Here is a 56,175-nt window from a genome sequence, read left to right as displayed (position 1 = left end):
ATCGTGTCACGCTGGTGGCATTCTGATTTGAGGCATCTTTTGCTATGACAAACCCGTCACAGTTGTTCCGTTTACAGGCCGGTATCTGCCTGGCCAGTTTTCTCGGTTGCATTGATTTCACCATCGTCAACACCGCGCTGCCTGCGCTGCAGCGGCAGTTTTCCGTGGGTGTGGATGCAGTCCAGTGGGCGATGACCCTGTTTGTCATGGCGCTCTGTTGCTGCATGGTTCTCACCGCCCGCCTCGCCGAGCATTTCGGACAGCGGCAGGTGCTGTATACCGGCATAATCGGATTTGGTCTGGCGTCGCTGGGTGCCGGACTGTCATCCGATCTGGCGATACTTAATCTCTTTCGTCTGTTGCAGGGGGCAGGCTGTGCCGTGCTGTATACCGCGACAGCCGCGATCCTGGTGGAGGTGATGCCGGCATCACAGCGGGGCAGGGCGCTGGGACTGCTGTTTGCGGCCAACGGCGTGGGCCTCGCGCTGGGGCCGGTGGCAGGAGGGCTGCTGGTCAGTCAGTTTGGCTGGCGTTCCATCTTTCTGTTGAATGTGCCCTTTATTCTGCTCAGCTTTGCGCTTTGCGTCGGCAATATCCCGGGGCATTCCGTGCGTCGTCACCTGCGGCTGGATTACCCCGGCTGGTTGCTGATGGTAAGTGGACTGGTGCCGTTGCTGCTCTGGGCAAGTTTTGTCGCGCGCTGGGGCTGGCTGAGTCTGCCTTCACTGGTGACGCTGGGCATCGCCATCCTGTTGCTGGCCGCTTTTGTGCGGGTGGAACGGCGCACGCAACAGCCGCTGATCGATTTCAGCGTGCTGCGGGAGAAGACATTTCGCCGGGCTTGTGGATTATCCGTATTGCTGGCGATTTTTTACTGTGTGGCATTTATGTTGATGCCATTCAGGCTGATTGAGCTTTATGCATTAAATGACGCGCAGCTTGGTCTGATGCTGTTGCCAGTTACGCTGGTGATGGCGCTGGTTTCTCCGCTGGCAGGCAGGCTGGGCGATCGCCTCGGGCCCTGGCCGATTATGGCAAGCGGATTCACGTTGCTGGCGGCATCCGCACTGTTGCAGAGCACTTTCAGCAGCACGCAGTCGGTGTATTGGGTGATAACGGCTTTTGTTCTGATGGGCATGGGATGGGGCGCGATCCTTGGGCCTTCTGTTGCCGCTGCACTGGGCGCATTGCCACCGTCACAGCACGGGCAGGGGATCGGGATCTCATGGACGCTGCATAACCTGGGGGGGGCGCTGGGCCTCGCAGTGGCGACGCGTCTGTATCAGGCGGGCGGGGCGGTTCAGGGCTATCAATGGGTCATGTGGCTGCTGGCGGTACTGTCTGTGATGGGGATGATAACGGCGGCAATCTCAATACGCCGCGCCAGCCCTGCATCCGCTGGCGCGGGGGGATAGTTAACCCGTGACGGTTTTTGCCGCAAAACGCTTACGCAGTTTTTGTAGCTTAGGTGGGATCACCGCCAGGCAGTAACGATTTTCCTGGCCTTCACCTGCCCAGTAATCCTGGTGATAGTCTTCGGCCGGATACCATGTGGCATCGGCTTCGATGGTGGTTACCACCGGATCAGTGTGCTCAGCCTGCGCACGAGCGATGGCCGCTTTGGCTTCTTCTGCCTGGCTGGCGCTGTTCGGGAAAATAGCCGAACGGTACTGGGTACCTATATCGTTGCCCTGGCGGTTCAACTGAGTGGGATCGTGCGTGGCGAAGCTGATATCCAGCAGGTCGCCATAGCTGACTTTTTCCGGGTCAAAGGCAATGCGGATCGCTTCCGCATGTCCGGTATCGCCATTGCAGACCAGTTTATATGTCGGATTCTCGGTATGACCGCCAATGTAACCGCTCTCCAGTGACTCCACGCCGTTAATCTGTTTAAACACCGCTTCGGTACACCAGAAGCAGCCTCCGGCGAGGGTTGCGTATTCTGTCGCCATCTGTCACTCCTTCAGGAACATTCCTGTTGTTGGGCTGTTGATATAAGAATCACCTTAGCGTGTTACCTCGCAAGGTCAATGCGTTTTTCGCTCAGGCCGCACAGTCGCTGATATCGCGATCAACCCAGGTCATCCCCCAAGGGGTAGAAACAGGATGTTATGAAAAAGATACTGTTCATAACGTTTTTCCTTAGTTTATTTTGGAATGTCCTATAACCGTTGGTTATTGGCTGGCGGCGTTCTAAGCGAAGAAAATAACACTAACTTATAACGTATTGATTTATGTCAATACCTTATTAAAAAAGGTGTCTTTTGAACATGTCGCTTACCCCGCTGCTGGCGCAGACCATTTACAGCCTCCATCCTGGCGAACCTGAACGTAGCAATGCCCGTGACGGGGTAACGGATTATTTCGCCTGTCTGTTTCCTGTACTGCATGGCAGCGTTATCGACAGCGGACTGGATGCGATCTTCCGCGTTTACCCGGCTGAGCATTCCGTCGAGAATCTTGCCTTACAGCTCGGCTATATGAGCCACTCGCTGGATTTCGATGATTATCATGCGAACTTTCGCGGTCATCCCACCACGGTCGTGCTCTCCACGCTGCTGGCACTGAGCAAAGAGAGAGGAACGGTCAGCGCAGACGGGTTCCTCGATGCCTATATTGTCGGCGTTGAGCTGGCTGGCCGCCTGGGAAAAGCCATCGGTACGCGTCACTATTCCGCAGGATTCCACAGCACCGCCACCCTGGGCACGATTGCCGCTGCGGGAGCTGCCTGCCGTCTGCTGGCGCTCAGCCAGGAAGAAACCCAGGTTGCCCTCGGTCTGGCGGCAACGCAGGCATCGGGGCTGCGCAGCCAGTTCGGTTCAGCCGCCAAACCCCTGCACGCCGGGCTGGCCGCACGCAGTGCCGTTAACAGCGCACTGCTGGCGCAGGCCGGGTTCCGTGCGCAGAGCAACGGTGTACTGGAAAGCTTCCTGCAGGCGCTGGGTTTTGGTGTGGAACAACCGCAGGCCTTGCTCAGCGGCTGGGGTCAGCCGTGGCGCATCGTGGAACCGGGTCTGGAGTTTAAACGTTATCCGACCTGCGGCGGCACTCACAGCGCCGCCGAAGCAGCGTTTGTCCTGCGCGAACAGCGGCTTGCTGCCGGGCAGGACGCCAGCCCGGACGACATCGAACGTATTGAGGTCAGTTTCCCGCCAGGCGCAGATACAGCCCCCAATATTATTGCGCCAAAAAACGGCGTGGAAGCGCGCTTCAGTCTTGAATACGTCATCGCCGATGCATTGATTAACGGCAGCGTAGCGCTGGAACACTACAGCGAAGCCCCGGTGAAATCGGCTATCGCGGCACTGGCCGCGCGGGTGACACGTCAGCCAGACCTGACGGCACCGGCCGATGAACTGGACCCGGATCGGCGTTTTCACCGCGTCACGCTGTGGTTGCGCGATGGCAGTACCCTGAGCCACTGCGTCACCCGTCGCACCACGGCCGCCGCTTATACCGATGTGCAGGCCAAATTACAGCGCAGTCTTGCCGCACTGCCTGCACCCCAGGCGCAGAGCATCATTAACGATGCCCGTCTGCCGGATGCTGCTGCATTACACCGTCTTATTTTTCTGATTAGCCAATAACGAAAAGGATCTCCCATGTCTGTGCAAAAAACGTCGTCACGTCAGCTGCGCCTTGGTCTGTTTGTTCAGGCGCTGGGCCACCATGTGGGCGGCTGGCGTGCGGAAGGTGCCAGCGGTTCACCCACTGATGTTGACTGGTTTACCTGGATCGCCAAAAAGGGTGAAGAGGGTAAGTTTGATATGTTCTTCGTCGGCGATGCGCTGGCCACCAGCGTACATCGTCTGCCGTCTACCATGTCCCGTCTGGAACCTCTGACGCTGCTTTCTGCGCTGGCCGTGCAGACGCAACACATTGGCCTTGCAGCCACGGCTTCAACCACTTTTGACCAGCCGTTTCACCTCGCGCGTGCGCTCTCCTCGGTGGATCACATCAGCCGGGGTCGCGGCGCGTGGAACGTGGTGACCTCGTTTTCTATTGATGCTGCGCGTAACTTCAGCCGTGAAGATCTGCCATCCCATGCGGAACGCTATGATATGGCACGCGAATTTCTCGATGTCACTTTCAAGCTGTGGAACGGCTGGGAAGAGGGCGCTATCGTGCGTGAAAATGAGAGCGGCCGTTACTCCGACGAAGCGAAAATCCATGCCGCTAATCACAACGGCAAGTACTTCCAGGTGCAGGGACCGCTGAATATTGCCCGTTCGCCGCAGGGGCGCCCGGTGATCATTGAGGCCGGTTCTTCCCCGGCAGGCCAGAAGCTGGCCGCGGAAACCGCCGAAGTGGTGTTTACTGCCGCCGCCTCGCTGGAAGAGGGCCAGGCTTTTTACCGCAGCCAGAAACAGTTTGTACGTGAGGCCGGGCGTCATCCTGACCATCTGCTGATCCTGCCGGGCGTGATGCCGATTGTGGGTCGTACCCGCGCAGAAGCGCAGGAAACCTGGAACCAGCTGAATGAGCTGGTCGACATCGATAACGGTATTGAGCAACTGTCAGCGCGCTTTGGTGTGGATATGACCGCTTACCCGCTGGACGGTCCGGTACCGGAAATTGGCGGTACGGAAGGGGGGCAGAGCCGTGTGAAGCTGCTGACTGAGCTGGCCGCACGCGAGAACCTGACTCTGCGCCAGCTGGCTGCCGTGGCCGCGGGCTCCCGTGGACACCGCGTGATCGTCGGAACGGCGCAGGATATCGCCGATGATTTCCAGCTGTGGCTGGAGCAGGAAGGGGCCGATGGCTTCAACATTATGCCTGCCGTGCTGCCAAACCAGCTGGAACTGTTTGTTGAGCTGGTGGTGCCTGAGTTACAGCGCCGTGGCCTGTTCCGTACCGAATACCAGTACCGCACCCTGCGTGAAAACCTCGGGTTGCCGCCGTTTGATGAAAATTTTGCCGCCGTCCCCGCGCTGGCGACTGAGAAGGAATAACTGATGAAACTTTCTGCCCTGACCGCTGCTCTGCTGGCCCTGGCGCCGCTCACTTCTGCACTGGCGGCTGACCAGGACGTGGCGTTTACCGCCAGCGTCAAACCGAAGGCTGATGCAACGTTACATGCCCAGCTGCCGGAAGATATCCTGAAAAAAGGGTATATCGTGGCGGGTACCAACCCGAATACGCCGCCCACCACCTTCTACCAGGCGGATAACAAGACCCTCGCGGGGCGCGAAATTGATATCGTCAGTGCGGTGGCCGATCGCTTGGGGATTGCCGTGCACTGGCGTGATACCGGCGGGTTCGACAATATCATTCCGGGTCTGAAATCCGGTCGTTACGATCTGGCCGCCTCGAATATTGATGCCAACAAAAAGCGTCTGCAGCAGGTGGATTTTGTCGGTTATTACAATGCATCGAAGCTGGCGCTGATCTCGCGTAAAGACGCTGAACTGGGGCCGTTCAACACCTTCGCTGAACTGTGCGGTAAAACCGTTGGCGCAGGGGCGGGCACTTCTCAGATCACCCGCCTGCAAACCGCCAGCGATGCCTGCATCGCCGATAAAAAACCAGCCATCACCATTCCTGTCTTCCCTGACCGTCCGGCTGGCGTACAGGCAGTGATGAGTGGCCGTGTACCGATGTTCTTCGGGCCGTATGAAGGCCTGCGCTATCAGGCCAGCCAGGTGAAAGCACTGGCGCTGGCGGGTGAGATCACTATCGAAGACACCATTGTGTCGATGGCGTTGCCGAAAGGCTCACCGCTGGAGAAGCCAATTCAGGCGGCGCTGAACTCGCTGATCAAAGATGGTACTTACCAGCAGATCCTCGATAAATGGGAAATCGGCTTCGGTGCGGTAAAAACCGCCGGTCTGAATGAAGAGATCGCGAAATGAGTCAGCGGCCTGACGACCCCGGCGCCGGGCTGCGTATTGTCGGGCATCGTCATTACGGGCGCTGGTTCAGCGCGCTGATCGTGCTGCTGCTGGTGGCGCTGATGGGCTCGTCTGTGGTCAGCAACCCGCGTTTTGAATGGGACGTGGTGGCGCAGAACCTGACGGAAGCGTCGATCCTCAATGGCGTGCTGATGACCCTCAAACTGACGGTGATCTCCGTGCTGTTCGGGTTTGCCGGGGGCACGCTGCTGGCGCTGATGCGTCTGTCAGCCAACCCGGTGCTGGTGGGTGTCAGCTGGGCGTATACCTGGTTTTTCCGCGCAGTACCGATGCTGGTGCAGCTGTTCCTCTGGTACAACATTGCCGCGCTCTATCCGAAGCTGACGCTCTCTCTGCCATATCTGGGCACGCTGTGGAGCGCCAGCACCAACGAAGTCATCAGCCCGTTCAGTGCGGCGGTGATTGCGCTGGTGATGCACCAGTCTGCTTATGCGGCTGAAATCATCCGCGCCGGTATCCAGAGTGTGAATCCCGGCCAGCTGGAAGCCGCCAAAGCGCTGGGCTACCGCCCTGGTCAGATTTTTCGTCAGACCGTGTTGCCGCAGGCGATGCGCACTATTCTGCCCCCGGCGGGTAATGAGGTGATCGGTCAGTTGAAAACCACCGCTGTGGTATCGGTGATTGCGCTGCAGGATGTGCTCTATTCGGCACAGATTATCTATCAGCGCACCTATGAAGTGATCCCGCTGCTGCTGGTGGCGACCGGCTGGTATCTGCTAATGACTTCGGTGCTGTCGGTGGGGCAGCATTATGTGGAAGTGTGGTTCAGCCGGGGGAATGCGCCGGTGAAAAAACGCTGGTTCCGCAAAGCCGTTGAACAACAGGAGGCGCAGTCATGAGTGAACCGATCCGCCTGCGCGGCATTCACAAGCAGTTCTCCGGGAAAACGGTGCTGCGGGATATCAATATGGATATTGCAGCCGGATCGGTGACGGTGATCCTCGGGCCGTCCGGCTCGGGTAAATCAACACTGCTGCGCTGTATTAACCATCTGGAGAAGCTGGATGCCGGGACCATTCACGTCGGTGAGTCGCTGGTGGGCTACCGTCGCCGGGGGCAGCATCTGGTGGAGTTGCCTGAAAAGCTCGTTGCCGTGCAGCGCCAGCGCATTGGTATGGTGTTCCAGCAGTTCAATCTGTTTCCGCACCGCACCGTGCTGCAAAATATCAGCGATGCCCCGTTGCGTATCCGTCGCGAAAAACGGCCAGTGGTGGAAGCGCGTGCGCTGAAGCTGCTGGAACAGGTCGGGCTGGCGCACCGTGCACAGGCCTGGCCACGCGAGTTATCCGGTGGTCAACAGCAGCGTGTGGCGATAGCCCGCGCGCTGGCGATGGAACCGGAAGTGATGCTGTTTGATGAACCGACCTCGGCGCTGGACCCGGAGCTGGTCGGCGAGGTATTGCAGGTGATGAAACAGCTGGCGCATTCCGGTATCACGATGGTGGTGGTGACCCATGAAATCGGCTTTGCCCGCGAGGTGGCCGACAATATCGTGTTTATGGATAACGGCCAGGTGGTGGAAAGCGGTGATGCCCGCGCGTTGCTGGATAACCCCCAGCATCCGCGCCTGCGCGAGTTCCTGGCCAGCGTGTTGTAATGTCATTCTGCCTCCTCCCGGAGGCAGAAGTTTTGCCTGTGTTACCTAACTTAACAACCCCGCCGCGACATTCACTGACAGCCCCAGAATAGCCAGATTAAAGACAAACGAGATCACCGACTGGAGCAGGGCAATCTGGCGCATGTCGGTGGTGCCCGTTGCCACATCGGCGGTTTGCGAGGCGACGGCCAGGGTGAAAGAGAAATAGAGAAAATCCCAGTATCCCGGTTCGTCGGGCTTTTCCGGGAAGATCATCGGCGTGACGTCCGGCGTGCGGTGCAGATTGTGGTGATGGGCGTAATGCATTGCAAAGGCGCTGGGAAGCAGCGCCCAGGAGAGGATCAGCGTGCTGGCCGTCAGCAGCATATGGAGTGCACGCGGTGTTCCGCTGAGATCTTTCAGCGACGTCAGCTCCATCAGAATCGCCATGATGCTGATCAGACAGGCGAGCGTGACCAGACTCAGTACCAGCGTGGCACTTTCATCCTGGGTTCTGGCGATATGTGGAATATTTTTCGGCGCAGTGCGCAGCATCAGACTCCACAGGAAAAACAGATACAGCAAGGCCAGAACATTCCAGCCGATCAGCAGTCGTTGCAGGATGCCCAGTGAAGCCGGTAAGGCGACGAAACAGACCAGCCCGGCCACAATGGCTATCAGTAACCGGAGACGGGCGTGGAGGTAATGACGCAGGGAAAGGCGCATGGTGTCAGCTGTTTTCCAGACGAGAGGGTAACCTTAACTGTAACTGATAACGGCCTTGAGAGCCGTTCTTATCAGAACTGGAATCAGGTCCTGAACAACGGGGCTTTCGACATGACAAAAAAACAGCACATTATCCAATGACCAAAACTCAAATCTGTCGCGCTGTTGCCCGTTCAACCGCGATTGAAACAGGTGTGTCCGTGCAAAAAATCGAACAGCAGCTCAAACTCAGCCTGGCCCAGGCGAAAGCCGTTGGCCTGGTGCTCAATGCCACGGATGACGACTAAAAGATCCCCTCGGATTATCGCCTTTCTGCAGTTTCGCACGCCCCTTGACTGTTCATTCCAGTGGTAACGCCATGTCGGTGAGGACGTGAAGTCCACGGGTTCATCAGGCGACTCCAGCCGGAAAAATATCTCTGCTTTCGTGGTTTTATCCGCCACTACCTCACCCTTCTTATTTCATTTAGCTATAAGCCATGTCATTTCAATCGTTTCCAATAAATCCCGGCCTGATTACTATCGTTTGGCAATTAGTGCTACCAATAATGTACGCATAATAATCAGTTTAATTAATCAGCGTTTTTCGCTGGTACGACGGCAGAAAACAGGCATCAGATGATAGTTTTGCGCAACGTTTCAAAAATATTTAACGCCAAATCAGGCCCGGTGACCGCCGTTAATGATGTCAGCCTGCAGGTTGAACAGGGGCAGATTTACGGCATTATCGGCTACAGCGGGGCAGGAAAAAGTACCCTGATCCGTTTGCTTAACGGGCTGGAAAAACCGACTTCCGGCAGCGTGATTATCGCCGGGCAGGACATCGCGCTGGCCAGCGGTGAAGCCCTGCGTCAGGCCCGTCTGAAAATCAGCATGGTTTTCCAGCACTTCAACCTGCTGTGGTCACGCACCGTTAGCGAAAATATCGCCTTCTCCCTGCAAATTGCCGGGGCACCAAAAGCGGTGATCCAGCGCCGGGTGCAGGAACTGATCGCGCTGGTGGGGCTGACCGGTAAAGAGCAGGTTTATCCTGCGCAGCTCAGTGGCGGGCAGAAACAGCGTGTGGGTATTGCTCGTGCGCTGGCCAACAGCCCGGATGTGCTGCTGTGTGATGAAGCAACCTCTGCGCTCGATCCGCAAACTACCGATGCCATTCTCGATCTGCTGCTGGATATTAACCGTCAGTTGAAACTGACCATCGTACTGATCACCCATGAAATGCACGTGGTGCGCAAAATCTGTCACCACGTCGCAGTGATGGAAGACGGTAAAATCGTTGAAGAAGGTGAAGTGCTGTCGGTGTTTACCCATCCCCGGCAGCCGATTACCCGCATGTTTGTTAAGCAGACGGCGGAATACAGCAGTGCAGATACCCCGTTTAACCCGGAACTGATCAATGCGGCTGAGGGGGCGGTGCTCAGACTGACGTTTGTCGGCGCAAGCACCCGCCAGCCGATTGTCGGTGAGCTGACGCTGAAGTACGCCTTACCCTTCAATATTCTGCATGGAAAAATGACCCAGACCACTCACGGTACCTTTGGCGAACTCTGGTTGCAGGTCCCTGCTACGCCTGCCCAGCTGTCGAACATTCTCGACGATTTACATACTTATGCCATTACTACCGAGGTCGTCAGCCATGTTTGAGAATCTGTTCCCGCATTTGAAACTGGATCAGCTCTGGGCCGCCACCGGTGAGACGCTGTATATGACCGCGCTGTCCGGCGTGGCGACCTTTGTGTTCGGTATTGTGCTCGGCCTGGCGCTGTTCCTGACCGCCCGTGGCGGACTGTTCCAGAACCGCGCGATTTATTCGGTGATCTCGGTTCTGGTCAACGTATTCCGCTCCATTCCGTTCATCATTTTAATCGTGTTGTTGATTCCGTTTACCAAAACGCTGATCGGCACCATTCTCGGCGCGGATGCCGCGCTGCCTGCCCTGATCGTTGGCGCGGCGCCGTTCTATGCACGCCTGGTGGAAATTGGCCTGCGCGAGGTGGACAAAGGCGTGATTGAAGCCTCGCGTTCGATGGGCGCACGTCTCAGTACCCTGATTTTCCGCGTGCTGCTGCCGGAATCCTCTCCTGCACTGGTATCCGGTATCACGGTCACTCTCATTGCGCTGGTGAGCTACAGCGCGATGGCTGGCGTGATTGGTGCGGGTGGACTCGGTAATCTGGCGTATCTGGAAGGTTTTCAACGTAACCACGGCGATGTGACGCTGGTGGCGACGGCAATGATTCTGGTGATTGTCTTTATCATCCAGTTCTTAGGTGATGTGCTCACGGCACGGCTCGACAAACGTTAACTTTTTAGGAAAAACAAAATGAAAAAAACACTGACGCTGCTGGCTGCGGCCACTCTGGGCGCACTGAGTCTGAGTGCCTGGGCCGATACGCTGACCGTTGGCGCATCAAACGTCCCGCACGCTGAGATCCTTGAGCAGGCGAAACCGATTCTGGCGAAGCAGGGCATTGATCTGGAAATCAAACCATTCCAGGACTACATTCTGCCGAACACTGCGCTGGCCAGCCGGGATATCGATGCTAACTATTTCCAGCATATCCCTTACCTGAACAGCGTGCTGAAAGATCACGCCGGGGATAAAACTTACGATTTCGTCAGCGCTGGCGCTATCCACATTGAGCCAATTGGCATTTACTCGAAGAAGTACAAATCGCTGAAAGATCTGCCGCAGAACGGCAAAGTTATCATGCGTGATGCGGTGGCTGAAGAAGGCCGTATCCTGTCTATCTTCGAGAAAGCCGGTGTGATCAAACTGAAACCGGGCGTCAGTAAAATTGATGCGCGTATCAGTGATATCGTGGAAAACCCGAAACACCTGAAGTTCCTCGCCAATGTTGAAGGCGCACTGCTGCCGCAGATGTACAACAATGATGAAGGTGATGCGGTGGTGATCAACGCCAACTATGCGATTGATGCGGGTCTTGACCCGGTGAAAGGCCCGATTGCCGTTGAAAGCGGTGAGAATAACCCATATGCGAACATCATTACTGTGCACCGTGGTGATGAGAACAAGCCGGATGTGAAAGCGCTGGTGACCGTGCTGCATTCGAAAGCGATTCAGGACTGGATCCGTACCAAATACAAAGGCGCGGTGATCCCGGTTAACAACTGATATTGACAGAAGGCCGGGCAACCGGCCTTTTTTCCCTCTGACTATTCCCTGCTAAGCTTATATTTTTTAAGCATTCGTTTCCTCATTTCTGCAACGTTACACTGCCCGGATGTCAATATTTACCCGGGGCGACGATGATATCGGTTAGCGGATTAAACAAAACCTTTCAGCACTATCATGCACTTAATGATATTCATTTTACCGTTGAACGGGGTGAGGTGATTTCGATTATCGGTCCTTCCGGTTCCGGCAAATCCACCCTGTTACGCAGCCTTAATCTGCTGGTGAAACCCGACAGCGGGCAACTGACGATTGGCGATATGTCCGTTGATTCCCGTCGGCTCAGCCGCAGTGATACCCGCCTTTTTCGCCGGCAGAGCGCGATGGTGTTCCAGCATTACAACCTGTTCCGTAATAAAACGGCGTTAGAGAACATCACTGAAGTGCTGATCTACGGGCTCGGCTATTCGCGTGCGGATGCCGCAGAGCGTGGAATGGCACTGCTGACCAGCGTGGGGCTGGCGCACAAGGCCGCTGCTTATCCCGCAACGCTGTCCGGCGGTCAGCAGCAGCGGGTGGGCATTGCCCGTGCGCTGAGTCTGGAACCCGAAGTCTTACTGCTGGATGAACCCACCTCTTCGCTCGACCCGGAGTTACGCCGCGATATTCTTAACCTGATTGCTGCGCTGGCTGAACGGGATTTTACTATGCTGATTGTCACCCACGAGATGCATTTCGCCCGCGATATTTCCAGCCGCCTGTTCTTTATGGATCAGGGCCGGATTATTGAACAGGGCCCACCCGCCGAGCTGTTCGACATCACTACCGGCGGTCGCGCCCGGCATTTTCTTCATGATGTTGCCTGAACGCGACAGGGAGGTTATCGATGCATTTTGATGTGGCTTACATGCTGGGCATTATCCCCCAGATCCTTCAGTACCTGCCGGTCACACTGACCATTTCGCTGCTTTCCATTGTGCTGGCCACCGTGCTGGGACTGGGCGTGGCCTTGCTGTTGCGGGCAGCACGCCCGCTGGCGGCCTTTGCTCATGTGTATATCTCTTTCTTTCGCGGTACGCCGGTGCTGGTGCAACTGCTGATGATCTACTTTGGCTTGCCGCAGGTGTTTCCGTTAATGAACAACCTCGATGCTATTCACGCGGTGATCCTCGGCCTGAGCCTCAACAGTGCGGCCTATCTGGCGGAAGTGTTCCGAGCGGCAATTGATTCAGTGGACGAAGGACAGTGGGAAGCCTCACTGGCCTCCGGGCTGGGTCACATCCAGGCGGCGCGGCGTATTGTGCTGCCCCAGGCATGCCGCAATGCTATCCCCGGTGCGGGCAATATCTGGATTGGCCTGATCAAAAACTCCTCGCTGGCGTTCACACTGGGTGTCAGTGAGCTGCTGGCGGGGGGGAAGTTAATCGCTACATAGTCACTGAAGTTTTTTGAAGCCTACTTCGCGGTGGGCCTGGTGTACTGGGCACTGACCATTGTGCTGAGTGCACTCCAGCGACAGCTGGAACGCTATATCGGCAAACCTTATAAAGTCTGATTAATCGGGAAAACAGAACAATGAAAGGGAAAAAAATAGCGCTGATGGCCTGCGTTTTGTCGCTGCTGAGCGGTTGCGACAAGCCATCTGACTCAGCAAGCGAACAGCCTGTTTTACGCGTGGGGGCCACGCCGGACGGTTACCCGCACTACTTTGTGCAGGACGGTGAAGTTCAGGGTTTTAGCGCGGATATTTTGCAGGCGGTGGCCGATAAAATTCACTATAAAGTGGAGTGGGTGACCTCTGACTGGGTCGGTGTGCTGGGATCGCTGGAAACCGGTAAGGTCGATACGGTCGGTAACTTTGCGGATACCCCGGAGCGCCGGAAAAAGTATGATTACAGCGTCCCGTATTACTACTCCGCTGCGGCACTGGCGGTCAGTGAAAATAACACCACGATCCATGGCCTGAGTGATATGAAAGGCAAAACTGTGGCGGCGGAACTCGGTTCTAACTATGCGAAGGTGCTGAAGGAGTTTGACCCGCAGAACCAGATTAAGCTGGTGACTTTTGAGGGGATGGACGTGATTGTCAGCAGCGTGGCGCAGGGCAAAGTGGATGCGTTTGTCTCCGGCCAGGTGATCCTGCTGGGGCAGATTAAGCGCAAACATTTGCCGCTGAAGGTGGTGGGAGAAACCTTTGGTGAGAAACAGGTGGCGCTGCCGTTCCGCAAAGATGAGCGGGGCAGCGCGCTGAAGGCTAAAGTGGACCAGGCGCTGGGCGAGCTGCGCGCAGACGGTACGCTGAAGAAAATTTCTGAGAAATGGTTCGACAGCGATCTCAGCGTCAGCCATCAGCCTGTAAAAGGATAACCCGCATGTCTCTGCATCTTGCCCTGTTTCTTGATGCCACCGGTTGTCACTATTCAGGATGGCGTATGCCGGGCGCGGAGCGGCCCAGCCCGACGGACTGGCATGTACTGAAATCACTGGCGTTAAAGGCGGAAGCGGCAAAGTTTGACCTGATTTTTATGGCCGACAAGCTGTCGATTGATGATGTGTATGGTGACAGTGTCACCGATGCCGTGCGCTATCGGGTGACCGAGCGACCGGAGCCGTTTACGGTGCTTTCCGCTCTGGGGGCGGTCACGGAGAAAATCGGGCTGGCCGGGACGATATCCAGCTCAGTGATCCAGCCGTTTGCCGCCGCGCGCACGCTGGCAACCCTTGATCACCTCACGGGGGGACGTGCCGGCTGGAATGTAGTGACCTCAACCAGCGATGCAGAAGCCGCAAACTACGGTCAGACACTGTTAAGCCACGATCAGCGTTATCAGAAAGCCGCTGCGTTTATTCAGGCGGTGCGTACCCTGTGGGACAGCTGGGCCGACGATGCCATCGTGGCGGATCGTGAAAGCGGAGTATATGCACGCGGCGAATGTATTCGCTATGCAGGCATTGAGACACCCTGGTTTACCAGCCGTGGGCCGCTGAATCTGTCACGCCCGCCACAGGGGCATCCGGTCACCTTCCAGGCGGGCGGTTCCGGACCGTTTATGGCGCTGGCAGCACGCGAAGCCGATGCCGTCTTTGCCGCTGAGAAACCGGATCTGGCCTCGGCCCAGGCGTATTACGCGCAGTTAAAGGCGCTGGTGGTGGCGCAGGGACGTGCGGCGGACAGCCTGAAGATCCTGCCGGGGTTGCAACCGGTGATTGGGCGTACGCAGAAAGAAGCCGATGAGTTACTCGCCGAGCTGACGCGTCTGCATCATCCGCTGGCAACGCTGACGCACCTGTCGAACACCATGAACTATGACTGGGCGCAGCACGATCTCGACGGCCCGATGCCGGACATTGCCGATACACTGGCACGACGTGAGCGTTTTGCGCCAATGCTGAATCAGGCACGTGCGCAGGGCATGACAGTGCGGCAGTTTACCCGCTGGATTGCCGGATCGGGGTTTACCGTTGCCGGTACAGCCTCTGCGCTGGCGGAGCGGATCGCGCTCTGGTATCAGCAACGGGCAGTCGATGGATTTGTGGTGATGCCGCCCTGGGTGCCGGGCGCGTCAGATGCCTTCTTCAACGAGGTGGTGCCGTTATTACAGGAAAGAGGCGTGTTCCGTGACGAGTATCAGTCAGATACGTTACGCGGGCATCTGGGGCTGGAACGTCCCACGCGCTGAAAATATCAGGCAAAAACGGAAGGGGGTGATCCCTTCCGCTTTCAGCAGCCCAGTTTACTTAACAGCGGCCACTGCAACATCAATGTATCAATCAACTGATCCAGTTCCGCGCGCGTCGCACCCTCACGCGCACGTACCGACATCCCCTGCAACAAACAGCAGAGATACGCCGCCAGCGCACTGACGCGGGTGTTCGGGTCAAGCTCTCCGGCCGCCTGCCGCGCCTGCAAAAACGCCAGCAGATGCTGTTCCTGATTGCTGTGCCGGTCGCGCAGCATTTCGGCCACTTCCGACGAATCCGCTGACAGGGTGCTGGAGGTGCAGATAAAGAAGCAGCCTCCGGGTTTTTTACCGTCGGTGAAACAGGCGGCCGTTGAACGGAAATAGTTCTCTATACCGCTCGCAACACAGCTTTCCGGGCAGCTCAGCGCCGCTTCACTCTGGCGGGCAAACTTCTCTGTATAGCGATCGACAGCGGCACGGAACATCCCTTCTTTATTGGTAAATTCCGCATACAGCGTTGGCGCTTTCGCACCCGTGGCTTCCACCAGATCTGCCAGTGACGTGCCTTCGTAGCCATGGCGCCAGAACAGTTCCAGCGCTTTATCCAGCGCGGCTTCCCGGTCAAACGTTTTTGGCCGTCCCCGGCCTTTTCTGATGCCTGCGTCCTGCTCAGTATTCATCATTCCTCACTTACGCAATCCCGCTCGGTCATTTAATTATCAATCAGTATAAAAACATTAAACCCCGCTGTCGAGCGGCGTTTACATGTGCTGTGATCTGGCGTTAAGAAGAAAAAAATATAACTTTATTGTAAATAAATTCAAGATGTTAGTTTTTAAATTAGCGATCGTTAATAAAACAATGTTGACGGAGATCACAAACAGGCATAACATTTACCTATCGATCGTTAATTAATAACGACGGCAACATCAAACAACCGAATTCAACTGAGAGTAAAATTATGAAAACCATCAAAATGACCCTGGCCGCTATCGCACTGACTTCCGTATCTTTCGCCGGTTTTGCCGCTGATCTCGTGAATGCCGATCCCGCTCAGCAACAGCAGGTAGGTGTCATTTCTGCCAGCGGCGCGTCTAACCTCTCTTCACTGGAATCCCAGCTGTCTGCAAAAGCGGACCAGGCGGGCGCGAAATCATTCCGAATCACTTCCACTGTCGGTGACAATAAACTGAACGGCACCGCGGTGATTTACCAGTAATAGCGATGACTATGAATGAGCATCAAGGGGATAGTATGAAACTTAGCAAATCCGCCCTTGTTGCCGTCATCCTGAGCACGATGTCTGGTGCCAGCCTGGCAGCACTTCCTGAAGGGCAAGTGAGTACGGTTCCACCTGCGGTGGCCACGACCTATGTTACCGGCAGCACCACGCTGGTATCCCTGGACGTTCAGCTCTCGGGAACGCCTGCCTTACCTGCGGCAAGACCGTTAGCGATAGCCCGGGTGACGGGTGCGAACAGTCTGTATGGCACCACCATCAGCTATCACTAAAATGTATTTTGAAAACCGCCGCTTATCCGGCGGTTTTTTTATGCGAAAAAAAAGCCACTACGCTACTATCGACACGGAAGCCAGCCATGTGAATCAGGAGCAGCAATGACCATTCTGGGATGGGTAAGTGAAAAGGACCGACAGCAGTCTCTTTGCTATACGCCGAACCTACCCTCGACTCACTTCTACGAAAAACACCACTCCGCGCCGATTTATGCCACTCCGCAGGCCATCCTTAATGCGGTGGAACAGTATGATATGCGTAACGATCGGGTCGCTGATGCTCTGATGACGGTGCGGGAGCTACCGGGGAAGGTGCTGCGCCTGGGCAGGCAAATCAACCCACAGCCGGAATTTGGTTTGCACACATTTACGCTGTTGCAACGTCAGGATCAGCTGATGTCGTTTGGTCTGGCCGGGCGTTTCTGGCGGCCGGATATGGGGATTATTACGCTGGAGGATGCGGCTGACTTCGGACGGCTTCAGGATAAGGGGGTTGCCCGGCTGGTACTGCATTTTCACCTGTTACCTGATGGAGAAGCGTGGCGGTTATGTACTGAAACCTTTATTGGCTGCCCGGATACCCGTACCCGTCTTAAACTGCTGCCTTACTGGTTGCTGATCCGTGCAGCCAGTGGACTGATACGTCGCCGGACGCTGGCTGCAATCCGGCGACAGGTTTCAGCGCCCGTGCGCGGGCGCTGAATCTCTTCAGATAAAGCGCGACAGGGTATAGCAGCGCTCTGCCTCCGGGGTGATGTCGGTCATGTGCATGGCACCATGGATCAGGCCATCGAGCCAGTGGAGGTTTACGTTCACACCTTCCGTGATAAGACGCCGGGCAAAGGCCTCGCCTTCATCCCTCAACGGATCGTATTCACACAGTAACAATGTTGTCGCTGGTAAGCCGCGTGCCGATGACAGGAGCAGGGGGGAAATCAGCGATGTTTCCGGCAGCGGCTGCTGGCCAAGATAATGCTGCCAGCAGAAAGCCATCATTTCTTTTGTCAGCCCGAAGCCCTGCCCACAGGTCTGATAAGAGGGTTGTGACAGGCTGGCATCCAGCGCCGGATAGAGCAACAGCTGATGATAAATGGCAGGACCTCCCCGGTCCCGTGCCATCAGACATACCGCTGCCGCAAGATTCCCCCCGGCACTGTCACCTCCCACGGCAATCTGTGTGCTGTCCAGATCCCAGTCTGTGGCATGGTCGCTGATCCAGCACAGCGCCTGCCAGAGATCGTTTAACGGCACGGGCCAGCGGTGTTCCGGTGCAAGCCGGTAGTCGACAGAAAATACCACGCACCCGGTGTTTTCTGCCAGCAGGCGGCAGGGTCGGTCCCACGCCGTGAGGCTGCCCAGGCACCATCCTCCCCCGTGAGCCCAGATCAGCGCCGGGCGTCCTGTCTCCTGTTCCAGCGCGCAGGGCACATAGACCCGTACGGTGATGGCGTGCCCGTCGCTCGCGGGAAAGGTGAAACTGTGCTGATAATGCCCATCGCGGGCTTCGCCCTGCTGCGTTATCAGACTGAGATCGGTCTGGTGGCGAAGTGCCGCCAGTGACAACGACTCTGCCGGCACCTGCCGGGCAAGCCAGGCCGCAACGTCTTTATTCAGCGGCATGGGTTATTCCCTGTAAAAATGGCAGGGCCAGGTGACAGAATGCCTCAGGGCACTCTTCGGTAATAAAGTGGCCGCAGTTCTCCACCATGGCATTTTGCAGGTAAGGTGCGACGGGCTGCATCGTCAGATAGGGCGCATCACGGGTGGCATGTTCTGCGCCAATGGCCAGCACGGGCATCGGCAGCGGTGTCAGGGCGCGGCGCTGATTTTGACGCACTGTTTCAGGTATGGCGCGATAATAACTGAAACCAGCCTGAAGCCGTCCGGGCTCGCTATAGGCCTGGATATAGATATCGGCCGCCACCCGGTGACGCTGCCATGACCATTTGTCAAAGATAAAACTGAGATAGGCGCGTTCGCGGCCCGTGGTGAGCGCCTCTGGCAGGTCGGCCAGCTGATTAAACATAAAGTGCCAGAGGAAGATATTTTCCTGGGGATCAACAAAAATTGACGGGGCGGGTGCCAGCCCGGGGATCACCGCTTCGGTCAGGATCAGCCGTTCAATAGCCTCGGGAAAATCAGCGGCCAGCGCGTAACCCACCCACATACCGATATCGTGGCCGATGGCCTGGTAGCGGGTGTGTCCCAGCTGTGTCATCAGCTGGTGGGCCACTGCCGCGATATTCCCGGTGTCGTAACCGCCTGCGGGTGCCTCAGACTCTCCGGTGCCCGGCGGGTCGATGGCCACCGTGGTAAAGCCTTGCTGTGCCAGTGTTGTCATGACGTCACGCCAGGCAAACCAGGTTTGCGGCCATCCTGGCAGCAGCAGCACGGCCGGGCCTTCACCCTCGGTGACACAGTGCAGTTTTCGTCCTGCAATCCGCAGATAATGGTGTTTCTTTTCCATAATCAGTCGATTCCCAGCAGTGTGTTTATCTGCGTCTGGCTGACGCGGGCAGCGGCAAAATCATCAAACACGGTATCGGCCACGTTGATAATGTGACGACGGATAAACTCGGCCCCTTCCTGTGCGCCATCTTGCTTGTTCTTCAGACAGCACTCCCACTCCAGCGCTGCCCAGCCGGGATAATCGTACTGCGCCAGTTTTGAGAAGATGGCAGGGAAGTTCACCTGCCCGTCACCGGTCGAACGAAAACGTCCGGCGCGCTCTGTCCAGGACTGATAGCCGCCGTAGAGTCCCTGGCGCCCCGTTGGTATGAACTCGGCATCCTTCACGTGAAACATGCGGATGAAAGGATGATAGATATCGATAAAATCCAGATACTTCAGTTGTTGAAGAACAAAGTGGCTGGGATCAAACAGGATTTTGCAGCGAGGGTGGTGCCCGGTACGCTGTAAAAACATCTCGAAGCTGATGCCATCGTGCAGATCTTCCCCCGGATGAATCTCAAAGCACAGATTCACGCCCAGCTCTCCTGCCTCATCCAGCACGGGTCGCCAACGGCGGGCCAGTTCATCAAAGGCACTCTCCACCAGTCCCGCCGGGCGCTGGGGAAAAGGAAAGATATAGGGCCAGGCCAGTGAGCCGGAAAAGGTGCCGACATCTTCTAAGCCCAGACGCGATGCTGCCTTAAGGGTGGCCAGCAACTGTGTTTTCGCCCAGGCCTGTCGGGCCGACGGTTCACCGCGCAGCGCGGGCGGTGCGAAGCCGTCACACAGGGTGTCATAGGCGGGATGAACGGCCATCAGCTGGCCAAAAATATGGCTGGTCAGTTCACTGATCGTCAGACCGCGTTCGGCCAGGCGTCCCCGCAGATCGTCGGAGTAAGTCTGGCTCTGTGCTGCCGTATTGACGTCGAACAGACGACTATCCCAGGCGGGAATTTGTAACGCCTTGAACCCCTTTTCCTGTGCCCAGTTGGCGAGATTGTCGAGGGTATTAAAGGGATAAATATCGTCGCTGAACTGTGCCAGATGCAGGCTGGGGCCTTTGAGGGTTTTCATATACTTTCCTATTAGTTGTCAATCAACAAACAATAGGGGCGCGGCCTGTTTCTGGCAACCTGTGATCGCGGCGGCAGCACAAAGGGTTCATCTTCCTGTGTTTGAGGTGATTGATTTACAGTAGGCTTTTACAAAATATGCAGGATAATAGGTGCTGATTTTCGCGACTAATTGGAAATATTATGGCGGGCAGACCAAGAGAATTTGACCGGCAGATGGCACTGGTTCAGGCCCGGGATCTGTTCTGGCGCCACGGCTATGAAGGCACTTCCCTGTCTGACCTCGTGGCGGCGCTGGGGATCGCCTCGGCACGTATTTATAAAGCGTTCGGCTCGAAAGAGCAGCTGTTCCGTGAAGCTATCGGCCATTACGAGCAGCAGGAAGGGGGATTTGCTGAACGCGCCCTGCGGCACCCTGATATCCAGGTGGCCATCAGAGAGATGCTGGAACAGGCCGTCCGTTTATATGCCCGCCCTGAGGCGCCGCTGGGCTGTATGGTGGTGTCGGCGACGGGCGCTTTAAGTGAAGACCATTCGCTGCTGAGTGAATGGCTGATGCAGCAACGCACCCGTCGCACCCGGGGGATCGTTGAGCGAATGCAGCAGGCGGCAGAGGCTGGGCAACTGTTAGCGGGAACCGATACGGAAAGCCTGGGAAACTATTACGCTACGGTGTTGCATGGCCTTTCTGTTCAGGCCCGTGATGGCGTCAGCCGTGAGGCACTGTACCCGGTGGTGCGTTGCTCACTGCTGCTGTTGCAGAGCACGCGCACACCCGAATAAATCGCGATATCACGGATGGCCCGCCGCCTCCCTGCGTTTGCCATCTGTGATCCCGCTATTCTGTGGTGATATAGCGCTGTCGGGTTCTATCAAAATGGTAATCGACGGTGATATCGGCCTTCTCGCTGTAGCAGTTCAGCCACACCATTTTTCCTGTGTTATCACTCTCCATATTCTGATAAATCGCCGTCATAAAGAAGCCAAACTGACACGGGGGCCGCTGCGGGTTAATCGTCTGGTCAGTGTTGCCGGTTTTTTTATTGACGACACTGATGCTGTCGATGGCGATGCCATCCGTGCTGGCCTGATAGTGGCCAATAAAGCTGTGGGTCGCGGTTTGCCCCCAGAAAGGAATATCAACCAGCTGGCCAGTGACGCTGCCCTCGGTGGTATTGTCCAGCGAGGTGGTGTGCTTCAGTGCAACGGCATAGCGTTTTTCCCCCTGCTGCCAGTGTCCGGTCAGCGCTTCGCCCTTGCGCGTCAGGCGAAACGGGCAGGAGTGCGTATCAAAACCCTTTTGTGTTCCCTGAACCAGCGCACGGTCATAGTCCTCTGCACCATGAACTTCACAGAGTTCGAGCGCGTCAGCGGTGCGTTTACCGTATAGCGGGATGGGGGCATGATACTTATCGTAATAATAGCTGCCCTTGATGTTGAGCCCACTGCCATAGCTGTCGTATTCCTGCAATGACAGATGTATCGGCCAGGCGCCGAGCGAACCTTCATAGTTATCCACCACATACCATCCGGCGTGGGCGCTGCCGGCGAGTAAGAATGCGGCGATCGTCAGGCCTGTTTTCATCTTCATGGTTCTCTTTTCTTCCCTGTATTTTCAGTGGTGATGGCTGCCTGTTCATCGGTAACGCTGGCCTGTAACAGCCGGGTCATGGCCTGTAAATTAGTGGATTGTGTGCCTTTACGCCAGATCAGCCAGATGGCAATTTTGCCGCGTCCGCCGCTAAGCGGGTAGGATCGTACGCTGTCCCTGCCGGGCATACTGGCCAGCATGCTGGCGGGGATCAGCGCCAGTCCTGCCCCGGCGCTGACGCAGGCGAGAATACCGTGGTAAGACTCCATCTCAAAAATCTTACCCGGTGCGGCATCTTCCCGTGAAAACCAGTTTTCAAAATGCCGGCGGTAGGAGCAGTTGGCGCGGAACGCGTAGATAGTTGAACCGGAGATACTGGCCGCGCTGGGTACCGGGGGATGATTCAGCGCGGCAATCAGCACCAGTTCTTCGGCAAACACCGCCACGCCCTCCAGCTGTGGATGCTTTGGCGGCCCGTCAACAAAGGCGGCACTGTACTGTCCGGCCAGCACACCATCGATCATATCCCCGGACGGGCCGGTGGTCAGATCCAGCTCGACCTGGGGCCAGGTTTGATGATAACGCGCAATCAGCGGCGGCAACCGCACGGCCGCAGTGCTTTCAATCGCCCCCAGGGTGAAAATGCCGCTGGGATGCTGGCCGGACACGCTCTGCCGCGCTTCTTCCGTCAGGGCCAGAATACGCTGGGTGTAGTCGAGGAACGTTTTGCCGCTGTCTGTAATGTACAGACGCAATTTTTCGCGCCGGAACAGGGCGCAGCCGAGTTCTTCTTCCAGCTGCTTCAGACGTGTGGAGATATTAGACGGCACCCGGTGTAGCTTTTCGGCCGCCGCCGTGACGCTGCCTTCCTCTGCAATGGCACGGAAAATTTCAAGCTGGGCTAATTCCATATCATTCTCTTTTTGAGCTAATAATTTTCTCTATTATTCATTTTAAAAGAATCTCTCGCAAGCCTATGATGACGGTATATCGCGTCGTTTGGGTGAATACGCGGTGCCACATTCTCTGTTTTCTGATAAGGCGGTCATCATGACAAATGTCTCTTCTGCGGTAGCAGTTTCACGTAATCCGGCGACGGGCGAGATCATTGCCCGTTATCCTTTCGCCAGCAGCGCGGATGTCAGCGAGGCGCTGGCGTCTGTTAACTCGGCGTTTCAGCAGTGGCGCCACAGTGCAATGAGCGACCGTGTGGCGTTGTTGCAAAACATCGCAGGCGGACTGCGTCAGCAGGCCCAGGCACTGGCCGATATGATGACCCGTGAAATGGGTAAGCCTGTCGATCAGGGGCTGGCTGAAGTGGAAAAAAGCGCCATGTTGTGCGAATGGTATGGTGAGCATGGTCCGGCATTCCTCAAGCGTGAACCGACGCTGGTGGAAGGTAACAAAGCCTTCGTGGACTATCTGCCACTCGGCCCGGTGCTGTCCGTGATGCCGTGGAACTTCCCGGTGTGGCAGGTGCTGCGTGGTGCTGTACCCATCATGCTGGCGGGCAACAGCTATTTGCTTAAACCGGCACCGAACGTGATGGGCTGTGCGCTGTTATTGCGAGATATTCTGACGAATGCCGGTGTGCCGCAGAACTTATTTGCTGTCGTGAATGCTGACAATGACGGTGTGGCACAGGCGATCGGCGATAAACGTATTGCCGCCGTGACGGTAACGGGCAGCGTGCGTGCCGGTGCGGCCATCGCCGCGCTCTCCGGGGCCGCGATTAAGAAATGCGTTCTGGAGCTGGGCGGATCCGATGCTTTTATCGTGCTGGCCGATGCAGATATCGATGCGGCCGTGAAGGGCGCTATCGCCGGGCGTTTTATGAACAACGGACAGATCTGTATCGCGGCAAAACGCATTATTGTGGAGGCGGCGGTGTTTGAACAGTTCAGCGAGAAATTTGTCAGTGCCGTCAAAGCGATGAAAGTTGGCGATCCGCGTGAGTCAGGGACCTGGATTGGCCCGATGGCACGCTTCGATCTGCGTGATGAACTGGCCGCGCAGGTGCAGGCAACGTTGAAAGAGGGCGCCACGCTGCTGCTGGGCGGCCACGCGCTACCGGGAGAAGGGAACTGGTATGCGCCAACGGTTCTCAGTGATGTCAAACCCGGCATGACCAGCTTTGATCAGGAACTGTTCGGGCCGGTGGCCTCGCTGATTGTGGCAGACGATGCTGCGCATGCCGTTGAGATGGCCAATGATTCTGAGTTCGGCCTGGGCGGCAGCCTGTGGAGCCGCGATCTTGCCAGGGCACAACAGCTGGCGTCGCAGATTGAAACGGGGGGGATGTTTATTAACTCCCCGAGCTTCTCCGATCCGCGTGTGCCGATCGGTGGCGTGAAGAAAAGCGGGTTTGGCCGTGAGCTGTCACACTTCGGCCTGCGAGAGTTTACCAATACTCAGACGGTCTGGATTGAGTCCTGATTGTCTTCGGCCGCCGGGTAGTGGCTGCTGAGCCAGTGCTCAAGACCTTCCGGTGCCAGAGGGCGTGAATAATAAAACCCCTGGATCTCATCACAGCCTAAACGCTGCAATGAGGCCAGGGTTTGCTGATCTTCCACCCCTTCGGCCAGTACCACATAGTGCAGCTCTTTCAGCATGGTGATGACATGGCGGGCGATAACTTCGCTGGCCGGGTCGTGAGAAAGCTTCTGGATCAGCGATCGGTCCAGCTTTATCACATCCACCGGAATACGGCACAGCGTATTGATATTGCTGTAGCCGGAACCAAAATCATCCAACGCTATGCGGAAACCGCGCAGCTTAAGTTTATCCAGCCCCCGCCGTGCATCAGGATTCCCCAGTACCTGCTCGGTCTCAAGACATTCAATGCACAGATCGTCGGGATTAAGCCCGGCATTGAGCATCTTCTCTTCCAGCTTATCGGCAAAGTCCGCACGTGAAAAATCACTGACGCACAGATTCACCGAGGCCGGCAGGTTTAGCCCGGTACTGCGCCACTGACGCAGCTGCGCCAGGGTGTGGTCGATCACCCAGTCCGTTAACTCTTCCATCAGGCTGGTTTGTGCCACCAGCGGGATAAATTCATCCGGCGGAATATTGCCGAACAGCGGATGATCCCAGCGCAGCAGGGCTTCCAGTCCGACCGGTTTACCGTGCAGCAGGGAGATCTGCGGCTGATAAACCAGGTACAGCCCTTTGTTGCCGCGCAGCGCTGCCGCCAGGTCATGCAACAGGCGGAAGTTCTGGCTGTTACGGCCATCACTGTCAGCATTGTAGGCCATGTAACTCTGCTTCAGCGTGATGGCTTCATGCAGGGCGCTGACCGCCCGACGCAGCACTTCAGTGACCTGTGACTCAGCCGGAACAAAGCTCACCTCACCGAGGTGCGGTTTAGCATCAATCGTAATATTGTCAAAAATCTGGGCGCGTATGCCGCCGAGCCGCTTGCTGAGCTCACGGGCGCGGGCACCATTATTCTTGCCACTCAACAACGCAAAACGGCCAACCGCGACGGTATACAGCACGTCATCATCTTCCAGCTGCAGACGCGAACGCAGCATGGATGTCAGTTCTTTGAGCAGGCTTTCAACCGCATTCATTCCCACCGAACGTGCAATTTCATAAGCCCGAGGCATATCAATGCAGTCGATAAGGGTCAGATGATGAGTCTCATCGTTACCGGCCTGCTGCAACAGTTCGATATCTTTCAGCAGGCGCTGACGATTAGGTAACCGTGTCACCACGTCCTGATAACCGGCAATGTACCACGCATCCAGATAGCCGATGACCAGACCGGCTAACAGCTCCAGCAATTCAATTTTGTCATCAGAAAATGTCTGAGGTTTGACATCGGTAACGCACAGGGTGCCGATGAGTATGCCATCACGATTACGCAGGGGAGCACCGACATAGAACCTTATAAAAGGCTCCCCAAGCGTCAGGGGATGCTGGCTGAAGCGCGGATCACGATGCGTATCGTTGCATACCAGCACGGTTCCCAACGCCAGCGTATGGCGGCAAAAAGCATTCTGCAGTGACGTTTGTTTAAGGTCGAAGTTACAGGATGCTTTTATAAACTGATTCTCGTCATCGAGAATGGAGACAAAGCTGCCGGGGATGCCCAGCAGTTCACTGGTCAGCCGGGTAAATTTTTCGAGAATATCATCACGGTCCGCATCATCGGCCTTCAGCATCTCAAGGGCCGCCAGGCGTTTAGCCTCGTCGCTACAAAAAGTCCCGCTCATATTCAGATTCGCTTTCCAGATTATCGGCCGTGAAGCGGGGCCAGGCTAGGATCGGTATCGGCGGCTGTAAGCCAAACTTTATTGATTACATGACGAAATTGTTTAATCAATAAAAAATGTGAGAGAGAGGCGACAAATATCAGTGGGATACAGACAGGCTGTGCCTGACGTGCGCAGACGTTTTCAGAGGGGCGGGCGCAATACTGGCACGTGCTGACGCACATTCTGCGGATAGCCTTGTGCAAAAGAAGCGTGAACATGGAGGGGAGCCTGTCGTGTATCCTGAATGGTGTTTCCATTTGAATGATGATGCGGGCCTGCTTTACGTCAGCGTGCAGCGGCTGTTTAAACGGGTGTTGTAATCTTTCTCTTATAAGGATGCGACCATGAGTGATTTGCCTGACATTTCTATCGGCATGCTGTTGTTCCCCGGATTAACCTCGCTGGATTTGACCGGACCGTATGAGGTTTTTGCCTGTGCGCCTGGGGCGAAAGTCCACCTTATCTGGAAAACCCTGGACCCTGTCATCTCCGATCGCGGGCTGGCGATGCTACCGACACAGACCTTCGACAGCTGCCCGCCGTTAGATGTGATTTGCATACCTGGCGGGCCGGGGCAGATAAACCTGATGGACGATGACAGCACGCTAGCGTTTATCAGGCACCAAAGCCAGCAGGCCAGGCTGGTGACGTCCGTCTGTACAGGCTCCTTGATCCTGGGGGCGGCAGGGTTGCTTCAGGGATATAAAGCCACGTCTCACTGGTTATCCATCGGCCAGCTTGCTTTGTTGGGCGCAGAACCTGTCAGTGAGCGGGTGGTTCGGGATGGTAATCGTATTACCGGTGCGGGCGTGACGTCGGGTATCGACTTTGCGTTGTATGTTGTGGCGGAACTTTACGGCGTTGAAATCGCACAAAACATTCAGCTGGGTCTGGAATATGATCCCGAGCCCCCCTTTAATAGCGGATCTCCGCATTCTGCACCGCAAGAGCAGGTCAGACAGATGAGAGAACGGCTTGCCCCCTTTATTGAAAAGAGACGATTAGCGACGCTGAAATCGGCGGGCAGACTGAAAGGGTAAACCTGTTTTCTTCCGGGTTTCAGGGAAGGCGGTGTTGAGGTGATTAAGCTTGCAGAAAATATTGGCTAGTCGCCATACTCTGATGCCAAATTTAACATAATTAACGTTATGCGAAGTTAAGTTATTGATTTTATGATAATAAATGCTTTGCTCTTTAACTTGCCTAAATCACAGGCATGTAAAATATTCCTGCTTAATCCCTTCACTCGCATGCTATTTAACTCTATAATATTGGGTATTATAACTAGTAAATGGCAATAAAAACCATTATGATGGATTTAACCCTCAGTAAGCCTGATGAAATTGTTAAGTTGCTCTGCGAGCGGCTGCGCAAAGAGCGCCTCCTGCAACAAATGACCCAGGCCGACGTGGCTGCCAGGGCGGGGATCGGTGTGAACACCGTGTCCAACCTGGAGTCCGGGCGCAATGTGGGGTTTGAAAATCTGGTGAGAGTGGCGATGGTACTCGGCCGTGGGAAAGAGCTGGAGTCGCTCTTTGCCCCTCAGATCGACAGTCTGGACGATTTGCTGCGCTTTGAGAAAACCGCCACCCGTCAGCGGGTCAAAAAGAGTACGCATCATGGTGAATAAAGTGGATGTCTGGTACGAAGGATGGGGCGACCGCTGGCTCTGGGGATCGCTGGTATCCTCTACGGCGCTCACCGGGCGACCGGTGATCCTGTTTGAGTACAGTGAAGAGGCCATCCGTCGTGGACTGGAGTTGGCCTCCCTCACCCTGCCGCTGAAAGGCCCACGCTTACGCAGAGACTTCCCTGTTCACCAGATGGGCCTTCCCGGCCCTGTTTACGACGCGCTCCCTGATGGCTGGGGCATGCTGTTAATGGACAGACTGTTTCGCCAGCGCGGGCTAAATGCGGCACGGATTGGACCGTTAGAGAGACTGACCTGGATCGGCAACAATGCGATGGGGGCGATGTCATTTGAACCGTCGCAGGCTGATGCCGCAGGCCAGGTTGAAGAGATTGCCCTTGCGCAGCTCTCAGCAGAAGTGCAGGACGTGCTGGAGGGCGAAGGCGGTGAATTTTTGCAAAGGCTGTTGCAGATGGGCGGTTCTCCACAGGGTGCAAGACCGAAAGCGTTGCTGTACCGCGATCCGGATAGCGGTCACTTCAGCACCGCCAGCACTCCCGGGCTTGAGGCCTGGCTCATCAAGTTCCCTGCCCGGCAGGAGCATCCGGAAGTCTGTGCCATCGAAGCTGTTTATGCCCAGTGTCTGCGTGAATGTCGTATCAGTACGCCAGACACCGCGTATTTTGCCCTTCCCAACGGACAGGCTGCTTTTGCTTCGCGGCGATTTGATCGGCAAAACGGCCTGCGTGTACCGATGCAGAGTCTTGCGGCTTACACCGGGGCCAATTATCAGGTGGCGGGCGTGCTGGACTACACCAATTTTCTGCGTGCCACCCAGTTGTGCACTAATGATGTCAGGCAGAAAGCGCTGGCATTTGAACGGGTAGTGTTCAACGTGGTGTTCAACAATCGCGACGATCATCCGAAGAACGTCGCGTACTGCATGTCAGCCAGTGGCGAGTGGACGCTGGCCCCGGCATATGATGTGACGTACTGCGAAGGCCCGGGTGGCTATCATCAGATGGACGTGATGGGCGAAGCGCTGGATATTGGCCGTGAACATCTGCTCGCACTGGGTGAACAGGAAACGGAACTGACCGCGTCGCAGATAGAGGCGATGCTGGAGAAGCATTGTACCATTGCCTCCGGTTTTGCCAGCAAGGCGGAGGAGCTGTTTCCCGGACGCATCACCGCTGAGACACTGCGCACCCTTCAGGGGCGTATCGATGACAATATTGCACGCATGCAGAAGTAGTTTTCGTCCGCCGGCTGGCCGTTCCGCCATTCGTTAAACGTTATCATTCTTCTGCTACCACACGGGCAGCATCCCATAATCCCATCATATGAATAATGGCCCGTTCCACGGCTGCCAGTGGCACATTATCCCGCGCAAGTGTCGATATTCCCACCAGGAAACTGTCAAAGCTGACGGCCAGTGCCAGTGTGTCCTCGTTATCCGATAACTCACCGCTGCTGATGCCCCTTTTTACGCAATGCAGTATTCCTTCACGGGTACGGCGGCGGGACGCCTCCAGCGGCATGAGGATATGTCTGTTTTCTGCCGTGCAGGTAAACATGGCACTGAGTGTGACCATACATCCCCTGGGATGCTCAGCCCCGTACTGCATCCGGGCTGAATGTATCAATGCTGTCTCCAGTGCCTGCCGGGCAGGCAACCCACTGTCCCACAAAGATTCTGTCACCTGTGCATGCGTGTTCAGATAACAGTTCACGGCCTCATTAAAAAGCGCCTCTTTTGACCCAAAAGCGGCATAAAAACTGGGGGCTGTAATCCCTTTGCCTATTGATGCTTTCAGCATCGCGAGTGAGGTTGAATCGTAACCATGTTCCCAAAAAAGGTGCATGGCTTTTATCACCGCGTCATCCCGATCGAACTGTCTTGGTCGGCCTGTTTTCATTATCACCTCCTCCGCGATTTATACTAATCGATACATATTTAATTGACAACGCTGAGAGCGGCAATGCAACATATGTATCGATCGGTATATATTGTATGCCCGTGATAGCGCCATCGTCGCCTGAAGCGATAACGGCAAGCCCCGAATTGACTGAACAGGTTGAATGATGAACGTACAGCAACGCACCAGAGAAGCTCAGCAACTGCCCGTATTTGCCCTGCTTGCCCTGGCAATGGCAGGCTTTATCTGCATACTGACCGAGACCATACCCGCCGGACTCCTGCCGGAAATGAGCCGCGGACTCAATATTTCACCGGCTCTGGCCGGGCAGCTGGTGACGGCATATGCAGTGGGGTCGCTACTGGCCGCCATCCCCCTCACGATGATGACCCGAACATGGTCACGCCGATCCGTTCTTCTCAGCACGGTGTGCGGATTTCTGATTTTCAACACGCTGACGGCGCTGTCATCTCATATCACCGTCATTTTAATCGCACGTTTTCTCGCTGGCGCGTCAGCAGGCCTGGCATGGAGCCTGATCGCCGGGTATGCGCGGAAAATGGTCGTTCCCTCGCTTCATGGGCGAGCGCTGGCACTGGCGATGGTCGGCACGCCGATTGCCTTGTCTCTCGGGGTGCCGGCAGGCACATGGATGGGTGGACTTCTGGGATGGCGCCTGACGTTTGCGGTGATGTCAGGACTGTCGGTCATCCTCATTGGCTGGATACTTCTGGCCGTCCCCAATTACCCGGGTGAGCCAGGCACCAAAGGCGTCAAGCTGGGTTCCGTGTTAGGTCTTCCCGGCGTGCGCTCCGTTCTGGGGGTTGTCCTCGCATGGATGCTTGCACATAATATTTTGTATACCTTCATCGCGCCGTTTATTGCCCCTGCGGGTCTGGCCGGAAGCATTGATCGGGTCTTGCTGGTCTTTGGTATTGCTGCCCTGGGCGGGATCTTTATCACAGGCAGAATTATTGATACCCATTTACGTAAAGCGGTGCTGCTGTCACTGTCAGCTTTTGCGGCTGTGTCCCTCGTTTTTGGTCTGGATGCGAGCAACCCGGCGGTGATTTACACTGGCATAGCCCTTTGGGGGCTGACGTTTGGCGGCGCGGCAACACTGCTCCAGACGGCGCTGGCGGATGCTGCGGGTGAGCATGCCGATGTGGCATTATCGATGAATGTGGTGACGTGGAACAGCGCTATCGCGTTGGGAGGCATGACAGGCGGTTTGCTGCTGGAACATTATGGAACCGGGTCTTTTCCCTGGGTTCTCCTCGTGGTGTTAATGGTTGCTGTTATAGTTGTTGTGCGTTCAGAGCAGGGGTTCCCGATCGCCAGCCGGCAACCCCGTGAGCCAGTAAGTCATCAATAGTTTTTCAGGTGATGGCCTCTTAAACAATATTTTCATCCGACCGCAACCTTTGCCTGCGGTCGGGCGAACTTCTGGTTAAGGTCATCAGGCGCTGTCGCCTGTCCCCACACTGGAGAGATCATGATGCGTATGAAAAACACCCTGAGTACCCTGGCTGTTGCTGCCGTTCTTGGCCTGGCATTGCCTGTGACGTCCGCCTTTGCCGCTCTGGCGGTCGGTGAAAAAGCCCCTGACTTTGAGCTTAAGGCGGCGCTGGCCGGAAAACCGACCACCTTCTCACTTCAGCAGGCATTGAAAAAAGGCCCGGTCGTGCTGTACTTCTTCCCCGCTGCCTTTAGCGCCGGCTGTACGCTGGAAGCCCACGACTTCGCTGAAGCCACCGACGAATTTACCCAACAGGGTGCGACGGTGATTGGTGTGACCGCAGGGAATGTGGATCAGATTGCCAAATTTTCCCAGCTGGAGTGCCGCGACAAATTTACCGTTGCCGCCGATCCGGGCGCGAAAGTTGCCGGCGAGTATCAGAGCACCATGCAGATGAAGGGGCAGACGTTGTCTGACCGTACCTCCTATGTCATCGCGCCGGACGGCAAAATCCTGCTGAGTTATACCGATAAGAACCCGGATGCGCATATCCAGAAAGCGATGGATGCTGTGAAAAAATACCGTCAGGCCAACCCGGCATAACCTTGTTCACTTAAGCAGGTAAAGTATGCTGACTGCCATCGCAGCCGCCTTTCTGGGCGGCATGATCCTGAATCTGATGCCGTGCGTGTTTCCGGTGATTTCACTGAAAGCACTGAGTCTGATCCGCCATCACGACCAACCCGCTCAGGCCCGTGCGGAAGGGCTGGCATTTCTCGGCGGGGTGGTGATCACCATGCTGCTGCTGGCCGGCGCATTATTGCTGGCCCGTGCGGGTGGGTCGGCCGTTGGCTGGGGCTTTCAGCTCCAGTCACCGCTGGTGATTGCCCTGCTGATTCTGGTCATGCTGGCGTCAGCGCTGAATCTGTTTGGGCTGTTTGAAGTGGGGCTCTCGGTACAGCGTGTGGGGGAAGTGGGCAGCGGGCGCGGCGGTTTAACGGGATCCGCGCTCACCGGGGCACTGGCGATTATCGTTGCCACGCCCTGCAGTGCACCGTTTATGGCCAGTGCCGTTGGCTATGCGCTGACGCAGCCGCCGCTGGTCAGTCTGGCTATCTTTACCGCACTGGCGCTCGGGTTTGCCGCGCCGTTTACCCTGGTCTCCTTCTTCCCGTTGCTGGCACGCGTGTTGCCTGCGCCGGGGGCCTGGATGGTGACGCTGAAACATGCACTGGCATTTCCAATGTTGGGCGCCGTCGCCTGGCTTATCTGGGTCCTCGAGCGGCAGGCTGGCTCTGCGGCGCTGGCGCTGATTCTGGCCTGCTGCCTCGTGCTGAGTTTTGCCGCCTGGCTGTATGGCATCGCGCAGAAACGCCGTATGATGGGACGCCGCCACTGGCCGCAACACCTTGCCACAGCGCTGTTTGTGCTGCTGGTGGTGCCGCCGCTGGCCAGTCTGACCTCACTTTCTTCACAGACGGAGGCGGACGAGGGTACGGATGCCGCCGCTGCGGTGGCCTGGTCACCGCAGAACGTTGATGCCATCAAAGGACAGGGTAAACCGATTCTGGTGAACTTTACTGCCTCATGGTGCATCACGTGCCAGGTGAACGATCGGACATCGCTCTCAACACAGGCGGTCAAAGCCGCGATGGCGCGTACCAGTACGATTTATATGGTCGCGGATTCGACAAAATACAATCCAGATGTGGAACAGGCGCTCAGTGATTTTGGACGCGGTGGTCTGCCGCTCTATGTGGTGTACCCCGCCGATGGTGGCAAACCTGTGGTGCTGCCGCAGGTGCTGACGCCGCGTATCGTGATCGACGCGCTCGACCATGCAACCGAAACCGGGAAAAAAACCTAATGCGATCTGTGTGTGAATGCCAGCGCAATGTCTTCTGACGCTGCGCTGAATATCAGGGCAGTGAATGGCTGAAACGGATACCCGGGCGCAGACGTGGCCGCATCTGATGGCCAGTGCGCAGGCGGGAGATCAGAACGCCTATAACCAACTGCTGAAAGCGATGGTGCCTGCCATCCGGGCCTTTGCACGCCAAAAAATCCGTGATGAAGCGCTGGTGGAAGATGTGGTTCAGGAGTCACTGCTGGCGATCCATCGTGTGCGGCAGACCTACGATCCGCAGCGGCCGATCCTGCCCTGGGTGGCTGCGATAACGTCGGCGCGGGCCATTGATGCGTTACGCCAGCGCGGACGTCGCCCGGAAGTTCAGGATGATGATGCCTTACTGAACCAGGCTGCTGAAAGCGACGGCGCTGAAAACAGAGAACGGGCCGTTCAGGATGAATTAGCCGGATATCTTGGCAGTCTGCCTGCACGTCAGCGCGAGATGGTGGAGAGTGTGCATCTGCGCGAGCAGAGCCTGGCGCAGGCCGCTGCCGCCAGCCATCTGTCAGTGTCTGCCGTGAAATCACTGTTGCATCGCGCGATGCTCAACCTGCGTAAATATGGACGGGGGAATGATGAAAAATCATGACCAACTGATCGACACACTCAGCCAGTCAGCCCGGCCCGTAAAACGTACCTGGCCCGTCGGCTGGCGTGTGGTGGCCTGGATTATCACCGTGCTGCCCTGTGGCATGCTGAGCAGTTGGGCATGGCACAGCCGTTTCACCGACTGGTCCCAACCGGGGGCGGGGCTGGCGCTGCTCACCCTGGTGCTGGCGTTTGGCATAGGGGCCAGTGCGATGGCCGGGGCGTTTACGTTGAGTATTGCCGGCCTAAAACCGCTCAGGCTGAGGTGGGCCGCATTGCTGGCCGTGGTCTGGCTGGCGATCAACCTGCTGAACACGGCCTCTGCTGCCGCGACTGCCGGCGCCGGGCGTTTTGGCGAAGGTATTCACTGCTATCTGTTTATGCTTTCGGCCAGCCTGCCGATGATGGTGATTTCGATTGTCTGCCTTAACCGCACCCGCTCTCTTTATCCACGACAAAGCCTGGCGCTGGCGGGGTCGGGCATCGCTTTTATGTCATCGACGCTGCTGTCGCTGTGCCACGAAGTTCACCTGCACAGGCTTGATTTTACGATGCACCTGGCCGCAGGTGCGACCATTGTGTTGCTGACAGTGCTGACCGGGCGGCGCTGGATACAGCTGAGCCGCTAGCTATGTCGTTTATCGTTAGCCGTTAGCGCGATCAGCTGGGCCAGCTCAGGAAGGCATGAACCACAGTTGGTGCCGCATTTCAGCGCTGTACCCAGTGCGGCTGGGGTGCCGCATCCTCCGGCAATGGCGTTCAGGATCTGATTTTCTCCGATGCCAAAACAGCTGCAAACCGTTTTTCCACGTGCCTCACCTCCCCGCTGCCTTCCTGCCAGTAATGCAAAGCGTCCGGCAGCATCAGTGGAGGGCTCGCTGAAGGCGGCAACCACCGCGGGGGCGTCGATCGCCGGCCTCTCTGCGGCACTCCAGAACGCCAGTGCCAGCCTGCCTTGTTGCCAGCCCAGCAGATGAAAGTATTCGCCCTCAGCCTGAGCGGTTTGCAGCGCCATCTCATGTAATAAACCCTGCTGATGCAGCCAGCTTTGCGCGTCACCCTGCCCGGCCAGCAGCCAGCGTGTAACGCCGTTTTCCGCAATGCGTGACCACCAGACCCCTGCGCCGGGCTGCCAGTCACCAGGCAGACAGAGTACAGCCTGCCAGTCACTTTGCCAGCGTCGTACGCGCACTGCCGTCTGCTTACTCTCCGGCTGCCCGGAGTGCGGACAGACGTTGGCAGCGATAAGCGCATCCACGTTACCGTGGCTGGAGAACTGCCGATTCCAGTGCATCGGTACAAAGAGGGAACCCGGTTGCTGATTTTCGCTGAGGCACGCACGGCACACTATCCAGCCATTTTCTGACTGAACGCGTACCAGATCACCTTCTCGCAGATGATACCGGGCGGCATCCTGCGGATGCAGCTCACAGAAGGGTTCGCTGATGTGCTGCATCAGCCGCGGCACGTTGCCGGTGCGTGTCATGGTGTGCCACTGGTCGCGGATGCGGCCGGTATTCAGCAGCAGCGGCCAGCGCTCATTTTGCTGTGCGACGGGCAACGTGGGCACCACCGGGAGCATGCGGGCTTTGCCATCAGGGTGGAAGAAACGGCGATCGCTGAACAGGCGTGTACACCCTGCGGGATGTGCTGCGTTAACCGGCCACTGTATCGGTTTCAACGTATCCCACTGCGCGTTAGTGATATCCGCCAGTGCGCTGATATCAAAGGCCCGGGTGCCCTGGTTCTCAAAGCCCGAGAGTGCCGCGTGCTCCCGGAAAATGTCTGCAGGATGCTGCCAGTTAAACGCTTCAGGAAACCCCATACGCTGTGCGACCCTGGCGAGGATCCACCAGTCCGGGCGTGAGTCGCCTGCCGGTGCAACAAAACCACGCTGACGTGAAATCCGGCGTTCAGAGTTGGTCACCGTGCCGTTCTTTTCCCCCCATCCCTGGGCGGGTAACAGTATGTCGGCCAGTGCAGTGGTGTCCGTCTGTGCACAGACGTCCGATACGATCACCAGCGGACAGCGCTTCAGCGCCTGCGTCACCGTCAGACCATCCGGCAGTGATACTGCCGGGTTGGTGCCCATAATCCACACGGCTTTGATTTTCCCGCAGCCGATAGCGTGAAACAGATCGACGGCCATCAGACCGGGTTTATCGGCTACCCCCGGGCTGTGCCAGAATCGTGCCACCCGATCCACCTCCTGCGCGCTGAACCCCATATGCGCCGCCAGCTGGTTGGCCAGACCGCCCACTTCGCGGCCCCCCATCGCATTGGGCTGCCCGGTCAGTGAAAATGGCCCGCTGCCTGCCCGGCCGATTTTTCCGCTGGCAAGGTGGACATTGATAATGGCGTTACATTTGTCACTGCCGCTGCTCGACTGGTTGATGCCCATACAGTAGAGCGTCAGTGCGTTGCTGGCGTGAAGGAACAGCTGGAAGAACGTTTCCACCTTCTCCTGTGGCAACTGGCAGAAGTCCGCTACCGCTTCGCTGCTCCATGCGGATGCGGATTCTGACGTCTCATCCAGCCCGTTAACGACCGCACGCATCTCGTTATCGATACCGCCATGCTGCGCCAGCCAGTTCAGCAAACCGGTGAACAACGCGGCATCGCTGCCCGGCTTCAGCGCCAGATGCAGGTCGGCAATATCGCAGGTGGCGGTACGCCGTGGGTCAATCACCACTACGCGCAGGCGGGGATTCTCTTTACGGGCCTGAACCAGGCGTTGGAACGCCACCGGGTGCGCCCAGGCGGTATTGGAACCCGCCAGGATCACCAGATCGGTATGGTTCAGGTCGTCATAGCAACAGGGGACGGCATCTGCACCCAGTGCCCGTTTGTAGCCGACCACTGCCGAGGCCATGCAGAGCCGGGAATTAGTATCAATATTGGCCACGCCGAGAAAGCCTTTCATCAGCTTGTTAGCCACATAGTAATCTTCGGTCAGAAGCTGCCCTGAGGCGTAAAAGGCCACGGCTTGCGGGCCGTATTCGCCGATCACCGTCTGTAGGCGGTCTGCCACCGTGTCCAGTGCGCTTTCCCAGCTTACGCGCTCACCGTTGACCTGCGGATGCAGCAGGCGGCCCTGATGGCCGAGTGTTTCGCCCAGTGCCGCCCCTTTGACGCAGAGGCGGCCCAGATTGGCCGGGTGCTGTTTATCACCGCTGACCTGCACCCTGTCACTGTCATCGCGGGTGATGGTCACTCCGCAGCCGACACCACAGTAGGGACAGGTGGTGTTCATGAGGCTACCACCTGAACCTGCGCCATCTCCTCACTGGCTACCCAGACCCGGTCCTGTTCGATTTTCACCGGCCAGCAACGTACGGCGAGCCCGCTACCGTCAAGCGCCTGACCATCACTCAGGCGGAAACGCTGCTTATACAGCGGTGAAATGACCATCGGTTCGCCGCCTGCATCGCCCAGTATGCCGCGTGACAAGACGCTGGCCCGCGTGCCAGGTTCGTTATCATCCAGCACGAAAACCCGATCGTTCAGGCGGAACAGTGCAATGCGCTGGGTTCCGATGCGCGCGCCAATCCCGGCCTGCGCCGGAATTTCATCCAGTCGGCAGATATCGGTCCAGGGAAGAGGGGTGGCATCCTGCACAATCGCCAGAGGCGCATCGGACGGACGTATCTGCCCGCGTTCCTGCTGCCACTGCACGGTTTCATCAGGCAGGCTGCTGTTGAGTGTTGAACGGAACAGAGCCAGACGGTCCGGGCTTTCCAGCGTGGTACGCCATTCACACTGGTAGCTGTCTACCACCCGGGCCATCTCCTGTTCCAGCTCATGAGCAATGCCGAGCGAGTCGTCAATGACGACCTGGCGCAGGTAATCCAGCCCTCCTTCCAGATTGTCCATCCAGACGCTGGTTCTCTGTAGCCGGTCACCGGTGCGGATGTAAAACATCAGCAGGCGGTCGACGTAGCGGATTAGCGTGGCGTCATCAAGATCGCTGGCAAACAGGTCAGCGTGGCGGGGTTTCATACCGCCGTTACCGCAGACGTAAAGATTCCAGCCCTTCTCGGTGGCGATCACGCCGATATCTTTGCTCTGTGCCTCCGCACACTCACGGGTACAGCCAGAGACCGCCATTTTGATTTTGTGCGGCGCGCGCAGCCCCTTATAGCGATTTTCCAGCGCAATCGCGAAACCCGTGGAGTCCTGAACACCGTAGCGGCACCAGGTGGAGCCCACACAGGATTTCACCGTGCGCAGTGATTTTCCGTAGGCGTGCCCGGTCTCAAATCCTGCGGCCAGCAGCGTCTCCCAGATATCCGGCAGTTGTTCGAGGCGGGCACCGAACAGGTCGATGCGCTGCCCGCCGGTAATTTTGCTGTAGAGATTATAGCGCTCTGCGACCTCGCCAATGGCAATCAGGCCACGTGCGGTGATTTCACCCGCCGGGACCCGTGGTACCACTGAGTAGGTGCCATCCTTCTGAATATTGGCAAAGTAGCGATCGTTAGTGTCCTGTAACGGCAGATGCTGGGGTTTAAGCAGGTACTCATTCCATACCGATGCCAGCAGTGATCCCACCAGAGGTTTGCAGATCTCACAGCCCAGCCCGCGGCCATGCTTCGCCAGCAACGCATCGAAACTCTTGATCTCTCCGACGCGTATCAGGTGATGCAACTCCTGGCGTGAGTGGGCAAAGTGTTCGCAGATATCCTTTTTCACCTCCACGCCCTGACTGGCCAGCTGATACTCCATCACCTGTTTTACCAGCGCTGTGCAACCGCCGCAGCCGGTAGCGGCTTTGGTACAGCTTTTTAACGAAGCCATATCGCCACAGCCGCCGGATACCGCTGCACAGATATCGCCTTTGCTGACGTTATGACAGGAGCAGACCTGGGCACTGTCCGGCAGCGCTGCCACGCCAAGCGCTTTTACCGCCCCGCCTTCCCGCTGCGGCAGGATCAGATGTTCGGGAGCGGCAGGCAGCGGCATACCGTTCAGCATCATTTGCAGCAGCGTGCTGTACTCGCTGCTGTCGCCCACCAGGATCCCACCCAGCAGCTGTTTGCCATCGGCAGAGACGACAATTTTTTTAAAGATTTCCTGCGGTTCATTGTTCCAGTAGTAGCTCTTGCTGCCAGGCGTGCGGCCGTGGGCATCGCCAAACGATGCTACCTCCACGCCCAGCAGTTTCAGCTTTGTGCTCATATCGGCACCGGTAAATGCGGCTTCTTCCCCGGCCAGTACCGCCGCAGCCACGCGTGCCATCTGATAGCCTGGTGCCACCAGCCCAAAAATCTGCCCGTTCCACAGTGCACATTCGCCAATGGCCAGAATATCGTCATCGGAAGTGATACAGCTGCTATTGATATCGATACCGCCACGGGGTCCGAGGGTCAGCCCGGCAGCGGCAGCCAGCTGGTCACGCGGGCGTATACCCGCTGAGAACAGCACCAGGTCCGTGTCGATCTGGCTGCCATCCGCGAAGCGGAGCTGTAAGCGGCCATCCTGCTGACGGACGATCTCCTGGGTGGATTTACCGGTGAGCACCTGTACCCCCAGCGCATCGATTTTGTGCCGCAGCATGGCCGCCCCGCCCTCATCCAGTTGTACGGCCATCAGGCGCGGGGCAAACTCCACCACTGCCGTTTCCAGACCGAGCTGCTTCAACGCATTGGCCGCTTCCAGGCCTAGCAGGCCACCACCAATCACCACGCCGTGCCGCGCGCTCTGTGCTTTAGCGGCGATGCCATCAAGGTCATCCAGCGTGCGATAGACAAAGCAGCTGTCGCTGTCCCCTCCGGGGATGGGCGGCACAAAAGGCCAGGATCCGGTGGCCAGTACCAGTTTGTCCCATGCCATCTCGTGACCGCGGGTATCACGAACACAGCGGCGCTGGCGGTCAATTTCCGTTACCGCACAGTGGGTGCGTAGTTCGATGCCATAGTCGTCAAAAAAATGGTCACTCACCATCGACAGCTCGGCGTGACCCTTACCGGCAAAATATTCCGAAAGATGTACCCGGTCGTAGGCCATATGGCGCTCTTCACCGTACACCACAATATGGAACTGCTGATGCAGCTGTCGGTTAACCAGCTGCTCAAGGAAATGGTGGCCTACCATGCCGTGGCCAATAACAACAAGGGTCGGTTTGCTCATCTGATGATGTCCTGCAGCCTGTGGCTGCGTTGTGTGTTCCGGGTTAAGCAGCAGGTGCGGACTCTGTGGGGTCGCGTTCTGCAGGTGGGCAAGCAGGGTGGCGCTGTCGCCGGTATCCCCGTAAAGCAGGATCCCCACAAGCTGTTGCTGTCGAAAAAACAGGCGCCGGTAGTGACCCGCAATGGGATCAAAGGCGCTGGCGCTGTGCCGGTTTTGTCGTGAGGAGATATCCCCGGCGCTGAACATCTCAATGCCGCTGACTTTCAGGCGAGTGCCATTGTCTTCACTGACATAGTCCGCAACGGGCATGCCCGCCAGCCGCTGTGCCAGCACCTTTGCCTGGGCGAAACAGGGGGCGACCAGACCAAAGGTTTCACCCTCGATTTCACAGCACTCACCGAGCGCGCTGATACCTGCCAGGGCGGTACGACACTGGCGATCTACCACCACGCCGCGCTGGCAGGGGATCCCGGCTTCACGTGCCAGCGCGGTGTCGGGTATCACGCCGATAGCGATAAGCACGCAGGTGGCGGGAAGCCGGGTGCCGTCACGCAGCGTTACCCTGGTCGGATCGACACGGCTCAGCGCGGTGTCGAGGCGGCAGTCGATACCCCGCTGCGCCAGTGTGGCGGCCAGCAGACCACCGGTTTCTGGATCAAGCTGCCGATCCATCAGCCAGCTGTTTCGATGGATCAGCGTGACCGCGCGTCCGCGCAGGCGCAGGGCCGCGGCAGCTTCGATACCCAGCAGTCCGCCGCCCAGTACGACCACAGGGCCCGTGCTGTTGAGCATCTGTTCGACATCTGCCAGGGTGCGAAATCCCTGAACATGCGGCAGCCGGATACCGGGGATCTCAGGAAAACCCGGCAGTGAGCCGGTGGCCAGCACCAGCTGATCCCACTTCAGGGTCCGCTGTCCGGTGGTCAGCGTTTGTCGGTGCGAGTCCAGTGATGTCACGGTTTCTCCGCTGTACAGCGTGATGCCGTGCTGGTGGTACCAGTCGGGCGTATGCAGCAGTGTCTCCTCGAAGGCTTTTTCACCGCCCAGTACCGGAGAAAGCATGATGCGGTTGTAGTTGCCCAGCGGTTCACGGCCAATCACTGTGATGCGGTAACGGCCAGGCACCAGTTGGCACAGGGTTTCCACCATACGCATGCCTGCCATCCCATTGCCGATCACCACCAGATGTTCCGCCATGATGTGCCCCTTATGCCGCTGACTGTTTTTCGTAGAGGAAATGCAGCACGCGCTGACGCAACTGGTGATACTGTGGGTCATCCGCCAGCGCCACCCGGGAACGGGGACGGGGCAGTGTTACATTCATGATCTCGCCAATTTTTGCCGCCGGGCCGTTAGTCATCATCATCACGCGGTCGGAGAGCAGCACCGCTTCGTCGACGTCATGGGTGATCAGCACGATGGTGGTATTCAGTTTTTGCTGAATACTCATCACGGCGTCCTGCAGACGGGCGCGGGTCAGCGCATCCAGAGCCCCAAAAGGCTCATCCATCAGCAGCACTTTGGGTTTCATGGCCAGCGCGCGGGCAATACCGACGCGCTGTTTCATGCCGCCGGAGAGCTCGCCCGGCCGTTTATCACGGGCATGCCCCATCTGCACCTGTTCAAGATTTTCCAGGATCCATTCGTGTCGTTCTGCCTTGCTCATACTGCCTTTAAAGACCTGGTTTACCGCCAGCGCCACGTTGTCGTAGGTGGTCAGCCATGGCAGCAGCGAGTGGTTCTGAAACACCACCGCTCTCTCTGGTCCCGGCCCGGCGATCTCCCGGTTATCACACAGCAGACCGCCTTCGCTGGGCAGCGTCAGTCCGGCGATCAGATTCAGCAGCGTCGATTTCCCGCAGCCGGAATGCCCGATCAGGCTCAGGGTTTCGCCTTTGCGGATGCTGAAGCTGACGTTATCCAGCGCGAGGAAATCGCCCTGGGCAGTGTTAAAGCGCTGGCTGACTTGCTGTACATCAATAATGTTCGGCATTATTTGTTCTCCTGCTGGCTGTCATGCCAGGAAAAGCGGCGTGCGAGCAGCATCAGCGCCTGTTCCAGCAGCAGACCGACCACACCGATAATCGCAATGGCGATAAGAATGTTTTCCACGTTGAGGTTGTTCCACTCGTTCCAGATCCAGAATCCGATGCCCAGGCCTCCGGTGAGCATCTCGGCGGCGACGATGACCAGCCAGGCAATGCCAATGGAGAGACGTACGCCGGTCAGTACCGCGGGCAGGACCGCCGGGAACAGGATTTTGCGCATAATGGTGAATTCGGAGAGATTGAGCACCCGCGCAACGTTGAGGTAGTCCCGGGGAATTCTCTGCACGCCTTCTGCCGTATTGATCACCATTGGCCAGATGGAACAGATGAAAATAGTCCAGCTGGAAGCCGGTTCTGCGCGCTGGAACAGCAGCAAACCAATGGGCAGCCAGGCCAGCGGGCTGACGGGGCGCAGCAGGGCAATAATCGGGCTGAACATGCGCCCTAAAAACAGAAATCTTCCCAGCAGAAAGCCCGCCGGGATCCCGACCAGTGCCGCCAGGCCAAACCCGATAGCGACACGCTGCAGCGAAGCCAGGACGTTCCAGCCAATACCCTGGTCGTTGGGCCCGGCGTTGTAGAAGGGATCGGCGAACAGCGTGACTGCCGCCTGCCAGGTGGAGAGCGGTCCGGGAAAACCGGTGCTGTAGAGTGCGGCAATCTGCCACACGCCCAGCAGCAGGATCATCCCACATACGCCAGGAATGATGCGCTGGAACAGCGGGCGCAGCGTATAGCGTCGCCGCGTTTTAGGTGCAGGGTGGTTATTCAGCGGGATGATTTGTGCATGCTGCGTGGTGGTTTCGTTCACCAGCGGTATGACGGTTGCCTGATTTTTCATGACTGACCTCCTGCTTTGAGGGCGAAACTGGCGGCATACTCTGCCGGATTGCTGCCATCCCAGACTTTGCCGTCGATCAGGGTGCTGCTGCGCATCCCGCTCTGCGGGAGTGAGATGCTGCCTGCCGCGCTGGCTGCCTGTGTGTAGATATCAATGCGGTTAACCTGCTTTGCCACGGCCAGATAATCCGGCTCCTGTTTCAGCAGACCCCAGCGTTTTTGCTGCGTGAGGAACCACATTCCGTCAGACAGCCAGGGGTAGTTGACCTGCCCGTCGTTGAAGAAACGCATCGGGTGTGCATCCTGCCAGCGTTTTCCCAGACCGTTGTCGTAGTGGCCCAGCATGCGGCCCTCAATGGTTTCAGGTTTGGTGTTGAGGTAGGCGCGGCTGGCGATCACCTGCGCGGTTTCACGGCGGTTGTCGTCAGAGGCATCGATCCAGCGTGCGGCCTCCAGCACGGCGGCGGTGAGTGCCCGCGCGCTGTTAGGGTTCTCGTTCACCCATGCTGCACGGGTGCCCAGGATTTTTTCCGGATGATCGGGCCAGATATTCTGGGTGGTTTCGGCGGTAAAACCGATGTTGTCGCTGATGGCACGCTGGTTCCATGGCTCGCCTACGCAGTAGCCGCTCATATTGCCGATTTTCATGTTCATCACCATCTGTGGCGGCGGTACCACGACGGTACGGACATCGGCAAAAGGGTCGATACCGGCATTGGCCAGCCAGTAATAAAGCCACATGGCATGGGTGCTGGTGGGAAAGGTGTGAGCAAAGGTGTAGCTGCCTGCGGGTTGAGCTGCAATGGTCTTTTTCAGCCCCTCCGCCGTAGTGACGCCTGCTTCTTTCAACTGATTTGATAGCGTGATTGCCTGGCCGTTTTGATTCAGTGTCATCAGGTTCGCCATATCATGCTGTGGCCCGGCGACACCCAGCTGCAAGCCATAGATCATGCCGTACAGCACATGTGCAGCATCCAGCTCTCCCGAGGTGAGTTTGTCGCGCACGGCAGCCCAGCTCGCTTCTTTGGTCGGAGTCAGGGTGATGCCATATTTTTTGTCGAAGCCTTTTACCGCCGCCATAACGACGGGGGCACAGTCCGTTAAGGGAATGAAGCCTACCCGAATATTGGTTTTCTCCGGGGCATCGGAGCCGGCAGCCCAGACGCTGTTCATCAGCCCGGGAACAAGGTAGCTGCCGCCCAGAAGGGCGCTACCCGTAAGAAATTGACGTCTGGATAGCGGAAAAATCGGTTTGCTCATCGTCTGGCTTCCTGAAAAAAAGCAAAAAAAAAGGCGTCCTACCGGCATGCCTGAGCATGCGGTTGGACGCCTTTATCCAAAGCACTCTTACACCGCCATTGGTGCAAAAATGCGTCATTATGTTTTTTTAGTCATGCAAGCGATGTGCCAGGTCAGGAGAGGAAGGAATAACCGCATGGTGTCAGGCGTTTGCCGTGCGGGTTATCCTGTTGAGAAGTTCACAGCGAACGACCCGTGCCCCATTGCGAAGCACAGAGTGCCCACTGTTTGTGCAAGTATTACTCTGCGCGTGACGTAAAAGCGGCGGCCACGGAGAGCAGTGCGATGGCAACATCGGCAATACGTCTGTTCTGGTCCATCGCCATCTTACGCAGGGTCTGCCAGGCCTGCTCTTCGTTATAGTTGTGGTGACGCATCAGCAACACCTTGGCCTGGTCAATCTGTTTACGTTCATTCAGCGTGGCACGCATCGCAGCCAGCTCGTTGTCCTGGGCCTGTAACCTCTCGGACTGGGCCTGAACCAGCTCCAGTACTGAACGTCCCAACTGCGGTGTCAGTCCCCCGCTATCCAGTTGCTGTACCTCTTGCTGAAACCCGTCGCGCCCTGCCACATAAACGCTGTACGCTGAGCAATTTTCAAGCCCGCTGACCGCCTGATGGATATCCTCGTCCTGCTCCTCGCGCCGGGTTTCAGCACGGCGTATGCTGTCGTGACAGCAGCGGGTCAGGTGGTGCGCAAGGCCATCTTCGATCACCTTCAGGCCGTCGATACGACGGGTCATCAGCTGATACCAGCGCAGGGCCATCTCTGTCCCTCCGGCTTCCGGCGTTGTGCGTGTGCAGGCAATGCGCCGCAGCCGTTCGACATCACTGTCGCAGGTGGCGATGCTGCGCCAGCGTTGCAGGTTTTCCTCATCGGCAAACTGGCTGAAGCTGGAAAAACAGCGCTCCTGTGCACCGATCAGCGCCACCATCCTCTCGCTCTGCTCCTGGCTGAATTCACCCGCGGCGTAACCGGCAGATCCGGTGGCTCTTTCTTGCCCTGCCAGCTCTTTCCCCTGAATAAAGCTGAACATAGCAATCAGGGCGCGGGATACTTCAGGGTCAGAAGCGGTATCGATCATTTCAAAAGCGAGGTTCAGCAACTGCCGGATAATGTGATTGAACTGTGCCATGGCCTGGGCGTGGCTAAGCGTGAACTGGCGGATGGCATCCCGCAGCGCGGGCAGCTCGCTCAGCGCGTAGATCGCAGAGGCAATCCTGCTGAATACCCGGCTGCTGCCCTGTGATGCGTTCTCCGGAGAGGGAATGGCGGGCAGTTTTGCCATCATACTGGCGATGATCTGGCTGACCTGGCGTGCACGCTGGGGGAGTTCGTCGCCAAACATCCGTCCCTGAGAACAGAGCCAGACATTGCTGGCACCGCGTTCGCGCTGCAGTTCATGGATAAGCTGGCTGATGATGGCTGTCAGATGGCCGGTATGGAGCAAATTACGCAGATTAGCAATTTCACACTGTCGCGATGCTGTCAGGTACATAAGCGGTGAAGGTGTGGTGGCACGCATTAGACGCTCTCCAGCGATGAAATTGGATAAGCGTATTAAGCATAATGTGTGCCACTTATAAAATGTGTTGCACCATCAGCGCGCGATCAGGCGACTATTTCTTTCCCTGCCAGTTGCCCCAGGGGCTGTCTGCCGGGGCTTCTTCCACCTCATCCAGTGAAGCAATGTACAATTCTTCGACTTCTTTACGCGCCCATGGGGTGCGGCGCAGGAATTTCAGGCTGGATTTAATGCTCGGATCGCTTTTGAAACAGTTGATATTGACGCGCTTCGCCAGCGCCTCCCAGCCATAACGCGCTTGCAGCGCAGTTAACAGGGCTTCCAGCGTCAGGCCATGCAAAGGATCTTTTGGGGTATGAGAGGTCATTGTGGTGTCCGGCGAGTCTGAAGAAATTGCGCACACGATACTGAGCGCCAACGCCAGATGCAATAATTAACCGGGTACCTGCCGTCCCTGGCAGGGGGGATCAGTTAAACCAGGCGGGAACCGGGTCGTGCAATCTCGCCCAGCTCTGCGGGCCAGCCGCCATCTCACTCTCCGTCAGCAGTGCGTTATCCAGCTGCTGACGCAGCCTGGCTTCATCCATCTCTATGCCGATAAATACCAGTTCCTGTCGGGCATCCCCGATGCCTTCCTGCCAGTGGTGCATAATGTCCAGCAGGGACTCCTCATCCTGTGGCCAGCGTTCGCGTGGCACGCTGACCCACCAGCTACCCGCTATCCCCTGACGTGCCACGCCCCCAGCCTGCGACCAGTTGCCGGCATAACCAGGCCGTGATGCCAGCCAGAAATAGCCTTTCGAACGCACGACGCCGGGCAGTGTTGCGGAAAATAATGCCCAGAAACGTTCGGGGTGAAACGGGCGACGGGCGCGCCAGACAAAGTTGCTGATGCCGTACTCTTCGGTTTCCGGGACATGGGTGCCGCGTAACTCCTGCATCCAGCCCGGAGCCTGTGCCGCCTCGTCAAAATCAAACAGACCGGTACTCAGCACCCGATCCAGCGGGACTTCACCAAAACGGGCACATTCAATGTGCGCGCGGGGGTTGAGGCTGCGCAGGATGGCAAACAACCGTGTACGCTGATCGTGATTAATGAGATCTATTTTGTTCAGTATCAGCACGTCGCAGAATTCAATCTGCTCAATCAGCAGATCGACGACCGAGCGTTCATCGCCCTCACCCAGCGACTCACCGCGTGAACGGATGCTGTCACGGGATTCATAGTCGTGCAGGAAATTGTAGCCATCGACAACGGTCACCATGGTATCCAGGCGTGCCACGGCGGACAGGCTCTCCCCGGTTTCATCTTCGAACGTAAAGGTTTCCGCGACTGGCAGGGGTTCTGAAATGCCGGTCGATTCGATCACCAGCTGATCGAAGCGTCCTTCGCGTGCCAGGCGGTTTACTTCAAGCAGCAGATCTTCGCGCAATGTGCAGCAGATGCAACCGTTGCTCATCTCCACCAGCTTCTCGTCGGTGCGCGACAGCTCTGCACCCCCGTCGCGCACCAGTGACGCATCAATATTCACTTCCGACATATCGTTGACGATCACCGCCACGCGGCGCCCTTCACGGTTGTTCAGGATATGGTTAAGCAGTGTCGTTTTCCCGGCCCCGAGAAAACCCGACAAAACGGTTACGGGCAGGCGGGTATCGTTACCGGGTAAAGCGTATTTTTCTTGCATCATGACATCCTCTCAGGCGTTGACAGCGTGTTTGCGCCGGGCAGTACCGGGCCATCCGCATAAACATTATTGTTATGTTATAACATAACAATTGAAGCTGTCATCCCTTACCTTCCACAGGGTGTCTTTTATTTTTCTATCGGTTTGCCGCCATAATCGCCAGCTGAGTGATGCCCCGGAGTTGCAGGTCCTTCGCCGCTTTTGCCGCGCGGATCCCGCTGGCGCACACCAGAACGATGCGGCAATCCGCAGGGGGCTGCCAGTGATTGAGTTCCTCAGGCAGCACCCGGTGAACGTGACTCGCCACGCTGTCGGGGGCTTCCTCGCGGCTACGCAGTTCAACAATACAGTCTTCACTGTTCAGCAGGTGGCGATCGATAAACGGCACGACAGGTTGGTCAGGCTCACCGGCACCGTCAAAACGGAACGGGCGGAAATGCCAGGTGGTGAAATCGCAATTGATCAGACAGCCCAGCGGTGAAGGCGTCAGCCCGAGCAGAATACTGAGGGTCATCTGCGCCTGCATGGCACCCAGCGTGGCCACCGCCGGGCCCATGACACCTGCCGTGTTACAGTTCGCCGCGTTGCCCGGCAGTTGCGGGAACAGGGCACGATAACTCGGGGCAGTGCCACAGAAGCCCCCAACATAGCCCTGACGACCGAGTACCGAGGCGCTGACCAGCGGAATATGACGCGGTTGACAGGTATCGGAAAGCAGATAGGTGACGGCAAAATTATCGGCGGCATCGATCGCCAGATCGATACCGTCCAGCGCGTCGGCCATCATGCTGGCACTCAGTGCCTGCGGCCGTGCATCGACTACGCAGTCCGGGTTACGTGCATTGAGTGCACGCTGCGCGCAGTCGACTTTACGCTTCCCGCAGTCCTGCATACTGTACAGCGTCTGGCGGTGCAGGTTGTGCTCCTCTACCCGGTCCCCGTCATACACCCTGATGTAGCCCACCCCGGCCCCGGCCAGCAGTGGCAGCAGTGTGGCACCCAGCCCGCCAGCACCGATCACCAGCACGCGGGCTTGCAGCAGGGCCTGTTGCCCTGCCTCGCCGATCTCAGGCAGCATGGTTTGTCGTTGATATCGGTCCATCCGTTATGGCTCCCGTGAGAGAAATTGCGCCATACCAAAAATCGGCGTGGAGGCGCTGGCCATATCACGGCGCTCTACCAGGCCGGCATGACAGGCATCGTGACCGGCGTGGATAGCGGCAGAAAACGCCCCGGCCATGCGTACCGGATCCTGTGCTTTGGCCACGGCCGTATTCAGCAGGATACCGTCAAAGCCCATTTCCATTGCCTGTGCAGCCTGGCTGGGTGCGCCGATCCCGGCATCGATAATCAGTGGAATGCCTTTAAACCAGGCACGCATTGAACGCAGCCCCTCAATGTTGCGTAACCCCTGGCCGGAGCCAATCGGCGCGCCCCACGGCATCAGCAGCTCACAGCCCGCTTCAATCAGCTTTTCGCCGAGGATCAGATCTTCCGTGGTATAGGGAAACACCTGGAATCCCTCAGCGCACAGGATGCGGGCGGCTTCCACCAGGGCAAAGGGGTCGGGTTGCAGCGTATCAGCGTGACCAATCACCTCCAGTTTTATCCAGCGGGTGTTAAAGACTTCGCGCGCCATATGCGCCGTGGTCACCGCCTCTTTTACACTATGACATCCTGCGGTATTGGGCAGCACCCGCTTGTTCAGCCCGGTCAGCAGGTCGCGAAATGCCGCACCCTGCCGCCCTTCACGGCGCAGACTGACGGTAATGATTTCGCTACCGGAGGCCTCAATCGCCTGTTGCAGGATCGCCGGAGAGGGATACCCGGCAGTGCCGAGCAAAAAACGTGACTGCGGAATAAAATCGTAAAACATGTTTTACCCTCCCTGCATCGGTGATAACACTTCAAGCTCACAGCCTGCGGTCAGTGGCTGTGTTTCATAGCGCGAGCGTGGGACGAACTCGCCGTTAAGGGCGCTGGCCACGCAGCCCGCATCCATCTGCTGTTCACGCAAAAGTTCCGCCAGCGTGCGGGCGGTGGTGTCGATCGGGAGGCCGTTAAGCTGGATTTTCATATCAGGTTTTCCTGCTGCAGTTGCAGCATCAGTTTTTCCGCCATGACTGGCGCGAGAAGAAAGCCGTGGCGATACATGCCGTTCAGGGACCAGACGCCGTTCTGGTAGCGAATGGCGGGGATATTATTGTGATAAGCGGGGCGCAACCCGGTGCCGCTTTCCAGTATCCGCGCTTCAGCCAGCGCAGGGTGGATAGCCCAGGCGGCGCTGAGCAGTTCCATCATGGCGCGTGCGCTGATCGGGCTGTTATCGTCGCTTTCCACCATCGTTGCACCCAGCATAAAGCGCCCTCCGGCACGCGGCACCAGATAGCAGGGAAAACGGGGATGCAGCAGGCGGATGGGGCGTGAGAACTGCACCTCTTCACTGTGCAGGATCAGCATCTCCCCGCGTACGGCGCGTAGCTCAGGCAGATCAGGGGCTGCATGAATCCCCCGGCAGTCAATGACTGTCCCGCCGGGATTGCCCGTATGAAAAGTAATACCCCTGCGTTGCAGGGTCGCCCGTAGCTGGTGCAGCGCACTGCGTGGATCAAGGTGTGCTTCCCCGGCAAAGAACAGCCCACGGGCAAAACGCCCTTCCAGCGCGGGTTCCAGCGATGCCGGCTCTACCCACTGATGCGCCCGCGTCATGCGGGCAAAACGGCTGAGTTCGGGGGTATCACGTGCGGGTGCCACCACCAGAGTGCCTTGATGTTCCACTCCCTGAATGCGGGCCGACCACCAGGGCGCGGAACGCTGACCCAGTGCGATCACCTCTTCGGGGGCACTTTCACCTTCGCACCAGGGGGCGAGCATACCGCCCGCCCAGTGCGATGCGGCACAGTGCTGCTCTGCGGTGATCACTTCAACGGATTCACCCCGTTCAGCAAGTAACGTGGCAACACAAAGCCCGGCGACGCCATCACCGATCACCGACCAGCGGCTCATGATGTGCGGTTTCCGGTACAAATAAAGGGGGTAATAAATGGTTTCACGTTAGCCTCTCAATCGATGCGGAGACCCGTGATACAGAGTAAGGAAAAGACGGGGACGATCAGAAGCCAGCCCACGTGGCAGGTACCCTGGCTGATACGCCATCGGGTACGCGTCTTCCTACGCCAGTATCAACTGGGTCAGGTTCTAAGGGTCGCTAAGCCGCGAAAAATCGCTCATTAGCCTCTCAGTCTCTCTGGCGAGACTCCCCTGACAGGGACTAGTTGTATTTTACCGGGTGACAATCGTCAAGTGACATGAGGTTTTCGTACGGAAAAAATGGGACAGAATGAGACGATGAAGTTTTTTTTAATTGAATGCTCAATCAATAAAACCTATCATTCCTGTTCTTGTTTACACAAAATTTACTTTCAGGGGGCGACGTAGATCAAAAACACTAACGATTAATCAATATATTACACCTGATAATCACCCTGATGGTTCTCCCAGTGTAATTAGCGGATATACGGCGGATGTTACCCAGTATGCGCTAATGCGCGCTTCGCAGAGCGGACTTCAGGTTATTTTCTTGAGCATTTTTTGCGGAGACATTATGCCGACGACTGAAATACCAGGAAAACCTCAAAAAGATCGTATTAATCCCGTGGTTTTCTATACCTCAGCAGCGCTTATCCTGCTGTTCTCCTTTACCACTATCCTGTTCACTGATTTTTCCGACCGCTGGATTAATCGCACCCTCGACTGGGTATCCAATACCTTCGGCTGGTACTACCTGCTGGCAGCCACGCTGTACATCGTATTCGTCATTTTCATGGCCTGCTCACGCTTTGGCTCCATCAAGCTCGGTCCCGAACAGTCGAAACCTGAATTCAGCCTGATGAGCTGGGCGGCCATGCTGTTCGCTGCGGGTATCGGTATCGACCTGATGTTCTTCTCGGTGGCGGAACCGGTCACCCAGTATATGATGCCACCGGAAGGCCAGGGCCAGACGATGGAAGCGGCGCGTCAGGCGATGGTCTGGACGTTGTTCCACTACGGTCTGACTGGCTGGTCCATGTATGCCCTGATGGGCATCGCCCTCGGCTACTTCAGCTACCGTTATGGCCTGCCGCTCACTATCCGTTCGGCGCTCTACCCTATTTTTGGTAAGCGCATTAACGGGCCCATTGGTCATACCGTGGATATCGCTGCCGTGCTGGGGACCATCTTTGGTATTGCCACCACGCTCGGTATTGGCGTGGTACAGCTTAACTACGGGCTCAAGGTGTTGTTTGACGTACCGGAAGGGCTGACAGCGCAGGCCGGGCTGATTGTCCTGTCGGTGATCATGGCCACCATATCTGTGACCTCCGGGGTGAATAAAGGCATTCGCTTCCTGTCGGAACTCAACGTGTTACTGGCCTTTGGTCTGATCCTGTTCGTGCTGTTTGTTGGCGATACCAGCTTCCTGCTGAACGCGCTGGTGCTCAACGTCGGGGATTATATCAACCGCTTTATGGGCATGACGCTGAACAGTTTCGCCTTTGACCGTCCGACCGAGTGGATGAACAACTGGACGCTGTTCTTCTGGGCCTGGTGGGTTGCCTGGTCGCCGTTTGTCGGTCTGTTCCTCGCACGTATCTCCCGTGGACGTACCATTCGTCAGTTTGTGGTGGGAACGCTGACCATTCCGTTTATCTTCACCCTGCTGTGGTTGTCGATCTTCGGTAACAGCGCACTGTATGAGATCATTCACGGCAATATGGCTTTCGCTGAGGAGACCATGGCGCATCCGGAGCGGGGTTTCTACAGTCTGCTGGCGCAGTATCCTGGCTTTACCTTCAGTGCCTCGGTGGCCACCATTACCGGACTGCTGTTCTATGTTACCTCCGCTGACTCCGGCTCCCTGGTGCTGGGTAACTTTACCTCGCGTCTGGCCGACATCAATAATGATGCGCCCAACTGGCTGCGTATCTTCTGGTCGGTTGCCATTGGTGTGCTGACGCTGGGGATGCTGATGGTGAACGGCGTCACAGCATTACAGAAAACCACGGTGATCATGGGGCTGCCGTTCAGCTTTGTGATCTTCTTTGTGATGGCCGGTCTGTATAAATCATTGCGCGTGGAAGATCATCGCCGTGCCAGTGCAACAGTGAACACGCCACCGGTACCGGTATCGCGCGACGATCGCCTTAACTGGAAACAGCGTATCTCGCGTGTGATGAACTATCCGGGCACGACTCATACGCGTAAAATGCTGGATGAGGTCTGCCGCCCTGCCATGGAAGAGGTGGGACGTGAGCTGGAGCGCCGAGGGGCGAAAGTGCAGGTGAATGAGCTGCCCGCCGTGGATGACGAGCGTCTGAACCATCTGGAACTGCTGGTGGATATGGCTGATGAGCAGAGCTTCCTCTACCAGATTTGGCCGCAGCGTTATTCGGTTCCGGCGTTTACTTATCGTGCACGCAGTGGGAAATCGGACTACTTCCGTCTGGAGACCTTCCTGCTGGAGGGGACACAGGGCAACGATTTGATGGACTACACCCGTGAGCAGATCATCAATGACATTCTCGACCAGTATGAACGGCACCTGACCTTCCTGCATATTCACCGGGAAGCGCCGGGTAACGCCATGCCTTTCCCCGAAGCGTAACGGGTATAAAAACCAGACTCCGGTCTGGTTTTTTTTGCATCAAACGGGGATAATCATCTTTTAATGGTCTATATTCAGACCGGTTGCGCAACACGTTCAACGGGAGAATCCAGTGAGAGTAGAAACGATCAGCCACATTAAAAAAAATGCCGCCACGCTCGACGTCTCCGAGCCTATCATCGTGACGCAGAATGGTATCCCGGCCTACGTTATCGAATCCTATGCTGACAGGCAGGCTCGCGACAGTGCCGTTGCGTTGCTGAAACTGATGACGTTATCGGAAAAAGATGCGGCTGAGGGTAAGGTTTACTCACGCGATCAACTGTTAGCCAGCCTGGATAACTAACCGGAATGGCAGATGTCACGATTGAATACACCGGGACGGCAAGAAGCACATTATTGCAGTTGAGAAATCATCTTATCGCCTGCGGCGTTGCGCCTTTTCCCGTCATTGAGTGCATTATTGATGAGTTCGAAAGCAAAGTGTCCGCTTTTCCTGTGGGCTGCCAGCTGTGCCCTGAATTGCTAAAAATTGGTTCTGACCGCTATCGCGAATGCAATACGCAGAAGGGTTACCGGGTACTTTACTCCGTCGACGGGTTTCGGATTCGGGCACACGCGGTACTGTCTCAACGACAGGATATTGTGCAGCTTTTGTATCAGCGACTGATTGAGTTTTGATACCCGGTTTCTTCCGGGTACCGCCTTTCAGGCGAAGCGTTTCGCCCCCGCCACGCAGAGAATAATCGCGCCCGCACAGGCCACCATTCCGAGGGCTACGGGTTCATGAAGGAACAGGGCGCTGAGCAGCAGCCCGAAAAAAGGTTGCAGAAGCTGGAGCTGCCCTACCCCGGCAATGCCCCCCAGTGCCAGCCCGCGATACCAGAATATAAACCCAATCAGCATGCTGAACAGAGAGACGTAGCCGAGGCTGAACCACGCGGGAACGCTGATGCCATGCCAGCTATGCGGCAAATTGATCAGCCCTGTCACCACCATCACCGGCAGCGCCAGCAGCAGTGCCCAGCTGATCACCTGCCAGCCACCAAGCCGCCGCGATAGCCCTGCCCCTTCTGCGTAGCCCAGACCGCACAGCAGAATAGCGGCCACCATCAGCAGATCCCCGGTTAACGATCCCGCCTGGTCGCTTGCGATGGCAAATCCCGCAACGATGCCTGCACCCAGCAGGGAGAACAGCCAGAATGCCGGGCGGGGGCGTTCACCGCCTCTGAGTACGCCAAAAATGGCGGTGGAAAGCGGTAACAGACCGATAAACACCAGCGAATGCGCCGCAGTCATCTCTCGCAGGGCAAGCGCGGTCAGCAGCGTAAAACCCACGACGACGCCAGTGGCGACAATTAACAGCGACAGGGCATCACTGCGCGCAGGACGTTTCTGACGTAATAGCAGTAATAATCCCCCGGCCAGTAACGCGGCAATGACCGCGCGGGCAGAGGTCAGAAACAGCGGCGAGAATCCCCCGATCGCTACCCTGGTCGCAGGCAGTGACCCGCTGAAAATGATCACCCCGGAAAGCCCACTCCACCACCCTGCTGTTGCTCGCGCCATATGTCCTCTGCTATGAATATAAACGGTAAACTCCCGCTGATAGTAGAGCGCATCGCGTGCAGTTCGAAGATACACTGCCATACAATTTCGTTGTTCTGTATGGCTTACACTACCCATACAGTTGATGGCTGAAAAACCGATGACCCGCACAGAAACTCTGATTGATGATATCCGCCGCAGGATCGTGACAGGCGCGCTGGCCCCCGGCGAGCGGCTGGCATCGGTACGTCGCTATGCCGCTATGATGACCGTGTCACCTTCTACGGTGGTGGAAGCTTATGATCGGCTGGCAGCCGAAGGGCTGATCCGTGCGCGGCGTGGGGCGGGTTTCTACGTTTCTGGCACCCCACTGGTCACCCGAAGTCTGGCGGATAACAGCAACTTGCGGCGACGCGAAGTTGACCCGTTCTGGGTCTCGCGCCAGTCGCTGGATGCCAGCGCCGGGGAGCTGACGCCCGGCTGTGGATGGTTGCCTGCCGACTGGATGCCCCATGAGGCGCTGCGCAAAGGTTTACGCCAGCTGACGCGTTCTTCCGATACGCTACTGACGGATTATGGCAGTTCGCGAGGGTCAGCGACTCTGCGGCATCTGCTGCTGGCTCGTTTCGCCCGCGAAGGGCTTTCGGCCTCGATGGAACAGCTGATGCTAACCGGGTCGGGCAGCCAGGCGCTGGATTTACTCTGCCGCTTTCTGCTGCGTCCAGGTGACAGCGTGGTGGTGGACGACCCCTGCTACTTCAATTTTCAGGCGCTGCTGCGTGCCCATCAGGTGAATATTGTTGGCGTGAACTATACCCCACCCGGGCCGGATATCGCGGTGTTTGAACAGGTCCTCGCGACGGTGCGTCCGCGCCTGTATATCACCAACTCCGCGCTGCATAATCCCACCGGCGCCTGTCTTTCCGCGCAAACCGCCTATCGGGTGCTGAGTGCCGCCGCGGCAAACGACACCCTGATTATTGAGGATGATATCTTTGCCGACTTCGAACCCGATCCTTCCCCTCGGCTGGCAATCCCCGATGGGCTTGATCGTGTTATCCGCACGGGCAGCTTCTCGAAAACGCTCTCGGCTTCCGTGCGCTGTGGCTATATCGCCTGCCGCGCAGAGTGGATTGAAGGGCTGATCGATCTGCAAATTGCCACCAACTTTGGCGGTCCCAGCCCGCTCTCCAGCGAGTTGATCGCCAGCGTACTGGCCGGGGGAAGCTATCGTAAACATCTGGCTGACGTCATCACGCGATTGGATCGCGCCAGAAAAGAGGCCACCGAACGCCTGAGCGCGCTGGGGATTACTCCGTGGATGTTGCCACGCGGCGGTTTCTACCTCTGGTGTCGCCTGCCGGAGGGCGTTGACTCTGCACTGATCGCCCAGCGTTGCCGGGAAGAGGGTGTCGTACTTGCCCCGGGGAATGTGTTCAGCGTTTCCCAGTCAGCGACAGCATATTTGCGTTTCAACGTGGCGCATCTGAATGCCCGTGTTTACCGCGTATTGCAACAGGCGATAGCGGAACAGCAGTCTTAGGGGTTTGAGGGCCATTGATGTAAAAAACCACGCTAAGAGCTTTCAGATTGCGGATATTTCTCCATATACCCACTTCTTATAAACCCCATTAGACATTGACCCAATTCCATTGGTAATTGGCTGGCAGGCTACTCACCCTGCCATGAAAGTGTCCTTATACTGGCATAGTCACAGGTTGCTGGCTCATCTGGATGAATAAAATCACCCGATTGAACTCTATCAGGCCTCATTACTCACTTTGTTATCTGCTCGTTAGGACGCTTTCTCAGACAGTAAGGAAGTCAGAGTCTGACACTCACTATAAGCTGATTTCAGTATCTTCAGGAGCTTCACAATAATGTTAAATATGCATCGGCAAGTCCTGATACTTGCGGGTTCTCAGGCCCTTTTTCAGTCAATATCGGTTCTGATAATGACCATCGGTGGGCTGGCCGGCGCACTATTAACGCCCAGTCTTTCGTTGATCACTGTTCCGCTCTCA

The 56,175-nt window shown here is 57.1% G+C and carries 53 protein-coding genes, 2 pseudogenes and 1 riboswitch; of the genes and pseudogenes, 31 read left to right on the top strand and 24 right to left on the bottom strand.

The features are described 5' to 3' along the window. Positions 1 to 44: 44 nt before the first annotated feature. On the top strand, positions 45 to 1,415 hold the full coding sequence (locus WH277_RS04385; protein WP_133846729.1) for a DHA2 family efflux MFS transporter permease subunit: 1,371 nt from the start codon (positions 45 to 47) through the stop codon (positions 1,413 to 1,415). Here the strand turns inward: WH277_RS04385 and msrA are convergent, their stop codons facing one another. Beyond that, positions 1,416 to 1,952 (bottom strand): peptide-methionine (S)-S-oxide reductase MsrA, encoded by a 537-nt coding sequence (msrA, locus tag WH277_RS04380; protein WP_133846730.1) that lies wholly within the window; start codon positions 1,950 to 1,952, stop codon positions 1,416 to 1,418. A 318-nt stretch (positions 1,953 to 2,270) separates the two neighbouring features. Here msrA and WH277_RS04375 point away from each other — a divergent pair, with 318 nt between their 5' ends. Genes WH277_RS04375 through WH277_RS04355 form a run of 5 tightly spaced genes read left to right on the top strand, consistent with a single transcriptional unit; the run spans position 2,271 to position 7,509 of the window. Beyond that, on the top strand, positions 2,271 to 3,587 hold the full coding sequence (locus WH277_RS04375) for an MmgE/PrpD family protein (RefSeq protein ID WP_339504558.1): 1,317 nt from the start codon (positions 2,271 to 2,273) through the stop codon (positions 3,585 to 3,587). A gap of 15 nt (positions 3,588 to 3,602) precedes the next feature. Next, positions 3,603 to 4,952, top strand: a complete 1,350-nt coding sequence (locus WH277_RS04370; protein ID WP_339504557.1) for an LLM class flavin-dependent oxidoreductase — start codon at positions 3,603 to 3,605, stop codon at positions 4,950 to 4,952. A 3-nt stretch (positions 4,953 to 4,955) separates the two neighbouring features. Further along, positions 4,956 to 5,852, top strand: a complete 897-nt coding sequence (locus WH277_RS04365; RefSeq protein WP_133846733.1) for an ABC transporter substrate-binding protein — start codon at positions 4,956 to 4,958, stop codon at positions 5,850 to 5,852. Beyond that, positions 5,849 to 6,751, top strand: coding sequence for an amino acid ABC transporter permease (locus tag WH277_RS04360; RefSeq protein WP_159338422.1), 903 nt, complete (start codon positions 5,849 to 5,851; stop codon positions 6,749 to 6,751). The genes WH277_RS04365 and WH277_RS04360 overlap by 4 nt, the downstream gene beginning before the upstream one ends. Next, positions 6,748 to 7,509, top strand: coding sequence for an amino acid ABC transporter ATP-binding protein (locus tag WH277_RS04355; RefSeq protein ID WP_159338421.1), 762 nt, complete (start codon positions 6,748 to 6,750; stop codon positions 7,507 to 7,509). Before WH277_RS04360 ends, WH277_RS04355 begins: the two co-directional genes overlap by 4 nt. A 45-nt stretch (positions 7,510 to 7,554) precedes the next feature. On the opposite strand, the gene WH277_RS04350 is transcribed toward WH277_RS04355, so the two are convergent. Beyond that, complete coding sequence (locus tag WH277_RS04350; protein WP_339504554.1) at positions 7,555 to 8,214, bottom strand: DUF1345 domain-containing protein; 660 nt, start codon at positions 8,212 to 8,214, stop codon at positions 7,555 to 7,557. 137 nt (positions 8,215 to 8,351) lie between these two features. Between WH277_RS04350 and WH277_RS04345 the strand changes: the two genes are divergently transcribed. The 8 genes and pseudogenes from WH277_RS04345 to WH277_RS04310 all read left to right on the top strand — a co-directional run bounded on the left by WH277_RS04345 (position 8,352) and on the right by WH277_RS04310 (position 15,029). Further along, positions 8,352 to 8,501 (top strand): hypothetical protein, encoded by a 150-nt coding sequence (locus WH277_RS04345; protein ID WP_133846737.1) that lies wholly within the window; start codon positions 8,352 to 8,354, stop codon positions 8,499 to 8,501. Between the two features lie 330 nt (positions 8,502 to 8,831). Beyond that, positions 8,832 to 9,857: a methionine ABC transporter ATP-binding protein gene (locus WH277_RS04340; protein ID WP_159338420.1), complete on the top strand. Its 1,026-nt coding sequence runs from the start codon at positions 8,832 to 8,834 to the stop codon at positions 9,855 to 9,857. Beyond that, positions 9,850 to 10,518, top strand: a complete 669-nt coding sequence (locus tag WH277_RS04335; RefSeq protein ID WP_133846739.1) for a methionine ABC transporter permease — start codon at positions 9,850 to 9,852, stop codon at positions 10,516 to 10,518. Before WH277_RS04340 ends, WH277_RS04335 begins: the two co-directional genes overlap by 8 nt. A gap of 18 nt (positions 10,519 to 10,536) precedes the next feature. After that, on the top strand, positions 10,537 to 11,349 hold the full coding sequence (locus tag WH277_RS04330; RefSeq protein WP_133846740.1) for a MetQ/NlpA family ABC transporter substrate-binding protein: 813 nt from the start codon (positions 10,537 to 10,539) through the stop codon (positions 11,347 to 11,349). A 134-nt stretch (positions 11,350 to 11,483) separates the two neighbouring features. Next, a complete protein-coding gene (locus tag WH277_RS04325) occupies positions 11,484 to 12,215 on the top strand; it encodes an amino acid ABC transporter ATP-binding protein (RefSeq protein ID WP_159338419.1) in 732 nt (243 codons plus the stop codon). Positions 12,216 to 12,235: 20 nt separating this feature from the next. Continuing rightward, positions 12,236 to 12,904, top strand: a pseudogene (locus tag WH277_RS04320) (amino acid ABC transporter permease). Positions 12,905 to 12,924: 20 nt separating this feature from the next. Further along, entirely contained in the window at positions 12,925 to 13,716 is a 792-nt protein-coding gene (locus WH277_RS04315) for an amino acid ABC transporter substrate-binding protein (protein WP_133846743.1), read from the top strand. Between the two features lie 5 nt (positions 13,717 to 13,721). Then, positions 13,722 to 15,029, top strand: coding sequence for an NtaA/DmoA family FMN-dependent monooxygenase (locus tag WH277_RS04310; RefSeq protein WP_133846744.1), 1,308 nt, complete (start codon positions 13,722 to 13,724; stop codon positions 15,027 to 15,029). A gap of 41 nt (positions 15,030 to 15,070) precedes the next feature. Here WH277_RS04310 and WH277_RS04305 read toward each other — a convergent pair whose 3' ends face one another. After that, positions 15,071 to 15,712: a TetR/AcrR family transcriptional regulator gene (locus tag WH277_RS04305; protein WP_133846799.1), complete on the bottom strand. Its 642-nt coding sequence runs from the start codon at positions 15,710 to 15,712 to the stop codon at positions 15,071 to 15,073. Between the two features lie 281 nt (positions 15,713 to 15,993). On the opposite strand from WH277_RS04305, the gene bhsA reads away from it, so the two are divergent. From bhsA to WH277_RS04290, 3 genes are all read left to right on the top strand, one after another. Beyond that, complete coding sequence (gene bhsA, locus WH277_RS04300; RefSeq protein ID WP_133846745.1) at positions 15,994 to 16,251, top strand: multiple stress resistance protein BhsA; 258 nt, start codon at positions 15,994 to 15,996, stop codon at positions 16,249 to 16,251. 35 nt (positions 16,252 to 16,286) lie between these two features. Further along, positions 16,287 to 16,544, top strand: coding sequence for a hypothetical protein (locus WH277_RS04295; protein WP_133846746.1), 258 nt, complete (start codon positions 16,287 to 16,289; stop codon positions 16,542 to 16,544). 105 nt (positions 16,545 to 16,649) lie between these two features. Continuing rightward, a complete protein-coding gene (locus WH277_RS04290) occupies positions 16,650 to 17,249 on the top strand; it encodes a hypothetical protein (RefSeq protein ID WP_339504547.1) in 600 nt (199 codons plus the stop codon). A 6-nt stretch (positions 17,250 to 17,255) separates the two neighbouring features. On the opposite strand, the gene WH277_RS04285 is transcribed toward WH277_RS04290, so the two are convergent. From WH277_RS04285 to WH277_RS04275, 3 genes are read right to left on the bottom strand one after another with little or no spacing between them, the layout of a single operon-like run. Continuing rightward, positions 17,256 to 18,167, bottom strand: coding sequence for an alpha/beta hydrolase (locus WH277_RS04285; protein WP_133846748.1), 912 nt, complete (start codon positions 18,165 to 18,167; stop codon positions 17,256 to 17,258). Beyond that, complete coding sequence (locus WH277_RS04280; RefSeq protein WP_133846749.1) at positions 18,154 to 19,014, bottom strand: alpha/beta fold hydrolase; 861 nt, start codon at positions 19,012 to 19,014, stop codon at positions 18,154 to 18,156. The genes WH277_RS04285 and WH277_RS04280 overlap by 14 nt, the downstream gene beginning before the upstream one ends. Positions 19,015 to 19,016: 2 nt before the next feature. Continuing rightward, positions 19,017 to 20,072: a sugar phosphate isomerase/epimerase family protein gene (locus WH277_RS04275; RefSeq protein ID WP_133846750.1), complete on the bottom strand. Its 1,056-nt coding sequence runs from the start codon at positions 20,070 to 20,072 to the stop codon at positions 19,017 to 19,019. Positions 20,073 to 20,254: 182 nt separating this feature from the next. On the opposite strand from WH277_RS04275, the gene WH277_RS04270 reads away from it, so the two are divergent. Then, on the top strand, positions 20,255 to 20,854 hold the full coding sequence (locus WH277_RS04270; RefSeq protein WP_259152863.1) for a TetR/AcrR family transcriptional regulator: 600 nt from the start codon (positions 20,255 to 20,257) through the stop codon (positions 20,852 to 20,854). A 55-nt stretch (positions 20,855 to 20,909) separates the two neighbouring features. Here the strand turns inward: WH277_RS04270 and WH277_RS04265 are convergent, their stop codons facing one another. Beyond that, a complete protein-coding gene (locus tag WH277_RS04265; RefSeq protein WP_339504531.1) occupies positions 20,910 to 21,662 on the bottom strand; it encodes a hypothetical protein in 753 nt (250 codons plus the stop codon). Continuing rightward, positions 21,659 to 22,573, bottom strand: coding sequence for a putrescine utilization regulator PtrR (gene ptrR / locus WH277_RS04260; protein ID WP_133846752.1), 915 nt, complete (start codon positions 22,571 to 22,573; stop codon positions 21,659 to 21,661). The genes WH277_RS04265 and ptrR overlap by 4 nt, the downstream gene beginning before the upstream one ends. Positions 22,574 to 22,712: 139 nt before the next feature. Here ptrR and WH277_RS04255 point away from each other — a divergent pair, with 139 nt between their 5' ends. Next, positions 22,713 to 24,098, top strand: a complete 1,386-nt coding sequence (locus WH277_RS04255) for an NAD-dependent succinate-semialdehyde dehydrogenase (protein ID WP_339504525.1) — start codon at positions 22,713 to 22,715, stop codon at positions 24,096 to 24,098. Here the strand turns inward: WH277_RS04255 and WH277_RS04250 are convergent. Further along, on the bottom strand, positions 24,074 to 25,882 hold the full coding sequence (locus WH277_RS04250) for a sensor domain-containing diguanylate cyclase (protein ID WP_133846754.1): 1,809 nt from the start codon (positions 25,880 to 25,882) through the stop codon (positions 24,074 to 24,076). The two genes, WH277_RS04255 and WH277_RS04250, sit on opposite strands and share 25 nt — an antisense overlap. Before the next feature lie 386 nt (positions 25,883 to 26,268). Here WH277_RS04250 and WH277_RS04245 point away from each other — a divergent pair, with 386 nt between their 5' ends. The 3 genes from WH277_RS04245 (at position 26,269) to WH277_RS04235 (ending at position 28,809) form a co-directional block, all read left to right on the top strand. Further along, complete coding sequence (locus tag WH277_RS04245; RefSeq protein WP_133846755.1) at positions 26,269 to 26,964, top strand: DJ-1/PfpI family protein; 696 nt, start codon at positions 26,269 to 26,271, stop codon at positions 26,962 to 26,964. Between the two features lie 272 nt (positions 26,965 to 27,236). After that, entirely contained in the window at positions 27,237 to 27,554 is a 318-nt protein-coding gene (locus tag WH277_RS04240; RefSeq protein ID WP_133846801.1) for a helix-turn-helix domain-containing protein, read from the top strand. Next, the gene (locus WH277_RS04235) at positions 27,544 to 28,809 is read left to right on the top strand and encodes a type II toxin-antitoxin system HipA family toxin (RefSeq protein ID WP_133846756.1); all 1,266 of its coding nucleotides are present in this window, start codon (positions 27,544 to 27,546) and stop codon (positions 28,807 to 28,809) included. Before WH277_RS04240 ends, WH277_RS04235 begins: the two co-directional genes overlap by 11 nt. 43 nt (positions 28,810 to 28,852) lie before the next feature. Here WH277_RS04235 and WH277_RS28650 read toward each other — a convergent pair whose 3' ends face one another. Then, positions 28,853 to 29,149: a hypothetical protein gene (locus WH277_RS28650; RefSeq protein WP_445235311.1), complete on the bottom strand. Its 297-nt coding sequence runs from the start codon at positions 29,147 to 29,149 to the stop codon at positions 28,853 to 28,855. Positions 29,150 to 29,299: 150 nt separating this feature from the next. Then, positions 29,300 to 29,419 (bottom strand): annotated as a pseudogene (locus tag WH277_RS28645) (TetR/AcrR family transcriptional regulator); the annotation flags it as partial. Positions 29,420 to 29,636: 217 nt separating this feature from the next. Between WH277_RS28645 and WH277_RS04225 the strand changes: the two are divergent. The 5 genes from WH277_RS04225 to WH277_RS04205 all read left to right on the top strand — a co-directional run bounded on the left by WH277_RS04225 (position 29,637) and on the right by WH277_RS04205 (position 34,058). After that, the gene (locus tag WH277_RS04225) at positions 29,637 to 30,848 is read left to right on the top strand and encodes an MFS transporter (protein WP_339504524.1); all 1,212 of its coding nucleotides are present in this window, start codon (positions 29,637 to 29,639) and stop codon (positions 30,846 to 30,848) included. A 123-nt stretch (positions 30,849 to 30,971) separates the two neighbouring features. Next, the gene (locus WH277_RS04220; protein WP_133846804.1) at positions 30,972 to 31,535 is read left to right on the top strand and encodes a peroxiredoxin; all 564 of its coding nucleotides are present in this window, start codon (positions 30,972 to 30,974) and stop codon (positions 31,533 to 31,535) included. A 25-nt stretch (positions 31,536 to 31,560) separates the two neighbouring features. After that, positions 31,561 to 32,799 carry a protein-disulfide reductase DsbD family protein gene (locus WH277_RS04215; protein WP_171149755.1) on the top strand — a complete coding sequence of 413 codons (1,239 nt, stop codon included), beginning with the start codon at positions 31,561 to 31,563 and terminating at the stop codon, positions 32,797 to 32,799. A gap of 64 nt (positions 32,800 to 32,863) precedes the next feature. Further along, positions 32,864 to 33,430 (top strand): sigma-70 family RNA polymerase sigma factor, encoded by a 567-nt coding sequence (locus WH277_RS04210; RefSeq protein ID WP_133846758.1) that lies wholly within the window; start codon positions 32,864 to 32,866, stop codon positions 33,428 to 33,430. Beyond that, positions 33,417 to 34,058: a DUF1109 domain-containing protein gene (locus tag WH277_RS04205; protein WP_133846805.1), complete on the top strand. Its 642-nt coding sequence runs from the start codon at positions 33,417 to 33,419 to the stop codon at positions 34,056 to 34,058. Before WH277_RS04210 ends, WH277_RS04205 begins: the two co-directional genes overlap by 14 nt. Here WH277_RS04205 and WH277_RS04200 read toward each other — a convergent pair. The 12 genes from WH277_RS04200 to WH277_RS04145 form a co-directional block, all read right to left on the bottom strand. Continuing rightward, positions 34,055 to 36,682 carry a nitrate reductase gene (locus WH277_RS04200; RefSeq protein ID WP_339504520.1) on the bottom strand — a complete coding sequence of 876 codons (2,628 nt, stop codon included), beginning with the start codon at positions 36,680 to 36,682 and terminating at the stop codon, positions 34,055 to 34,057. The two genes, WH277_RS04205 and WH277_RS04200, sit on opposite strands and share 4 nt — an antisense overlap. Beyond that, the gene (gene nirB / locus WH277_RS04195; RefSeq protein ID WP_339504518.1) at positions 36,679 to 40,755 is read right to left on the bottom strand and encodes a nitrite reductase large subunit NirB; all 4,077 of its coding nucleotides are present in this window, start codon (positions 40,753 to 40,755) and stop codon (positions 36,679 to 36,681) included. The genes WH277_RS04200 and nirB overlap by 4 nt, the downstream gene beginning before the upstream one ends. A 10-nt stretch (positions 40,756 to 40,765) precedes the next feature. Beyond that, the gene (locus tag WH277_RS04190; protein ID WP_133846761.1) at positions 40,766 to 41,551 is read right to left on the bottom strand and encodes an ABC transporter ATP-binding protein; all 786 of its coding nucleotides are present in this window, start codon (positions 41,549 to 41,551) and stop codon (positions 40,766 to 40,768) included. Next, the gene (gene ntrB / locus WH277_RS04185) at positions 41,551 to 42,447 is read right to left on the bottom strand and encodes a nitrate ABC transporter permease (protein WP_133846762.1); all 897 of its coding nucleotides are present in this window, start codon (positions 42,445 to 42,447) and stop codon (positions 41,551 to 41,553) included. Before ntrB ends, WH277_RS04190 begins: the two co-directional genes overlap by 1 nt. Further along, on the bottom strand, positions 42,444 to 43,706 hold the full coding sequence (locus WH277_RS04180) for a CmpA/NrtA family ABC transporter substrate-binding protein (protein ID WP_133846763.1): 1,263 nt from the start codon (positions 43,704 to 43,706) through the stop codon (positions 42,444 to 42,446). Before WH277_RS04180 ends, ntrB begins: the two co-directional genes overlap by 4 nt. Positions 43,707 to 43,984: 278 nt before the next feature. After that, the gene (locus WH277_RS04175) at positions 43,985 to 45,271 is read right to left on the bottom strand and encodes a nitrate regulatory protein (RefSeq protein WP_133846764.1); all 1,287 of its coding nucleotides are present in this window, start codon (positions 45,269 to 45,271) and stop codon (positions 43,985 to 43,987) included. A gap of 94 nt (positions 45,272 to 45,365) precedes the next feature. Beyond that, positions 45,366 to 45,638, bottom strand: coding sequence for a VF530 family protein (locus tag WH277_RS04170; RefSeq protein WP_133846765.1), 273 nt, complete (start codon positions 45,636 to 45,638; stop codon positions 45,366 to 45,368). A 100-nt stretch (positions 45,639 to 45,738) separates the two neighbouring features. Further along, a complete protein-coding gene (gene zigA, locus WH277_RS04165) occupies positions 45,739 to 46,959 on the bottom strand; it encodes a zinc metallochaperone GTPase ZigA (RefSeq protein ID WP_339504796.1) in 1,221 nt (406 codons plus the stop codon). A gap of 136 nt (positions 46,960 to 47,095) precedes the next feature. After that, positions 47,096 to 48,061, bottom strand: a complete 966-nt coding sequence (locus WH277_RS04160; RefSeq protein WP_133846766.1) for a HesA/MoeB/ThiF family protein — start codon at positions 48,059 to 48,061, stop codon at positions 47,096 to 47,098. Positions 48,062 to 48,064: 3 nt separating this feature from the next. Beyond that, positions 48,065 to 48,835, bottom strand: a complete 771-nt coding sequence (locus WH277_RS04155) for a thiazole synthase (protein WP_133846767.1) — start codon at positions 48,833 to 48,835, stop codon at positions 48,065 to 48,067. Between the two features lie 3 nt (positions 48,836 to 48,838). Continuing rightward, positions 48,839 to 49,036, bottom strand: a complete 198-nt coding sequence (thiS, locus tag WH277_RS04150; protein WP_133846768.1) for a sulfur carrier protein ThiS — start codon at positions 49,034 to 49,036, stop codon at positions 48,839 to 48,841. Next, entirely contained in the window at positions 49,033 to 49,965 is a 933-nt protein-coding gene (locus WH277_RS04145) for an FAD-dependent oxidoreductase (RefSeq protein WP_339504511.1), read from the bottom strand. The genes thiS and WH277_RS04145 overlap by 4 nt, the downstream gene beginning before the upstream one ends. Before the next feature lie 145 nt (positions 49,966 to 50,110). After that, positions 50,111 to 50,232, bottom strand: a riboswitch (TPP riboswitch). A gap of 331 nt (positions 50,233 to 50,563) precedes the next feature. On the opposite strand from WH277_RS04145, the gene WH277_RS04140 reads away from it, so the two are divergent. From WH277_RS04140 to WH277_RS04130, 3 genes are all read left to right on the top strand, one after another. Beyond that, entirely contained in the window at positions 50,564 to 52,603 is a 2,040-nt protein-coding gene (locus WH277_RS04140; RefSeq protein WP_133846770.1) for a choline transporter, read from the top strand. 112 nt (positions 52,604 to 52,715) lie between these two features. Then, positions 52,716 to 52,949, top strand: a complete 234-nt coding sequence (locus WH277_RS04135; protein WP_133846771.1) for a type II toxin-antitoxin system Phd/YefM family antitoxin — start codon at positions 52,716 to 52,718, stop codon at positions 52,947 to 52,949. A 5-nt stretch (positions 52,950 to 52,954) separates the two neighbouring features. Then, a complete protein-coding gene (locus WH277_RS04130; protein WP_200643716.1) occupies positions 52,955 to 53,284 on the top strand; it encodes a type II toxin-antitoxin system RelE/ParE family toxin in 330 nt (109 codons plus the stop codon). 27 nt (positions 53,285 to 53,311) lie between these two features. Here WH277_RS04130 and WH277_RS04125 read toward each other — a convergent pair whose 3' ends face one another. Further along, the gene (locus WH277_RS04125; protein WP_339504795.1) at positions 53,312 to 54,172 is read right to left on the bottom strand and encodes a DMT family transporter; all 861 of its coding nucleotides are present in this window, start codon (positions 54,170 to 54,172) and stop codon (positions 53,312 to 53,314) included. A gap of 139 nt (positions 54,173 to 54,311) precedes the next feature. Here WH277_RS04125 and WH277_RS04120 point away from each other — a divergent pair, with 139 nt between their 5' ends. Further along, complete coding sequence (locus WH277_RS04120; protein WP_339504508.1) at positions 54,312 to 55,694, top strand: aminotransferase-like domain-containing protein; 1,383 nt, start codon at positions 54,312 to 54,314, stop codon at positions 55,692 to 55,694. Positions 55,695 to 56,175 lie beyond the last annotated feature (481 nt).

The sequence above is a fragment of the Erwinia sp. MYb416 genome, from assembly GCF_037479575.1.
In the GTDB taxonomy this organism is placed as follows: domain Bacteria; phylum Pseudomonadota; class Gammaproteobacteria; order Enterobacterales; family Enterobacteriaceae; genus Erwinia; species Erwinia rhapontici.
Note: the sequence above shows the minus strand (reverse complement) of the source record. Positions and strands in the feature narration are given on the sequence as shown.

Excerpts from the sequence above, each read along its gene's own strand:
- WH277_RS04385 (WP_133846729.1), top strand. The coding sequence starts at position 45 with ATGACAAACCCGTCACAGTTGTTCCGTTTACAGGCCGGTATCTGCCTG.
- msrA (WP_133846730.1), bottom strand. The coding sequence starts at position 1,952 with ATGGCGACAGAATACGCAACCCTCGCCGGAGGCTGCTTCTGGTGTACC.
- WH277_RS04375 (WP_339504558.1), top strand. The coding sequence starts at position 2,271 with ATGTCGCTTACCCCGCTGCTGGCGCAGACCATTTACAGCCTCCATCCT.
- WH277_RS04370 (WP_339504557.1), top strand. The coding sequence starts at position 3,603 with ATGTCTGTGCAAAAAACGTCGTCACGTCAGCTGCGCCTTGGTCTGTTT.
- WH277_RS04365 (WP_133846733.1), top strand. The coding sequence starts at position 4,956 with ATGAAACTTTCTGCCCTGACCGCTGCTCTGCTGGCCCTGGCGCCGCTC.
- WH277_RS04360 (WP_159338422.1), top strand. The coding sequence starts at position 5,849 with ATGAGTCAGCGGCCTGACGACCCCGGCGCCGGGCTGCGTATTGTCGGG.
- WH277_RS04355 (WP_159338421.1), top strand. The coding sequence starts at position 6,748 with ATGAGTGAACCGATCCGCCTGCGCGGCATTCACAAGCAGTTCTCCGGG.
- WH277_RS04350 (WP_339504554.1), bottom strand. The coding sequence starts at position 8,214 with ATGCGCCTTTCCCTGCGTCATTACCTCCACGCCCGTCTCCGGTTACTG.
- WH277_RS04345 (WP_133846737.1), top strand. The coding sequence starts at position 8,352 with ATGACCAAAACTCAAATCTGTCGCGCTGTTGCCCGTTCAACCGCGATT.
- WH277_RS04340 (WP_159338420.1), top strand. The coding sequence starts at position 8,832 with ATGATAGTTTTGCGCAACGTTTCAAAAATATTTAACGCCAAATCAGGC.
- WH277_RS04335 (WP_133846739.1), top strand. The coding sequence starts at position 9,850 with ATGTTTGAGAATCTGTTCCCGCATTTGAAACTGGATCAGCTCTGGGCC.
- WH277_RS04330 (WP_133846740.1), top strand. The coding sequence starts at position 10,537 with ATGAAAAAAACACTGACGCTGCTGGCTGCGGCCACTCTGGGCGCACTG.
- WH277_RS04325 (WP_159338419.1), top strand. The coding sequence starts at position 11,484 with ATGATATCGGTTAGCGGATTAAACAAAACCTTTCAGCACTATCATGCA.
- WH277_RS04315 (WP_133846743.1), top strand. The coding sequence starts at position 12,925 with ATGAAAGGGAAAAAAATAGCGCTGATGGCCTGCGTTTTGTCGCTGCTG.
- WH277_RS04310 (WP_133846744.1), top strand. The coding sequence starts at position 13,722 with ATGTCTCTGCATCTTGCCCTGTTTCTTGATGCCACCGGTTGTCACTAT.
- WH277_RS04305 (WP_133846799.1), bottom strand. The coding sequence starts at position 15,712 with ATGAATACTGAGCAGGACGCAGGCATCAGAAAAGGCCGGGGACGGCCA.
- bhsA (WP_133846745.1), top strand. The coding sequence starts at position 15,994 with ATGAAAACCATCAAAATGACCCTGGCCGCTATCGCACTGACTTCCGTA.
- WH277_RS04295 (WP_133846746.1), top strand. The coding sequence starts at position 16,287 with ATGAAACTTAGCAAATCCGCCCTTGTTGCCGTCATCCTGAGCACGATG.
- WH277_RS04290 (WP_339504547.1), top strand. The coding sequence starts at position 16,650 with ATGACCATTCTGGGATGGGTAAGTGAAAAGGACCGACAGCAGTCTCTT.
- WH277_RS04285 (WP_133846748.1), bottom strand. The coding sequence starts at position 18,167 with ATGCCGCTGAATAAAGACGTTGCGGCCTGGCTTGCCCGGCAGGTGCCG.
- WH277_RS04280 (WP_133846749.1), bottom strand. The coding sequence starts at position 19,014 with ATGGAAAAGAAACACCATTATCTGCGGATTGCAGGACGAAAACTGCAC.
- WH277_RS04275 (WP_133846750.1), bottom strand. The coding sequence starts at position 20,072 with ATGAAAACCCTCAAAGGCCCCAGCCTGCATCTGGCACAGTTCAGCGAC.
- WH277_RS04270 (WP_259152863.1), top strand. The coding sequence starts at position 20,255 with ATGGCGGGCAGACCAAGAGAATTTGACCGGCAGATGGCACTGGTTCAG.
- WH277_RS04265 (WP_339504531.1), bottom strand. The coding sequence starts at position 21,662 with ATGAAGATGAAAACAGGCCTGACGATCGCCGCATTCTTACTCGCCGGC.
- ptrR (WP_133846752.1), bottom strand. The coding sequence starts at position 22,573 with ATGGAATTAGCCCAGCTTGAAATTTTCCGTGCCATTGCAGAGGAAGGC.
- WH277_RS04255 (WP_339504525.1), top strand. The coding sequence starts at position 22,713 with ATGACAAATGTCTCTTCTGCGGTAGCAGTTTCACGTAATCCGGCGACG.
- WH277_RS04250 (WP_133846754.1), bottom strand. The coding sequence starts at position 25,882 with ATGAGCGGGACTTTTTGTAGCGACGAGGCTAAACGCCTGGCGGCCCTT.
- WH277_RS04245 (WP_133846755.1), top strand. The coding sequence starts at position 26,269 with ATGAGTGATTTGCCTGACATTTCTATCGGCATGCTGTTGTTCCCCGGA.
- WH277_RS04240 (WP_133846801.1), top strand. The coding sequence starts at position 27,237 with ATGGATTTAACCCTCAGTAAGCCTGATGAAATTGTTAAGTTGCTCTGC.
- WH277_RS04235 (WP_133846756.1), top strand. The coding sequence starts at position 27,544 with ATGGTGAATAAAGTGGATGTCTGGTACGAAGGATGGGGCGACCGCTGG.
- WH277_RS28650 (WP_445235311.1), bottom strand. The coding sequence starts at position 29,149 with ATGGTCACACTCAGTGCCATGTTTACCTGCACGGCAGAAAACAGACAT.
- WH277_RS04225 (WP_339504524.1), top strand. The coding sequence starts at position 29,637 with ATGATGAACGTACAGCAACGCACCAGAGAAGCTCAGCAACTGCCCGTA.
- WH277_RS04220 (WP_133846804.1), top strand. The coding sequence starts at position 30,972 with ATGCGTATGAAAAACACCCTGAGTACCCTGGCTGTTGCTGCCGTTCTT.
- WH277_RS04215 (WP_171149755.1), top strand. The coding sequence starts at position 31,561 with ATGCTGACTGCCATCGCAGCCGCCTTTCTGGGCGGCATGATCCTGAAT.
- WH277_RS04210 (WP_133846758.1), top strand. The coding sequence starts at position 32,864 with ATGGCTGAAACGGATACCCGGGCGCAGACGTGGCCGCATCTGATGGCC.
- WH277_RS04205 (WP_133846805.1), top strand. The coding sequence starts at position 33,417 with ATGAAAAATCATGACCAACTGATCGACACACTCAGCCAGTCAGCCCGG.
- WH277_RS04200 (WP_339504520.1), bottom strand. The coding sequence starts at position 36,682 with ATGAACACCACCTGTCCCTACTGTGGTGTCGGCTGCGGAGTGACCATC.
- nirB (WP_339504518.1), bottom strand. The coding sequence starts at position 40,755 with ATGGCGGAACATCTGGTGGTGATCGGCAATGGGATGGCAGGCATGCGT.
- WH277_RS04190 (WP_133846761.1), bottom strand. The coding sequence starts at position 41,551 with ATGCCGAACATTATTGATGTACAGCAAGTCAGCCAGCGCTTTAACACT.
- ntrB (WP_133846762.1), bottom strand. The coding sequence starts at position 42,447 with ATGAAAAATCAGGCAACCGTCATACCGCTGGTGAACGAAACCACCACG.
- WH277_RS04180 (WP_133846763.1), bottom strand. The coding sequence starts at position 43,706 with ATGAGCAAACCGATTTTTCCGCTATCCAGACGTCAATTTCTTACGGGT.
- WH277_RS04175 (WP_133846764.1), bottom strand. The coding sequence starts at position 45,271 with ATGCGTGCCACCACACCTTCACCGCTTATGTACCTGACAGCATCGCGA.
- WH277_RS04170 (WP_133846765.1), bottom strand. The coding sequence starts at position 45,638 with ATGACCTCTCATACCCCAAAAGATCCTTTGCATGGCCTGACGCTGGAA.
- zigA (WP_339504796.1), bottom strand. The coding sequence starts at position 46,959 with ATGCAAGAAAAATACGCTTTACCCGGTAACGATACCCGCCTGCCCGTA.
- WH277_RS04160 (WP_133846766.1), bottom strand. The coding sequence starts at position 48,061 with ATGGACCGATATCAACGACAAACCATGCTGCCTGAGATCGGCGAGGCA.
- WH277_RS04155 (WP_133846767.1), bottom strand. The coding sequence starts at position 48,835 with ATGTTTTACGATTTTATTCCGCAGTCACGTTTTTTGCTCGGCACTGCC.
- thiS (WP_133846768.1), bottom strand. The coding sequence starts at position 49,036 with ATGAAAATCCAGCTTAACGGCCTCCCGATCGACACCACCGCCCGCACG.
- WH277_RS04145 (WP_339504511.1), bottom strand. The coding sequence starts at position 49,965 with ATGAGCCGCTGGTCGGTGATCGGTGATGGCGTCGCCGGGCTTTGTGTT.
- WH277_RS04140 (WP_133846770.1), top strand. The coding sequence starts at position 50,564 with ATGCCGACGACTGAAATACCAGGAAAACCTCAAAAAGATCGTATTAAT.
- WH277_RS04130 (WP_200643716.1), top strand. The coding sequence starts at position 52,955 with ATGGCAGATGTCACGATTGAATACACCGGGACGGCAAGAAGCACATTA.
- WH277_RS04125 (WP_339504795.1), bottom strand. The coding sequence starts at position 54,172 with ATGGCGCGAGCAACAGCAGGGTGGTGGAGTGGGCTTTCCGGGGTGATC.
- WH277_RS04120 (WP_339504508.1), top strand. The coding sequence starts at position 54,312 with ATGACCCGCACAGAAACTCTGATTGATGATATCCGCCGCAGGATCGTG.